45 protein-coding genes and 2 tRNA genes (2 of these 47 running past the window's edge) are annotated in these 57,671 nt (G+C 67.3%); 33 read left to right on the forward strand and 14 right to left on the reverse strand.

Annotated elements, in window-relative coordinates:
• The 3 genes from carB to U5A56_RS26095 all read left to right on the forward strand — a co-directional run.
• Positions 1-1,818: the 3' portion of a carbamoyl-phosphate synthase large subunit gene (carB, locus tag U5A56_RS26085; protein WP_321925279.1), read on the forward strand. It extends 1,437 nt beyond the left edge of the window; only the last 1,818 of its 3,255 coding nucleotides appear in the window; its start codon lies beyond the left edge, outside the window; the stop codon is at positions 1,816-1,818.
• Positions 1,819-1,936: 118 nt separating this feature from the next.
• Complete coding sequence (gene greA, locus U5A56_RS26090) at positions 1,937-2,413, forward strand: transcription elongation factor GreA (RefSeq protein WP_021163362.1); 477 nt, start codon at positions 1,937-1,939, stop codon at positions 2,411-2,413.
• A gap of 14 nt (positions 2,414-2,427) precedes the next feature.
• A complete protein-coding gene (locus U5A56_RS26095) occupies positions 2,428-2,886 on the forward strand; it encodes a DUF4149 domain-containing protein (RefSeq protein ID WP_321925341.1) in 459 nt (152 codons plus the stop codon).
• Between the two features lie 58 nt (positions 2,887-2,944).
• Here U5A56_RS26095 and U5A56_RS26100 read toward each other — a convergent pair whose 3' ends face one another.
• A complete protein-coding gene (locus U5A56_RS26100; RefSeq protein ID WP_044844896.1) occupies positions 2,945-3,472 on the reverse strand; it encodes a YhbY family RNA-binding protein in 528 nt (175 codons plus the stop codon).
• A gap of 193 nt (positions 3,473-3,665) precedes the next feature.
• On the opposite strand from U5A56_RS26100, the gene U5A56_RS26105 reads away from it, so the two are divergent.
• From U5A56_RS26105 to phoR, 11 genes are all read left to right on the forward strand, one after another.
• Positions 3,666-4,328, forward strand: a complete 663-nt coding sequence (locus U5A56_RS26105; RefSeq protein WP_044844895.1) for an RlmE family RNA methyltransferase — start codon at positions 3,666-3,668, stop codon at positions 4,326-4,328.
• Between the two features lie 166 nt (positions 4,329-4,494).
• Positions 4,495-6,390 (forward strand): ATP-dependent zinc metalloprotease FtsH, encoded by a 1,896-nt coding sequence (ftsH, locus tag U5A56_RS26110; protein WP_044844894.1) that lies wholly within the window; start codon positions 4,495-4,497, stop codon positions 6,388-6,390.
• A gap of 28 nt (positions 6,391-6,418) precedes the next feature.
• Positions 6,419-7,360, forward strand: a complete 942-nt coding sequence (gene folP / locus U5A56_RS26115; protein WP_321925281.1) for a dihydropteroate synthase — start codon at positions 6,419-6,421, stop codon at positions 7,358-7,360.
• 36 nt (positions 7,361-7,396) lie between these two features.
• Complete coding sequence (gene glmM, locus U5A56_RS26120; protein WP_044844892.1) at positions 7,397-8,752, forward strand: phosphoglucosamine mutase; 1,356 nt, start codon at positions 7,397-7,399, stop codon at positions 8,750-8,752.
• Positions 8,753-9,205: 453 nt separating this feature from the next.
• Complete coding sequence (pstS, locus tag U5A56_RS26125; protein WP_124523546.1) at positions 9,206-10,240, forward strand: phosphate ABC transporter substrate-binding protein PstS; 1,035 nt, start codon at positions 9,206-9,208, stop codon at positions 10,238-10,240.
• 94 nt (positions 10,241-10,334) lie between these two features.
• On the forward strand, positions 10,335-11,318 hold the full coding sequence (gene pstC / locus U5A56_RS26130; RefSeq protein WP_044844890.1) for a phosphate ABC transporter permease PstC: 984 nt from the start codon (positions 10,335-10,337) through the stop codon (positions 11,316-11,318).
• Positions 11,315-12,208 carry a phosphate ABC transporter permease PstA gene (gene pstA / locus U5A56_RS26135; protein WP_044844889.1) on the forward strand — a complete coding sequence of 298 codons (894 nt, stop codon included), beginning with the start codon at positions 11,315-11,317 and terminating at the stop codon, positions 12,206-12,208. Before pstC ends, pstA begins: the two co-directional genes overlap by 4 nt.
• 15 nt (positions 12,209-12,223) lie before the next feature.
• Positions 12,224-13,072: a phosphate ABC transporter ATP-binding protein PstB gene (pstB, locus tag U5A56_RS26140; protein ID WP_039319486.1), complete on the forward strand. Its 849-nt coding sequence runs from the start codon at positions 12,224-12,226 to the stop codon at positions 13,070-13,072.
• Between the two features lie 18 nt (positions 13,073-13,090).
• The gene (phoU, locus tag U5A56_RS26145) at positions 13,091-13,795 is read left to right on the forward strand and encodes a phosphate signaling complex protein PhoU (RefSeq protein WP_044844888.1); all 705 of its coding nucleotides are present in this window, start codon (positions 13,091-13,093) and stop codon (positions 13,793-13,795) included.
• 31 nt (positions 13,796-13,826) lie between these two features.
• The gene (gene phoB / locus U5A56_RS26150) at positions 13,827-14,528 is read left to right on the forward strand and encodes a phosphate regulon transcriptional regulator PhoB (RefSeq protein WP_006750313.1); all 702 of its coding nucleotides are present in this window, start codon (positions 13,827-13,829) and stop codon (positions 14,526-14,528) included.
• A 57-nt stretch (positions 14,529-14,585) separates the two neighbouring features.
• The gene (gene phoR, locus U5A56_RS26155) at positions 14,586-15,905 is read left to right on the forward strand and encodes a phosphate regulon sensor histidine kinase PhoR (RefSeq protein WP_257775172.1); all 1,320 of its coding nucleotides are present in this window, start codon (positions 14,586-14,588) and stop codon (positions 15,903-15,905) included.
• A 115-nt stretch (positions 15,906-16,020) separates the two neighbouring features.
• Here the strand turns inward: phoR and ppk1 are convergent, their stop codons facing one another.
• Positions 16,021-18,084, reverse strand: a complete 2,064-nt coding sequence (gene ppk1, locus U5A56_RS26160; RefSeq protein ID WP_321925283.1) for a polyphosphate kinase 1 — start codon at positions 18,082-18,084, stop codon at positions 16,021-16,023.
• 279 nt (positions 18,085-18,363) lie between these two features.
• Here ppk1 and ppx point away from each other — a divergent pair, with 279 nt between their 5' ends.
• Positions 18,364-19,881 carry an exopolyphosphatase gene (gene ppx / locus U5A56_RS26165; RefSeq protein WP_321925285.1) on the forward strand — a complete coding sequence of 506 codons (1,518 nt, stop codon included), beginning with the start codon at positions 18,364-18,366 and terminating at the stop codon, positions 19,879-19,881.
• Positions 19,882-19,933: 52 nt separating this feature from the next.
• Here the strand turns inward: ppx and U5A56_RS26170 are convergent, their stop codons facing one another.
• Together U5A56_RS26170 and U5A56_RS26175 are read right to left on the reverse strand one after the other, a co-directional pair.
• The gene (locus U5A56_RS26170) at positions 19,934-20,383 is read right to left on the reverse strand and encodes a hypothetical protein (protein WP_321925287.1); all 450 of its coding nucleotides are present in this window, start codon (positions 20,381-20,383) and stop codon (positions 19,934-19,936) included.
• 154 nt (positions 20,384-20,537) lie between these two features.
• Positions 20,538-20,614, reverse strand: a tRNA-Pro gene (locus tag U5A56_RS26175).
• Between the two features lie 163 nt (positions 20,615-20,777).
• Here U5A56_RS26175 and sixA point away from each other — a divergent pair.
• Positions 20,778-21,239: a phosphohistidine phosphatase SixA gene (sixA, locus tag U5A56_RS26180; protein WP_044844883.1), complete on the forward strand. Its 462-nt coding sequence runs from the start codon at positions 20,778-20,780 to the stop codon at positions 21,237-21,239.
• A gap of 159 nt (positions 21,240-21,398) precedes the next feature.
• Positions 21,399-22,205 carry a GNAT family N-acetyltransferase gene (locus tag U5A56_RS26185; protein WP_044844882.1) on the forward strand — a complete coding sequence of 269 codons (807 nt, stop codon included), beginning with the start codon at positions 21,399-21,401 and terminating at the stop codon, positions 22,203-22,205.
• Between the two features lie 208 nt (positions 22,206-22,413).
• Here the strand turns inward: U5A56_RS26185 and U5A56_RS26190 are convergent, their stop codons facing one another.
• Positions 22,414-22,584 carry a hypothetical protein gene (locus tag U5A56_RS26190; RefSeq protein WP_014897413.1) on the reverse strand — a complete coding sequence of 57 codons (171 nt, stop codon included), beginning with the start codon at positions 22,582-22,584 and terminating at the stop codon, positions 22,414-22,416.
• 135 nt (positions 22,585-22,719) lie between these two features.
• On the opposite strand from U5A56_RS26190, the gene U5A56_RS26195 reads away from it, so the two are divergent.
• Positions 22,720-22,905 carry a hypothetical protein gene (locus U5A56_RS26195; RefSeq protein ID WP_321925289.1) on the forward strand — a complete coding sequence of 62 codons (186 nt, stop codon included), beginning with the start codon at positions 22,720-22,722 and terminating at the stop codon, positions 22,903-22,905.
• A 25-nt stretch (positions 22,906-22,930) separates the two neighbouring features.
• Here the strand turns inward: U5A56_RS26195 and U5A56_RS26200 are convergent, their stop codons facing one another.
• From U5A56_RS26200 to U5A56_RS26220, 5 genes are all read right to left on the reverse strand, one after another.
• Positions 22,931-24,295 carry an MATE family efflux transporter gene (locus U5A56_RS26200; protein ID WP_321925291.1) on the reverse strand — a complete coding sequence of 455 codons (1,365 nt, stop codon included), beginning with the start codon at positions 24,293-24,295 and terminating at the stop codon, positions 22,931-22,933.
• 10 nt (positions 24,296-24,305) lie between these two features.
• Positions 24,306-24,632, reverse strand: coding sequence for a DUF2288 domain-containing protein (locus U5A56_RS26205; protein ID WP_012363583.1), 327 nt, complete (start codon positions 24,630-24,632; stop codon positions 24,306-24,308).
• 83 nt (positions 24,633-24,715) lie between these two features.
• Positions 24,716-26,335: an acyl-CoA synthetase gene (locus tag U5A56_RS26210; RefSeq protein ID WP_321925293.1), complete on the reverse strand. Its 1,620-nt coding sequence runs from the start codon at positions 26,333-26,335 to the stop codon at positions 24,716-24,718.
• Between the two features lie 384 nt (positions 26,336-26,719).
• Positions 26,720-27,412, reverse strand: a complete 693-nt coding sequence (locus U5A56_RS26215) for a peptidoglycan DD-metalloendopeptidase family protein (protein WP_321925295.1) — start codon at positions 27,410-27,412, stop codon at positions 26,720-26,722.
• Between the two features lie 133 nt (positions 27,413-27,545).
• On the reverse strand, positions 27,546-28,457 hold the full coding sequence (locus tag U5A56_RS26220) for an aldose epimerase (RefSeq protein ID WP_044844878.1): 912 nt from the start codon (positions 28,455-28,457) through the stop codon (positions 27,546-27,548).
• A 486-nt stretch (positions 28,458-28,943) separates the two neighbouring features.
• On the opposite strand from U5A56_RS26220, the gene U5A56_RS26225 reads away from it, so the two are divergent.
• Complete coding sequence (locus U5A56_RS26225) at positions 28,944-29,774, forward strand: undecaprenyl-diphosphate phosphatase (protein WP_044844877.1); 831 nt, start codon at positions 28,944-28,946, stop codon at positions 29,772-29,774.
• Between the two features lie 191 nt (positions 29,775-29,965).
• Positions 29,966-30,042 (forward strand) — tRNA-Arg (locus U5A56_RS26230).
• Between the two features lie 286 nt (positions 30,043-30,328).
• On the opposite strand, the gene U5A56_RS26235 is transcribed toward U5A56_RS26230, so the two are convergent.
• The 3 genes from U5A56_RS26235 to U5A56_RS26245 form a co-directional block, all read right to left on the reverse strand.
• Complete coding sequence (locus U5A56_RS26235; protein WP_321925297.1) at positions 30,329-31,099, reverse strand: exonuclease domain-containing protein; 771 nt, start codon at positions 31,097-31,099, stop codon at positions 30,329-30,331.
• Positions 31,100-31,296: 197 nt separating this feature from the next.
• Complete coding sequence (locus tag U5A56_RS26240; protein ID WP_321925298.1) at positions 31,297-31,872, reverse strand: hypothetical protein; 576 nt, start codon at positions 31,870-31,872, stop codon at positions 31,297-31,299.
• A 487-nt stretch (positions 31,873-32,359) separates the two neighbouring features.
• Positions 32,360-32,587, reverse strand: coding sequence for a hypothetical protein (locus U5A56_RS26245; RefSeq protein WP_321925299.1), 228 nt, complete (start codon positions 32,585-32,587; stop codon positions 32,360-32,362).
• 380 nt (positions 32,588-32,967) lie between these two features.
• Here U5A56_RS26245 and U5A56_RS26250 point away from each other — a divergent pair, with 380 nt between their 5' ends.
• The 3 genes from U5A56_RS26250 to U5A56_RS26260 all read left to right on the forward strand — a co-directional run bounded on the left by U5A56_RS26250 (position 32,968) and on the right by U5A56_RS26260 (position 37,130).
• Positions 32,968-33,978 carry a zinc-binding dehydrogenase gene (locus U5A56_RS26250; protein ID WP_321925300.1) on the forward strand — a complete coding sequence of 337 codons (1,011 nt, stop codon included), beginning with the start codon at positions 32,968-32,970 and terminating at the stop codon, positions 33,976-33,978.
• Positions 33,979-34,347: 369 nt separating this feature from the next.
• Complete coding sequence (locus U5A56_RS26255; protein WP_321925302.1) at positions 34,348-34,809, forward strand: (2Fe-2S)-binding protein; 462 nt, start codon at positions 34,348-34,350, stop codon at positions 34,807-34,809.
• The gene (locus U5A56_RS26260; protein WP_321925304.1) at positions 34,806-37,130 is read left to right on the forward strand and encodes a xanthine dehydrogenase family protein molybdopterin-binding subunit; all 2,325 of its coding nucleotides are present in this window, start codon (positions 34,806-34,808) and stop codon (positions 37,128-37,130) included. Before U5A56_RS26255 ends, U5A56_RS26260 begins: the two co-directional genes overlap by 4 nt.
• 98 nt (positions 37,131-37,228) lie before the next feature.
• On the opposite strand, the gene U5A56_RS26265 is transcribed toward U5A56_RS26260, so the two are convergent.
• Complete coding sequence (locus U5A56_RS26265; RefSeq protein ID WP_321925306.1) at positions 37,229-37,606, reverse strand: hypothetical protein; 378 nt, start codon at positions 37,604-37,606, stop codon at positions 37,229-37,231.
• A gap of 320 nt (positions 37,607-37,926) precedes the next feature.
• Here U5A56_RS26265 and U5A56_RS26270 point away from each other — a divergent pair, with 320 nt between their 5' ends.
• The 10 genes from U5A56_RS26270 to U5A56_RS26315 form a co-directional block, all read left to right on the forward strand.
• On the forward strand, positions 37,927-38,121 hold the full coding sequence (locus U5A56_RS26270; protein WP_044844870.1) for a hypothetical protein: 195 nt from the start codon (positions 37,927-37,929) through the stop codon (positions 38,119-38,121).
• Between the two features lie 152 nt (positions 38,122-38,273).
• Positions 38,274-39,551, forward strand: a complete 1,278-nt coding sequence (locus U5A56_RS26275; protein ID WP_321925308.1) for an HlyD family secretion protein — start codon at positions 38,274-38,276, stop codon at positions 39,549-39,551.
• 11 nt (positions 39,552-39,562) lie between these two features.
• Positions 39,563-41,785, forward strand: coding sequence for a peptidase domain-containing ABC transporter (locus tag U5A56_RS26280; RefSeq protein ID WP_321925310.1), 2,223 nt, complete (start codon positions 39,563-39,565; stop codon positions 41,783-41,785).
• A 3-nt stretch (positions 41,786-41,788) separates the two neighbouring features.
• Positions 41,789-43,216 (forward strand): TolC family protein, encoded by a 1,428-nt coding sequence (locus U5A56_RS26285; RefSeq protein WP_321925312.1) that lies wholly within the window; start codon positions 41,789-41,791, stop codon positions 43,214-43,216.
• A complete protein-coding gene (locus tag U5A56_RS26290) occupies positions 43,198-44,796 on the forward strand; it encodes an acyltransferase domain-containing protein (RefSeq protein WP_321925314.1) in 1,599 nt (532 codons plus the stop codon). The genes U5A56_RS26285 and U5A56_RS26290 overlap by 19 nt, the downstream gene beginning before the upstream one ends.
• Before the next feature lie 74 nt (positions 44,797-44,870).
• Positions 44,871-50,915, forward strand: a complete 6,045-nt coding sequence (locus tag U5A56_RS26295; protein WP_321925316.1) for an SDR family oxidoreductase — start codon at positions 44,871-44,873, stop codon at positions 50,913-50,915.
• Positions 50,912-55,018 (forward strand): cytochrome P450, encoded by a 4,107-nt coding sequence (locus U5A56_RS26300; protein ID WP_321925318.1) that lies wholly within the window; start codon positions 50,912-50,914, stop codon positions 55,016-55,018. Before U5A56_RS26295 ends, U5A56_RS26300 begins: the two co-directional genes overlap by 4 nt.
• 20 nt (positions 55,019-55,038) lie before the next feature.
• Positions 55,039-56,424: a flavin-containing monooxygenase gene (locus tag U5A56_RS26305; RefSeq protein WP_321821907.1), complete on the forward strand. Its 1,386-nt coding sequence runs from the start codon at positions 55,039-55,041 to the stop codon at positions 56,422-56,424.
• A complete protein-coding gene (locus U5A56_RS26310; protein WP_321925320.1) occupies positions 56,421-57,137 on the forward strand; it encodes an ABC transporter ATP-binding protein in 717 nt (238 codons plus the stop codon). Before U5A56_RS26305 ends, U5A56_RS26310 begins: the two co-directional genes overlap by 4 nt.
• Positions 57,134-57,671: the beginning of an ABC transporter permease gene (locus tag U5A56_RS26315; protein WP_321812797.1), read on the forward strand. The gene runs 872 nt beyond the window's last position; only the first 538 of its 1,410 coding nucleotides appear in the window; it begins with the start codon at positions 57,134-57,136; the stop codon falls past the right edge of the window. Before U5A56_RS26310 ends, U5A56_RS26315 begins: the two co-directional genes overlap by 4 nt.

Consider the following 57,671-nt stretch of genomic DNA (forward strand, 5'->3'; position numbering starts at 1 on the left):
GGCCGCACGCTCGCGTCGCTGACGTTCGACGAGTTGCGCTTCCTGAAGCAGAGCGGCTTCTCCGACCGCCGCCTCGCGAAGCTGCTCGGCGCGACGCCGGAAGACGTCCGCCGCCGCCGCATCGAACTGAACGTGCGCCCGGTCTACAAGCGCGTCGACACCTGCGCGGCCGAGTTCGCGACCAAGACGGCCTACATGTACTCGACCTACGAGGAAGAGTGCGAGGCGCAGCCGACCACCAACAAGAAGATCATGGTGCTGGGCGGCGGCCCGAACCGGATCGGCCAGGGCATCGAGTTCGACTACTGCTGCGTGCACGCGGCCCTCGCGATGCGCGAGGACGGTTACGAAACGATCATGGTCAACTGCAACCCGGAAACGGTGTCGACCGACTACGACACGTCCGACCGCCTGTACTTCGAGCCGCTGACGCTGGAAGACGTGCTCGAGATCGTCGACAAGGAAAAGCCGGTCGGCGTGATCGTCCAGTACGGCGGCCAGACGCCGCTGAAGCTCGCGCTCGACCTCGAGGCGCACGGTGTGCCGATCGTCGGCACGTCGCCGGACATGATCGACGCGGCCGAAGACCGCGAACGCTTCCAGAAGCTGCTGCAGGACCTCGGCCTGCGCCAGCCGCCGAACCGCACCGCGCGCGCCGAAGAAGAAGCGCTCGCGCTGGCGGCCGAAATCGGCTACCCGCTCGTCGTGCGTCCGTCGTACGTGCTGGGCGGCCGCGCGATGGAAATCGTCCACGAGCCGCGCGACCTCGAGCGCTACATGCGCGAGGCCGTGAAGGTGTCGAACGATTCGCCGGTGCTGCTCGACCGCTTCCTGAACGACGCGATCGAATGCGACGTCGACTGCATCTGCGACGGCGAAGCCGTGTTCATCGGCGGCGTGATGGAGCACATCGAGCAGGCGGGCGTCCACTCGGGCGACTCGGCATGCTCGCTGCCGCCGTACTCGCTGTCGAAGGAAACCGTGGCCGAGCTGAAGCGCCAGACGGGCGCGATGGCGAAGGCGCTGAACGTGGTCGGCCTGATGAACGTGCAGTTCGCGATCCAGCAGGTGCCGCAGGCGGACGGTTCGAAGCAGGACATCATCTACGTGCTCGAAGTGAACCCGCGCGCGTCGCGCACGGTGCCGTACGTGTCGAAGGCGACCAGCCTGCCGCTCGCGAAGATCGCGGCGCGCGCGATGGTCGGCCAGAAGCTCGCGCAGCAGGGCGTGACGAAGGAAGTCGAGCCGCCGTACTTCAGCGTGAAGGAAGCGGTGTTCCCGTTCGTCAAGTTCCCGACCGTCGATCCGGTCCTCGGGCCTGAAATGCGTTCGACCGGCGAAGTGATGGGCGTCGGCCAGACCTTCGGCGAAGCGCTGTTCAAGTCGCAGCTCGCGGCCGGTTCGCGCTTGCCGGAGTCGGGCACGGTGCTGCTCACCGTGATGGATGCCGACAAGCCGAAGGCGGTCGAAGTCGCGCGCATGCTGCACGACCTCGGCTACCCGATCGTCGCGACCAAGGGCACGGCTGCCGCGATCGAAGCGGCCGGCGTGCCGGTGAAGGTCGTGAACAAGGTGAAGGACGGCCGTCCGCACATCGTCGACATGATCAAGAACGGCGAGATCGCACTCGTGTTCACGACGGTCGACGAGACGCGCCAGGCGATCGCCGATTCGCGTTCGATCCGCATGAGCGCGCAGGCGCACAAGGTCACGTACTACACGACAATGTCCGGCGCGCGCGCGGCCGTCGAAGGCCTGCGCTACCTGAAGGATCTGGAAGTCTATGATTTACAAGGTCTTCACGCTCGCCTAAACTAAGCAGTCAGTTACCTGTCGAAGCAACACGTGCCGCGATTAAGCGGTGTTTCCGGTTCACCGGAAATACGTTTAATCGCGGTGATTTTTTTTATAGCCGTTTTTAGCGATTGAGCCGTTTATGAGCACCATTCCGTTGACAAAGCGTGGCGCAGAGCAACTGCGCGATGAATTGCAGCGCCTCAAGTCCGTCGAGCGGCCGGCCGTGATCAACGCGATCGCGGAGGCCCGCGCACAGGGCGATCTGTCCGAAAACGCGGAATACGACGCTGCGAAAGAAAAACAGGGCTTCATCGAGGGTCGCATCGCGGAAATCGAGTCGAAGCTGTCGGCCGCGCAGGTCATCGATCCCACCGTGCTCGACGCCGAAGGCCGCGTGGTCTTCGCATCGACGGTCGAACTCGAGGATCTCGAGTCCGGCGACACCGTCAAGTACCAGATCGTCGGCGACGACGAAGCCGATATCGATCACGGCCTGATCTCGGTCAGCTCGCCGATCGCGCGCGCGCTGATCGGCAAGTCCGAAGGCGACGTCGCGGCCGTGCAGGCGCCGAGCGGCGTGCGCGAGTACGAAATCATCTCGGTCAGCTATATCTGAAGCGGGGCGACGTGATGCCGCATCGCGTGTTCCGCCTGCTGTCGGCCGTGTGGGTCGGCAGCCTGCTGACGATCGGGTATGCGGTCGCGCCCGTGCTGTTCAGGACGCTGGAGCGGATGACGGCCGGCTCGGTCGCCGCCCAGCTGTTCCGCATCGAGGCGATCCTCGGTGTCGTATGCGGCGTGCTGCTGCTCGCGCTGTCGAACCAGCAGGTGCGGCGCGGCAGCGGCGATTATCGTCGCGTGCGCTGGATCGTCGCGGCGATGGTCGCGTGCGTGCTGGTCGGGTATTTTGCGTTGCAGCCGTTCATGAACGTGCTGCGGGTGGCCGCGATGGAGGCGGGCACCGATATCGCGAACTCGCCGTATGCGAGCCGCTTCGGGATGCTGCACGGCGTCTCGAGCCTGTTCTATCTCGTCGAGAGCGTGTTGGGGCTGATGCTGATCTGGCGTCTGCCGGCGCAAGACGCCTGAATGGCCTGAGCGCCGCGCGGGCAACGCGGCACGGGGTGCCCCGTGCCGCGCGGCAGGATTACTTGCCCTGGTGCGGCCGCTTCGTGCTGGCCTGACGCTTTTTCGCGCGCTTCACCGTGCCGCCTGCCGTCACGCGCTCGTTGCCGCGCACCGTGACCTTCACCGGCCGCGGACGGCGCACCGGGCTCGCGTTCGGCGACACCTTGACGACCTTGACGGTGCGCGGTGCACGGCCTTTCTTGTCGTCGACGGCTTCGGCCGCGCTCGGCAGCGCGCCGGCACGACGGCCGCGGGCCGGGGCCGCCACGGCAGCCTCGGGCTTCCAGATCACCAGCAGCTTGCCGATGTGCTGGATCGGCGCCGCGTTCAGGCGGTCGCAGATCTCGTCGTAAATGGCGACGCGCTCGTCGCGCTCGTCACCGAACACACGGATCTTGATCAACTGGTGCGCGGCGAGGTGCACCTTGATTTCCTTCAGCACGGCGTCGGTGAGCCCTTCGGCGCCGATCAGCACGACGGGCTTGAGCGCATGGGCCTGGGAGCGCAGCGCGGAGCGCTCGGCGGGGGAAAGCGAAAGGGCGGGCATGGAAATGTCGAAATCTAAATAGGGGCGCGCTGCGTCAGAAGCGAATCGCGGGAAGTTACCGCATCAGCCGCGCGCCGAAACCACGTAAAATCGCGGCTTGGGCCCGGAAGGGGCCGCAGCCGCGCGAAGAAGACGCGTATTATCCGCCAAAAGCACGGCTTCACGAAGCAAATAGCAGCAATCTCTCTCTCGAATGGCAAAAAACCGCTTTAACCAGCACTGGCTGCACGACCACATCAACGACCCGTACGTCAAAATGGCGCAGCGGGAGGGCTATCGCGCGCGCGCCGCGTACAAGCTGAAGGAAATCGACGAGCAGGACAAGCTGATCCGTCCGGGCCAGGTGATCGTCGACCTCGGCGCGACGCCGGGCAGCTGGAGCCAGTATGCCCGCAACAAGCTCGCGCAGGGCAAGAAGCGCGACGCGGAGCGCGAAGGCGGCATCGACGGCACGATCGTGGCGCTCGACATCCTGCCGATGGAGCCGATCGCGGACGTCCACTTCCTGCAGGGCGATTTCCGCGAGGACGAGGTCCTTCACCGGCTCGAAGAAGTGCTCGAAGGTCGCGCGGTCGACCTTGTTATTTCCGACATGGCCCCCAACCTCTCCGGCGTGGCCTCGGCGGACGCGGCGCGCATCGAGCATCTGTGCGATCTGGCGCTCGAATTCGCGCAGAATCATCTGAAGCCGGACGGTGCGCTGCTTGTGAAGTGCTTTCACGGCAGCGGCTACAGCCAGATCGTCGAAAAGTTCAAACAGCAGTTTAAGACTGTCGCGCCGCGCAAGCCGAAGGCGTCCCGCGACAAATCGTCCGAAACGTTCATTTTGGGTCGGCATCTGAAGCATCCGCGCTGACGCGCAGCGGCGTGCCGCAAACGGGCTCCGGCCCTTGCCAGACAAGCGAAGCGCTATCGCGGCGGTTGTCAATCCTTATGGCAGGGGTGGTCGGACTGGATTAGAATGACCGAGGAGCGCCGCAAGGAAAATGTAGGCGCTCGTCTACGAGTGAAGGAGTGGTGCTTTGAACAACAATATGTTTTCGAAGGCAGCAGTGTGGCTGGTGATCGCACTGGTGCTGTTTACGGTGTTCAAGCAGTTCGACAAGCCCCGCGTCCAGGAAGGTGTGTCCTATTCGCAGTTCATGGACGACGCCAAGAACGGCAAGGTCAAGAACGTCATCGTTCAGGGGCGCAACCTCACCGTCACTCCGGCTGATGGCCAGAAATACCAGATCGTGTCGCCCGGCGACATCTGGATGGTCGGCGATCTGATGAAGTACGGCGTGCAGGTCAGCGGCAAGGCCGACGACGAGCCGAACGCGCTGATGTCCGCGCTGTACTACCTCGGGCCGACGATCCTGATCATCGTGTTCTGGTTCTACATGATGAGGCAGATGCAGGGAGGCGGCAAAGGCGGCGCATTCTCGTTCGGGAAATCGCGTGCGCGGCTGATCGACGAGAACAACAACGCGGTGAACTTCTCCGACGTCGCGGGCTGCGACGAAGCGAAGGAGGAAGTGTCCGAGCTCGTCGACTTCCTGCGCGACCCGCAGAAATTCCAGAAGCTGGGCGGTCGCATTCCGCGCGGCGTGCTGCTCGTCGGCCCTCCGGGTACCGGCAAGACGCTGCTCGCCCGCGCGATCGCCGGTGAAGCGAAGGTGCCGTTCTTCAGCATCTCGGGTTCCGACTTCGTCGAAATGTTCGTCGGCGTCGGCGCGGCCCGTGTGCGCGACATGTTCGAGCAGGCGAAGAAGCACGCACCGTGCATCGTGTTCATCGACGAAATCGACGCGGTCGGCCGTCATCGCGGCGCCGGCATGGGCGGCGGCAACGACGAGCGCGAGCAGACGCTGAACCAGATGCTGGTCGAGATGGACGGCTTCGAAGCGAACTCGGGCGTGATCGTGATCGCCGCGACCAACCGTTCCGACGTGCTCGACAAGGCGCTGCTGCGTCCGGGCCGTTTCGACCGCCAGGTCTATGTCGGCCTGCCGGACATCCGCGGCCGCGAGCAGATCATGCGCGTGCACCTGCGCAAGGTGCCGATCGCGAATGACGTCGACGCAGCGGTCATCGCGCGCGGCACGCCGGGCTTCTCGGGCGCCGATCTCGCGAACCTCGTGAACGAAGCGGCGCTGTTCGCTGCCCGCCGCGGCAAGCGCATCGTCGAGATGCAGGATTTCGAGGACGCGAAGGACAAGATCTTCATGGGTCCGGAGCGCAAGTCGGCGGTGATTCGCGAGGAAGCGAAGCGCGCGACGGCTTACCACGAGTCGGGCCACGCGGTGATCGCGAAGCTGCTGCCGAAGGCCGATCCGGTACACAAGGTCACGATCATCCCGCGCGGTCGCGCGCTGGGCGTCACGTGGCAGCTGCCGGAGCATGACAACGAGACGTATTCGAAGGATTACCTGCTCGACCGCCTGGCGATCTTGTTCGGCGGCCGCGTGGCCGAGGAGCTGTTCCTGAACCTGATCAGCACCGGCGCGTCGGACGACTTCAACAAGGCGACGCAGACGGCGCGCGCGATGGTGGCCCGTTTCGGCATGACCGACGCGCTCGGGCCGATGGTCTACGTCGACGACGAGAGCGACAACGGCCCGTTCGGTCGCGGCTTCACGCGCACGATCTCGGAAGCGACGCAGCAGAAGGTCGACGGCGAAATCCGCCGCGTGCTCGACGAACAGTACGGCCTTGCACGCCGTCTGCTCGAAGAGAACCGCGACAAGGTGGAGGCAATGACGGCCGCGCTGATGGAGTGGGAAACGATCGACGCCGATCAGATCAACGACATCATGGAAGGGCGTCCGCCGCGTTCGCCGAAGAGTTCGCCGGCTGTCGGCGGCGATTCGTCGGGCGGCGGCACCACCGCCGAAGTGAAGCCCGGCAACGCGCCGGCGCCTGCTTCGCCGGCCTGACCTTCGCCGTAGCACCGTTCACGGGCTGGTGTGGCTTCACACCGGCCCGTTTTGCATTCATCAACGCCTCCCGCCCGTGTCCGATTCCGCTGTTTCCGCATCTATTCCCGCGCCGCTCCAGTGCGGCCGTTTCTCGCTGACGTTCGAGCGCCCGCTCGTGATGGGCATTCTGAACGCCACCCCCGATTCGTTCTCCGACGGCGGCCGCTTCCTTGCGCGCGACGATGCGCTGCGCCAGGCCGAGCGGATGATCGCCGAAGGCGTCGACCTGATCGACATCGGCGGCGAGTCGACGCGTCCCGGCGCGCCGCCCGTGCCGCTCGACGAGGAACTCGCGCGCGTGATCCCGCTGGTCGAAGCGTTGCGGCCGCTGAACGTGCCGCTGTCGATCGACACCTACAAGCCGGCCGTGATGCGCGCGGCGCTCGCTGCCGGCGCGGACTTGATCAACGACATCTGGGGTTTCCGTCAGCCGGGCGCGATCGATGCGGTGCGCGAGGGTAACAGCGGGCTGTGCGCGATGCACATGCTCGGCGAGCCGCAGACGATGCAGGTCGGCGAGCCCGATTACGGCGACGTCGTGAGCGACGTGCGCGATTTTCTCGCCGCGCGCGCGCAGGCGCTGCGCGACGCGGGCGTCGCGCCGGAACGGATTTGCGTCGATCCGGGCTTCGGGTTCGGCAAGGCGGTGGTCGACGACAACTACGCGCTGCTGGCCGCGCTGCCGGACACGGCGCCGGCGCGGCCCGACGGGCGCGCGTATCCGATTCTCGCGGGCATGTCGCGCAAGTCGATGCTCGGCGCGGTGATCGGCGGCAAGCCGCCGATGGAACGCGTCGCGGCGAGCGTGGCGGCCGCGTTGTGCGCGGTCGAGCGTGGAGCTGCGATCGTGCGCGTGCACGACGTCGCGGCGACGGTCGATGCGTTGAAGGTCTGGAACGCCGTGCGCGAAGCCGCGCGGCAACGATAAGTCAGAAATCAGAAAGACGAAGGAGGAAGGTTCGCCATGGGACGTCGATATTTCGGCACGGACGGCATTCGCGGCACGGTGGGCGAGGCGCCCATCACGCCTGATTTCGTGTTGCGTCTCGGCTATGCAGCCGGCAAGGTACTGGCCGGTGCGGCCGACGTCGCGGCCGGTGCACGGCCGACGGTACTGATCGGCAAGGACACGCGCGTGTCGGGCTACATGCTCGAGGCCGCGCTCGAGGCCGGCTTCTCGGCGGCCGGCGTCGACGTGATGCTGGCCGGCCCGATGCCGACGCCGGGCGTCGCGTACCTGACGCGCGCGCTGCGCCTGTCGGCCGGCGTCGTGATCAGCGCATCGCACAACCCGTACCAGGACAACGGGATCAAGTTCTTCTCCGCCGACGGCAACAAGCTGCCCGACGAAACGGAAGCCGAGATCGAGGCATGGCTCGACAAGCCGCTCGAATGCGCATCGTCGGACCGGCTCGGCAAGGCGCGCCGCCTCGACGATGCGGCCGGCCGCTACATCGAGTTCTGCAAGAGCACGTTCCCGGCCGCCTACGATCTGCGCGGGCTGAAGCTCGTGATCGACTGCGCGCACGGCGCCGCGTACCAGATCGCGCCGCACGTGTTCCACGAGCTCGGCGCGGACGTGATCCCGGTCGGCGTCGCGCCGAACGGCTTCAACATCAACGACGGGGTCGGCGCGACGGCGCCCGACGCGCTGATGCGCGCGGTGCGGGCGAACCATGCGGACCTCGGCATCGCGCTCGACGGCGATGCGGACCGCCTGCAGGTCGTCGATTCGACCGGCCGGCTGTACAACGGCGACGAGCTGCTCTACGTGCTCGTGAAGGACCGCATCGCGACCGTCGGCAAGGTCGACGGCGCGGTCGGCACACTGATGACGAACCTCGCGGTCGAAGTTGCGCTGCAGCGTGAGGGCGTCGAATTCGTGCGCGCGGCGGTCGGCGACCGCTACGTGCTCGAACAGTTGCGCGAGCGCGGCTGGCAGCTCGGCGCGGAAGGCTCGGGCCACATCCTGTCGCTCGACCGCCATTCGACCGGCGACGGCATCGTGTCGGCGCTGCTCGTGCTGGCCGCGCTCAAGCGCAGCGGCCGCACGCTTGCGCAGATGCTCGATGGCGTCACGCTGTTCCCGCAGAAGCTGATCAACGTGCGGATGAAGCCGGGTGCCGACTGGAAGGGCAACGCATCGATTCGCGCGGCGATCGACGCGGCCGAAGGCGCGCTGGCCGGTCACGGCCGCGTGCTGATCCGCGCGTCGGGCACCGAGCCCGTGCTGCGCGTGATGGTCGAGGCACGGCATGCGGCCGACGCGACGCGTCACGCGGAAGCAATCGCCGACGCGGTGCGCGCGGCGACGGCCTGAACCGGCTCGGCGACGGCGCGCGACGGTCCGGCCGTCTGCGCGCCGCCGCTCCGGTAATTTCACATGCGGCGCCTGCGGGCGCCGCAATTCGTCAGACGCAAAGGTTTGCGCTATTAAATAGAGGGCGCTTTCGACGCGGATTTCGTCTGATCAAACACACACTCCGACCCTGAATCGCGACAGCCGCGCAAGGGGCTTTCCGACCGGCGCGCGCTGCGATACGATCCGCTCGCAACCCGCATCGGCGGGCGCGGATCTGCCTCTTCCCGGCCGGCAATTCTTGCCGCCAACCCCGCCACGCCGCGCTTGTGCGGCTGCCCGAACCGGGCCCGCTACACCCTTTCAACCAGTCATGTTACTGTCACGCCAGTTTCATCGATTGTCACATTATCGTCATGAGGAGCCCCTAACCTTCGCGGTGCCGTAGTCATCCGCTCACACACTGGAGGTCTCATGAAATTGATGCAAACCGCGATTGCCGGCCTGGCTGGCGCGCTTTTCGCAGTCGCCGCGCAAGCTGCCGACATCACGGGCGCAGGCAGCACGTTCGCGATGCCGATCTATACGAAATGGGCTGCGGACTACCAGCAGTCCGGCGGCGCGAAGGTGAACTACCAGGGTATCGGCTCGTCGGGCGGCCTGAAGCAGATCGTCGCGAAGACGGTCGATTTTGCCGGTTCGGACGCGCCGCTGAAGGATGAAGAGCTCGCGAAGGAAGGCCTGTTCCAGTTCCCGACGGTGGTCGGCGGCGTGGTGCCGGTGATCAACGTGCCGGGCGTGAAGGCCGGCGAACTGACGCTGTCGGGCCCGGTGCTCGGCGACATCTATCTCGGCAAGATCAAGAAGTGGAACGACCCGGCGATCGCCGCGCTGAACCCGAAGGTCAAGCTGCCGGATACGGACATCGCGGTCGTTCGCCGCGCTGACGGCTCGGGCACGAGCTTCATCTGGACGAACTACCTGTCGAAGGTCAACGACGAATGGAAGTCGAAGATCGGCGAAGGCACGACGGTCAACTGGCCGACGGGTACGGGCGGCAAGGGCAACGACGGCGTCGCGGCGTTCGTGCAGCGCCTGCCGGGCGCGATCGGCTACGTCGAGTGGGCGTACGCGAAGAAGAACAACATGATCTACACGGCCCTGAAGAACTCGACGGGCACGGTGGTCGAGCCGAAGACCGAAACGTTCAAGGCCGCTGCTGCAGGCGCGAACTGGTCGAAGTCGTTCTACCAGATCCTGACGAACCAGCCGGGCAAGGAAGCATGGCCGGTCGTCGGCGCGACGTTCGTGCTGCTGCACGCGAAGCAGGACAAGCCGGAGCAGGGCGCCGAAACGCTGAAGTTCTTCAGCTGGGCGTTCAAGAACGGCGAGAAGGCTGCCGACAGCCTCGACTACATCTCGCTGCCGGCATCGGTCGAGACGGAAATCCGCAAGCAGTGGAAGACGAAGGTGACGGACGCATCGGGCAAGCCGGTCGCCGCAGAGTAAGCCATCCAGCGGTTCGCTGCCCGGTCGTGCCGGCCGGGCAGTGTGTGCGGTAAGGCCGGGCGTTACGGCGCCCGGCGATCCAGAACAGGCGCCCATGTCTGATATTTCGTACACGTCCTCCCGGTCCGATGCCGCGCAGCAACGCGCGCCGAGCCGTCTCGGAGACGTTCTGTTCGGCGGCCTCGCACGGCTCGCCGCGATCGTGACCCTGCTGCTGCTGGGCGGGATCATCGTTTCCCTCATCATTGCGTCGCTGCCGACCATCCAGAAGTTCGGCCTCGGCTTCCTGTGGCAATCCGAGTGGGATCCGAACTCGGATGTCTACGGCGCAGTCGTGCCGATCTACGGCACGATCGTGACGTCGTTGATTGCACTCGTCATCGCGGTGCCGGTCAGTTTCGGCATCGCACTGTTCCTCACCGAACTGTCGCCCGTGTGGCTGCGCCGCCCGCTCGGCATCGCGATCGAGCTGCTCGCCGCGATTCCGTCGATCGTGTACGGCATGTGGGGCCTGCTCGTGTTCGCGCCGATCTTCGCCGAATACTTCCAGAAACCGATCGGCCATCTCTTCAAGGACGTGTGGGTGCTCGGTCCGCTGACGGCCGGCGCACCGATCGGCATCGGCATTCTCGCGGCCGGCGTGATCCTCGCGATCATGATCATCCCGTACATCGCATCGGTGATGCGCGACGTGTTCGAAGTCACGCCCGTGCTGCTGAAGGAATCGGCGTACGGGATCGGCTGCACGACGTGGGAAGTGATGTGGAAGGTGGTGCTGCCCTATACGAAGACCGGCGTGATCGGCGGCGTGATGCTCGGCCTCGGCCGCGCGCTCGGCGAAACGATGGCCGTGACCTTCGTGATCGGCAACACGAACCTGCTCGACAGCGTGTCGCTGTTCGCACCGGGCAACAGCATCACGTCGGCGCTCGCGAACGAATTCGCGGAAGCGCAACCGGGCCTGCATACGTCCGCCCTGATGGAACTGGGCCTGATCCTGTTCGTGATCACGTTCATCGTGCTGTCCATCTCCAAACTGCTGCTGCTTCGTCTCGAGAAGGGAGAGGGCAAGAAATGAGCGAGCCCATCATGAATTTCCCGGGGCCGAACGGCGCCGCGCTCGACGCGATGCGCAACCGCCTGCAGCGCAAGCGCAAGGTGACCAACGCGATCGCGCTGACCGCGTCGCTCGCCGCGATGGCATTCGGCCTGCTGTGGCTCGTGTGGATTCTCTACACGACGGTGCATCTCGGTGTCGGCGGCCTGTCGCTGCAGCTGTTCACCGAATCGACGCCGGCACCGAACACCGAAGGCGGCGGCCTGGCGAACGCGATCGTCGGCAGCCTGCTGCTGTGCGGTTTCGGCACGCTGGTCGGCACGCCGATCGGCATCCTCGCGGGCGTCTATCTCGCTGAATACGGCCAGAAGAACCTGCTGGCGAGCACGATTCGCTTCATCAACGACATCCTGCTGTCGGCGCCGTCGATCGTGATCGGCCTGTTCGTGTACGCGATCGTCGTCGCGAAGTCGGGGCGCTTCTCGGGCTGGGCCGGCGTGATCGCGCTCGCGCTGCTGCAGATCCCGATCGTGATCCGCACGACCGAGAACATGCTGAAGCTCGTGCCGAACGCGCTGCGTGAGGCAGCCGTCGCGCTCGGCACGCCGAAGTGGCGCATGGTGCTGAAGATCACGCTGCGTGCGTCGGTCGGCGGGATCGTGACGGGCGTGCTGCTCGCGGTCGCGCGGATCGCCGGCGAAACGGCGCCGCTGCTGTTCACGGCCCTGTCGAACCAGTTCTTCTCGGTCGACATGAGCCAGCCGATGGCCAACCTGCCCGTCACGATCTACAAGTTCGCGATGAGCCCGTTCGCCGAATGGCAGTCGCTCGCATGGGCGGGCGTGTTCCTGATCACGCTCGGGGTGCTCGGACTCAACATCCTGGCGCGCTCGATCTTCTCGAAAAAGTAACGGCGGAGCAATCCGATGAATATGGCAGAAAGCCACCTGAATCCCGTCGAGCGCACCGCTGCGCCCGCCGGCACGCACGATGCGGCGCATGGCCGTCCGCTGGCGCCGCTGAACGCGAAGATCGAGGTCAACAACCTCAACTTCTTCTACAACAAGTTCCACGCGCTGAAGAACATCAACCTGCGCATTCCCGAAGGGAAGGTGACGGCGTTCATCGGCCCGTCGGGCTGCGGCAAGTCGACGCTCTTGCGCACGTTCAACAAGATGTTCGCGCTCTATCCGGAGCAGCGTGCCGAAGGCGAAATCCTGATGGACGGCGAGAACCTGCTGACCACCAAGCGCGACATCTCGCTGCTGCGTGCGCGGATCGGCATGGTGTTCCAGAAGCCGACCCCGTTCCCGATGTCGATCTACGACAACATCGCGTTCGGCGTGAAGATGTTCGAAAAGCTCACGCGCTCGGAGATGGACGATCGCGTCGAGTGGGCGCTGACGAAGGCCGCGCTGTGGAACGAAGTGAAGGACAAGCTGAACCAGAGCGGCTACGGGCTGTCGGGCGGCCAGCAGCAGCGTCTGTGCATCGCGCGCGGCATCGCGATCCGTCCGGAAGTGCTGCTGCTCGACGAGCCGTGCTCGGCGCTCGACCCGATCTCGACGGGCCGCATCGAGGAACTGATCGCGGAGCTGAAGAGCGACTACACGGTCGTGATCGTCACGCACAACATGCAGCAGGCCGCGCGCTGCTCGGACTTCACGGCCTACATGTACCTGGGCGAGCTGATCGAATTCGGCGAAACCGAAAAGATCTTCATCAAGCCGGTGCGCAAGGAAACGGAAGACTACATCACCGGCCGTTTCGGCTGATGACGGAGAATCACAACCATGTCGGATAAACATCTGTCGAGCCAGTTCGACGCGGACCTGAATGCCGTGTCGTCGAAAGTGCTGGAAATGGGCGGGCTCGTCGAGTCGCAGATCGTCGGCGCGATGCACGCGCTGAACGAATTCGACCGCGATGCGGCCGAGAAGGTGATCGCGGCCGAGGAAACGCTGAACGCGATGGAAGTCGACATCGACCAGGAGTGCGGCAACATCATCGCGCGGAGGCAGCCGGCCGCGCGCGACCTGCGTCTTCTGATGTCGATTTCGAAAACGATTACCAACCTCGAGCGCGCCGGCGACGAGGCCGAGAAGATCGCGAAGCGCGTGCGCCGCCTGATCGAAGAACCGGCCGCGCGTGCGGTGAACATCGCCGAGATCAAGGTGTCGGGCGAGATGGCCGTGACGATCCTGCGCCGCGCGCTCGACGCGTTCGCGCGCCTCGATACGGTGGCGGCCGCGCAGATCGTCAAGGACGACAAGGAAATCGACCTCGAATTCCGCGCGTTCGTGCGCAAGCTCGTGTCGTACATGCAGGAAGATCCGCGCACGATCTCGGTCGGCCTCGAGTATCTGTTCATCGCGAAGGCGATCGAACGGATCGGCGACCACGCGAAGAACATCGCCGAATTCATCATCTACATCGTGAAGGGCACGGACGTGCGGCACCAGCCGCGCGACACGCTCGATCGCGAAGCCAACAGTTAATCGACTCCGTATAGGAAGAACAGAGGTGCCGATGCCCAGCAACATTCTCGTCGTCGAAGATGAGCCAGCGATTTCCGAACTGATCTCGGTGAATCTCCAGCATGCCGGTCACTGCCCGATCCGCGCGTACAACGCGGAGCAGGCGCAGAACCTGATCAGCGACGTGCTGCCCGATCTCGTGCTGCTCGACTGGATGCTGCCGGGCAAGTCCGGCATCGCGTTCGCGCGCGACCTGCGCAACAACGAACGGACCAAGCACATCCCGATCATCATGCTGACCGCGCGCGGCGACGAGCAGGACAAGGTGCTCGGCCTCGAGATCGGCGCGGACGACTACGTGACGAAGCCGTTCTCGCCGAAGGAACTGATGGCGCGCATCAAGGCCGTGCTGCGCCGCCGCGCGCCGCAGCTGACCGAGGACGTCGTATCGATCAACGGGCTGCGCCTCGATCCGGCCACGCATCGGGTCGCCGCGCACGGCGACGGCAGCGAGATCAAGCTCGATCTCGGCCCGACCGAATTCCGCCTGCTGCATTTCTTCATGACGCATCCGGAGCGCGTGCACAGCCGCACGCAACTGCTCGACCAGGTCTGGGGCGATCATGTGTTCGTCGAGGAACGCACCGTCGACGTCCATATCAAACGATTGCGCGCGGCCTTGAAACCGGCCGGCTGCGATGCGATGATCGAGACCGTGCGCGGCAGCGGCTACCGGCTCGCCAAGCACGCGTAACGTATCCGGGCATGCCGTGTGCCGCGGCATGCCGTTCATTCTTTCGGACGCTGAATCATGAACATCATCTGGGCGCGCTTTCTGGTGTCGCTCGTGCTGCTCGTGCTGATCAGCGTATTGGTCGGCGTATTCGCCGGCCCGACCGCGGCCCTCGGGTTCGCGGCCGTGATGCTGGTCGCGCAGGGCTTCTTCAGCACCTTCCATACGCAACGCCTGTGGCGTCTGCTCGATGCGCCCGTCTATGGCGAGGTGCCGAGCGCACCGGGCATCTGGGGCGAAATCTACTACCGGCTGCACAAGCTCGCGAAGCAGTGGCATGCGCAGGTGCGCCAGGTCGAGCAGCAGCATTCGCGCTTCATCCAGGCGATCCAGGCGTCGCCGAATGGCGTCGCGATGCTCGACGACCATGACCAGATCGAGTGGTGCAACGCGATCGCCGAGGTGCACTTCGGCCTCGATGCGAAGCGCGACCTGCGCCAGCACATCACGAACCTGGTTCGTCATCCGGAGTTCGTCCGTTACCTGAACGCGCAGCATTACGACGAGACGCTCGTGATGCGCGGGATGGGCGACTCGCGGCAGAACGTGCTGGAAGTGCAGGTGTTCCCGTACGGCGAGAACCGCAAGCTGCTGCTCACGCAGGACATCACGGAGCTCGAGCGGACCGACGCGATGCGGCGCGACTTCGTCGCGAACGTGTCGCACGAACTGAAGACGCCGCTCACCGTGCTGTCGGGCTTCCTCGAGACGATGCGCGAACTGCCGCTGAACGAGGAAGATCGCGCGCGCTATCTCGAGATGATGGAGCAGCAGGCGTCGCGGATGCGGCACATCGTCACCGACCTGCTGGTGCTCGCGAAGCTCGAGGGCGAAAGCAAGCCGCCGATGGATCACGCGATCGACATGCGTGCCGTGTTCGACCATCTGAAGGAAGATGCGCAGACGCTGTCGAACGGGCATCACGAGATCGCGTTCGCGATCGATGAGACGCTCGGCGTGACGGGCGCGCAGACCGAAGTGTTCAGTGCGTTCGCGAATCTCGTGACCAACGCGATCCGCTATACGCCGGACGGCGGCAAGATTTTCGTGTCGTGGCGGCGCGAGGGCGCGCAGGGCGTGTTCTCCGTCACCGACAGCGGCTTCGGCATTCCGGCCGCCGACCTGCCGCGGCTGACCGAACGCTTCTACCGCGTGGACCGCAGCCGCTCGCGCGATACGGGCGGCACGGGGCTCGGCCTCGCGATCGTCAAGCACGTGCTGCAGCGGCACGACTCGCACTTGTACGTGCAGAGCGAGGAAGGGCGCGGCAGCACGTTCACTGCGCGCTTCCCGGGCTCGCGGATCATCGCGATCCGGCCGGCCGCGTTCGAGGCGTGAGCGCGTCACGCGAAGCGGCGCCTCACGTCGGCACCCCGGCGGAATGAAAAAAGCACAGCCCTCGGGCTGTGCTTTTTCGTTTGGTGCGCGGCACGCGAAACCGTGCGCCGTGTGCCTACGAACAGAACTTCGCGAGCAGCCCGAGTTGCGCGTTGCGGATCGTCTTGCCCGCGCGCCGCCGGCGGTAGTGGCCGTCGCTGAGCATCTGCCAGGCCGACTGGTTGTCGCCGAGACAGACCGACAGCCCTTCGGCGATCACGCGGCGCTTCAGCTTGCGCTCGCGGATCGGGAACGCGACTTCGACGCGGCGGAACAGGTTGCGGTCCATCCAGTCGGCGCTCGACAGATACACGTCCTCGGCGCCGCCCGCGTGGAAATAGTAGATGCGGTGGTGTTCGAGGAAGCGCCCGACGATCGAGCGCACCGTGATGTTGTCCGACAGCCCCGGCACGCCCGGCTTCAGCGCGCACACGCCGCGCACGATCAGGTCGACCTTCACGCCGGCCTGCGACGCTTCGTACAGCGCGGCGATCACCGACGGCTCCAGCAGCGCGTTCATCTTCGCGACCACGCGCGCGCGCTTGCCGGCGCGTGCATTGTCGATCTCCGCGCGGATCGATTCGATGATGCGCGGATGCAGCGTGAACGGCGACTGCCACAGCTCGTGCAGCGTGAGTTCGCCGCCGATCCCGGTCAGCTGCTGGAACACGTGATGGACGTCCTCGCAGATCTTCTGGTCGGCCGTCATCAGCCCGAAGTCGGTGTAGAGGCGGGCGGTGCGCGGGTGATAGTTGCCGGTGCCGAGGTGCACGTAGCGGCGCAGCGACGCCTTGCCGTTCTGCACGACGCGCCGCACGATCAGCATCATCTTCGCGTGGCACTTGTGGCCGACCACGCCGTACACGACGTGCGCGCCGACGGCTTCGAGCTGCGACGCCCAGTTGATGTTGGTTTCCTCGTCGAAGCGCGCGAGCAGCTCGACGACGACGGTCACTTCCTTGCCGTTGCGGGCGGCTTCCATCAGCGCGTCCATCAGCGGCGAATCGGTGCCGGTGCGATAGATCGTCTGCTTGATCGCGACGACGCTCGGGTCCTTCGCGGCCTGCTGCAGCAGTTCGAGCACCGGCTGGAAGCTTTCGTACGGGTGGTGCAGCAGGATGTCGCCGCCATCGATCGCGTCGAACATCGTCGGCGCGTTCGCGATCGCGGGCGGGATCGATGCGGTGAACGGCGCGAACTTCAGGTCGGGTCGATCGACGAGATCGGGGATCTGCATCAGCCGCACGAGGTTCACGGAGCCGGACACGCGGTAGCAGTCCTTCTCGCCGAGCAGGCCTTCCTCGAGCAGGCGTCGCACGATATGCGCGGGCGTATCGGCCGATACTTCGAGTCGCACCGCGTTGCCGAGGTGGCGCGCGGGCAGTTCGCCCTGCAGCGCAACGCGCAGGTTGGTGATTTCGTCCTCGTCGACGAACAGCTCGCTGTTGCGCGTGATGCGGAACTGGTTGCAGCTCTTCACGACCAGTTGCGGGAACAGTTCGCCGACGAAGCGCTGCATGAACGAGCTGAGCAGCACGAAGCCGTGCTCGAAGCCCGACAGCGCCTGCGGCATGCGCACGACGCGCGGCAGCGCGCGCGGCGCCTGCACGATGCCCATCACCGCCTGGCGGCCGAACGCGTCGCGGCCTTCGAGCTCGACGACGAAGTTCAGGCTCTTGTTCAGCACGCGCGGGAACGGGTGCGCGGGATCGAGGCCGATCGGCGTCAGCACCGGCAGCAGTTCGTCGAGGAAGTAGCGGCGCGCCCATTCGAGCTGCTCGTCGTTCCACGAGTCGCTCGCGTGGAAGTAGATGCCTTCCTGTTCGAGCGCGGGGAGCACGGTTTCGTGCAGCATCGTGTACTGGCGGTGCACGAGCCGTTGCGCGCGCTCGACGACGAGATCGTAAGCGTGCTGCAGCGACATGCCGTCGGGCGTCAGGGCGCCCGGGTTGTCGCGGATCTGTTCCTGGAGGCCGGCCATCCGGACTTCGAAGAACTCGTCGAGGTTGCTGCTGGTGATGCAGATGAAGCGCAGTCGCTCGAGCAACGGAATGTGCGGGTCGGCCGCCTGGGCCAGCACGCGCTCGTTGAAGCCGAGGATGCCGAGTTCACGATTGAGAAGCGGATAGCGGACGGACATCGGCAGAGTAGGGGGTGATTCAGGCGATGATTCGAAAGGACGCTCGGAAACTCTCACGGTACGATGACGTGCTGATGACAATAATGTATTTATATCGGGAAATTCTACGCTTGAACCGATTCGTCTCATAAATGTTTCGGCCATATACTTTCTACCCGAGTACATGCCCGTGAAGCGTGGCAATGGCAAGCGTTCCACGCTTAAAATATCGCCTTTGATTGATCGTCCAGCGAGGCCGGAGCGGCTGCCGCGGGCGAACGCGCACGGAGCCCCCTTCTGATGGTTACATCCCCCCACTTGCTGGCTGCCGTCGATCTCGGCTCGAACAGCTTCCGGCTGATCGTCGGGCGCGTCGAGGAAACGCCGGCGGGCAGCCAGATCTATCCCGTCGATGCGCTGCGCGAGCCGGTTCGACTGGCCGCGGGGCTGTCGAGCGACAAGATGCTCGATCGCGCGTCGCAGGAACGTGGCTGGGAGGCGCTCAAGCGGTTCGGCGAGCGCCTGCGCGATTTCCATCCCGATCATGTGCGCGCGGTGGCGACCAACACGTTGCGCGTCGCGAAGAACGCGGGCGAATTCCTCGGCGAAGCCGAAGCGGCGCTCGGTTTTCCGATCGAAGTGATCGCGGGCCGAGAAGAGGCGCGCCTGATCTATGCGGGTGCCGCGCATTCGGTGCCGGCGAGCGCGGGCAAGCGGCTCGTCGTCGACATCGGCGGCGGCTCGACCGAATTCATCATCGGCTCGCACTACACGCCGCTCGTGATGGAGAGCCTCTACATCGGCTGCGTGAGCCATAGCCGGGCGTTCTTCCCGGCCGGCAACGTCGACGAATACACGATGCGGCAGGCCGAACTCGCGGCCAAGCGCGAGATCCAGATCATTTCCAGCGAGTACAAGAAGGCCGGATGGGACCAGGCGATCGGTTCGTCGGGCACCGCGCGTGCGCTCGCGGAGCTCGTCGAGGCGAACGGCTTCAACGACGCCGGCATCACGCACGGCATTTCGCGCGGCGGGCTCGAACGCCTGAAGCGCGCGCTGATCAAATCCGAGAACGTGAACCGGCTGAAGCTGATCGCGCTGAAGCCCGATCGCGTGCCGGTGCTTGCCGGCGGCCTCGCGATCATGCTCGCGGTATTCGAGGAACTGGGTGTCGACTACGTCGACACCACCGACGGCGCGCTGCGTCTCGGCGTGCTGTACGACCTGCTCGGCCGGGCCCAGCATGAGGACATGCGTGCGGTGACCGTCGAGGGTTTCTCGCGCCGCTACGGCGTCGATCGCGCGCAGGCCGGGCGGATCGCCGCACTGGCGGTGCGGTTCTACGACGAGCTCGAGGCGTCCGACGACGAAGAAGCGCGCGAGGAAGGCCGGATGTTCCTCGGCTGGGCCGCCGCGCTGCACGAGATCGGCCTGTCGATCTCGCACAGCTCGTATCACAAGCATTCCGCGTATATCGCCAGCAACGCCGACATGCCGGGCTTCTCGCGCACCGACCAGGCGCGCCTCGCCGCGCTCGTGCTCGGGCATGCGGGCAAGCTCGGCAAGCTGTCGCAGGCGCGCGACGTCGAATGGCCGCTGCTGTTCTGTTTGCGGCTCGCCGCGTTGCTGTGCCGGCGCCGGACCGACGCCGGGCTGCCGGACATTTCCGTGTCGCAGATGAAGAAGGGCGGGTATGAAGTGCGCCTGCCGAGCGCATGGGTCGAGCAGAACCCGTTGACCGACTACAGCCTCAGCCAGGAAGCGGCCGAGTGGGAGAAGGTCGGGATTCCGTATCGCGTGGTTTATACGGGCGCGTAACGAGACGCCATCGAGGGCGCGGCGCGCTCGCGCCGCTTGCCTCGCGGTGTGCTCAGTCGGAGCACACGATCGCGGTCAGGAACGGGAACGCCTGCTTGACGGTTGCGTCGCTGCCGGCATTGCGAACGGCCTGTTCGACTGCACTCTTCGTGCCGCGTACCACGACGCCGTACGCCCATTTGCCGATCGGCGTGCCGTCGCCCGGCTGGAAGATCGGATCGTTCGCCTGGTAGCCGAGCACGACGTAGACGCCGAAGCCGTAGGCGGTCAGCGGATGGTTCGTGCGGAACGCGTTCACCGAATTCGCTTCGACGTGCATCGGCTCCGACTGGATGTCGCCGGCCGCGAGCAGCGGCGCGACGAACTTGTGGCCGTTCGAATGGCAGTCGAGCGCGTCGTCGAGCGACTTGGCCGACGCGGCGCCGGACGCGCCGAGGGTGCCGAATGCGCCGACTGCGAGCAGCGCGCCGAGCAGGGCGGTCTTGAAAACTTGGTTTTTCATGCGCGGTTGCGGGTTGGGTCGCGGACATTATCGCGTGTTCCCGCAAGATTCGTGCGCGGGCTCTGCATGGGGCGGCAGCGGTTGAGAAGGCGCACGGCGGAGCAAACGAAAAAGGGCTGCAAGCGCGATGGCTTGCAACCCTTATCGTGTATCGTGGTCGGAGCGAAAGGATTCGAACCTTCGACCCTCTGATCCCAAATCAGATGCGCTACCAGGCTGCGCTACGCTCCGACGAGCCAAAGATTCTATCGTCTAATGGGTGGCCGGGTCAATCACGTTTTGCATACGGCGCACATCATCACGAACCGCTCGCGATTGGCGACAATTCGAAGTGTGATCGTCCGGCCCGCGGGTGGTCGGCCGAACCATTCGTCGAAGCATGGAGAGAGACATCATGATGAACCTGATCCTGTGGCGCCACGCCGAAGCCGAAGACTACGCGGCAAACGACCTCGCACGCCAGTTGACGGCCCGCGGGCGCAAGGAAGCGCAGGCCATGGCCAAATGGCTGCGCAGCCGGCTCGAGTCGAACAGCGTGATCCTCGCGAGCCCGGCGGCGCGCACCGTGCAGACGGTCGAGGCGCTGACCGACCAGTACCGGACCGTCGATGCGCTCGCGCCGGGCGGTAGCGTCGACGACGTGCTGGCCGCCGCCGGCTGGCCGGACGGCATCGCGCCGACGGTCGTGATCGTCGGACACCAGCCGACGCTCGGCAGCGTCGCGGCGCAATTGATGGCCGGCAACGACGACAGCTGGAGCATCAAGAAGGGCGGCATCGTGTGGCTCGCGAGCCGCACGCGCGACGGCAACCATCAGGCCGTGCTGCGCGCGGTATTGACGCCGGAGCTGGCCTGAAGGGGTTTGCGGGCTTTGATCATACGGTTTCGCAAGCTTTCTGCTAAAGTCAATTCGGCGACACGTCATTGAAAGGACACGGTCGTGCCACAGAACGGTAACGACCGGTTACTACATTGGCTGGCATGTCGTCCTATTCCTTACGATCAGGAAAGCCTAATGCGAGAACTGCCGACGCCTACGCTCCCTTTTGCCTCGCTTCCCCTCGACACGACGCGGCGTCACCTGCCGCGCGCTGCTGAAACCGTCACATCCGAGTACCGTCTGCGTGCCGCCTGGGCGCGCACGGAAGACGAACTGCGCGAGGCCCAACGCCTGCGCTACACCGTGTTCGCCGAAGAGATGGGCGCGCAGGTCAGCGGTCCGTCCGGTCTCGACGTCGATCCGTTCGATGCCTACTGCGACCACCTGCTGGTGCGCGATCTCGACACGCTGAAGGTGGTCGGTACGTACCGCGTGCTGCCGCCGCACGAGGCCGCTCGGGTCGGCCGCCTGTATGCCGAGGGCGAATTCGACCTGTCGCGCCTCACGCACCTGCGCGGCAAGATGGTCGAGGTCGGCCGCTCGTGCGTGCACAGCGACTACCGCAGCGGCGCCGTCATCATGGCGCTGTGGGGCGGTCTCGGCGCGTATATGATGCAAAACGGCTACGAGACGATGCTCGGCTGCGCGAGCGTATCGATGGCCGACGGCGGCCATTACGCGGCGAACCTGTATCAGTCGCTGCCGGCGAACGCGCTGACGGCGCCGGAATACCGTGCGTTCCCGCATACGGCGCTGCCGGTCGACGAACTGCAGACGGGCACCGTCGTCGCGCCGCCGCCGCTGATCAAGGGCTATCTGCGTCTCGGCGCGAAGATTTGCGGCGCGCCGGCGTGGGATCCCGATTTCAACTGCGCGGACTTCCTGACGCTGTTCCGGCTGTCGGACATCAACGCCCGCTACGCCCGGCACTTCCTGGGCTGAGCCGTCCCGATCGCGGCGCGCTGCTCCAGGCGCGCGCAAGCGAACGCCGTCGCGCGGCAGGTTGTCGCGCGACGGCGTTCGACCATTCCGGGGATGTTGTCTTATCCGACCCTGTTAATTCGAGCGATATGCGCCGACCACCGTGCGGGTGGGCGCACGTTCGGAGCGGGCCCCGCGCGCGGCGGCCCGGACGACACGGCGGGCTTGCCTAGTGCTTGCGCCGCCAGTCGAGCAGATGGTGTTCGGCCATCCAGTGATGGATCATCCCTTCGCCGCCATGGTTGCGCTTATATTCGCGCGACTCGAAATAGGACAGGGCGACGAGCACCATCAGGCCGATGAACAGGCCGATCAGGCCGGCAATCTCTTCAGACGACATGGCTGCCTCCTTTCAACGGCACAGCGCCATGGATTCATATTAGGACACGCGCGGGACGATCCCTAACCCGGAATTCCGCTAGACTCGGCGCGGTCCTGGCGCGCGATGGGCGCGCCGTCTTACGGAGCCTTCCCGATGACCCGTTTCATGCTGGCCGTGCTGGCCGTGTCCATTCTTGCCGGCTGTGCCAGCGATCCCCGCCAGGCCCGTCGCGGCCACCCGCCGCAAGATCCGGCCGATTACCACGGTGTGCCGACCGACATGACGCCGCCGTCGATGCTCGGCGAGCCGGCGTCGTCGGCACCCGCAGCCGTGCAGTGACGATGGCGGCAGGCCTTCGCGGCCGTCAGGTGCCGGCCGCGTCGGCGCCGATCCGCCGCGTCAGCGCCGGCAGGTAGCGCGCGAGCGTCGCGCCGCGCGCGACCATGAACAGCAGCAGCGCGAACCACAGCCCGTGATTGCCGAACGGGCCGACGGCCGCCAGCGTCGCGGCGATGAAGATCGCGAACGACGCGACCATCGCACGCATCAGCGATTGCGTCTGCGTTGCGCCGATGAACACGCCGTCGAGCAGGAATCCCCACACGGACACGATCGGCGAGACCGCCGCCCAGGGCAGGTAGCGCAGCGCGACCGCGCGGATCTCGGCCTGGTCGGTCAGCCGCGCGACGATCCAGCCGCCCGTGACCCAGTAGACGAGCGCGAACAGCAGCGCGCCGAGCGCGGACCACAGCAGCGTGACGCGCACGGCCTGCCGGAAGGCGGCGCGGTCGCGCGCGCCGGCGGCGGCGCCGACGAGCGCCTCGGCCGCATGCGCGAAACCGTCGAGTCCGTAGGCCATGAAGGTCTGGAAATTCAGCAGCAGTGCGTTGGCCGCGAGCGTCGCGTCGCCCTGCCTGGCGCCGAGATGCGCGAACCAGCCGAACGCGCCGAGCAGGCACAGCGTGCGCAGGAAGATGTCGCGATTGAGCGCGATCAGCCGCTTGAGTGCCGCACGGTCCGCGAGCGCCCGCGCGGCCAGCGGCGCGAGGCCGCGCGGCCGCAGCCGCCACAGCATCCAGGCGCCGAGCGCGAAGCCGCATGCGTCGGCGGTCGCGGTCGCCGCACCGATTCCGGCGATGCCCCAGCCGAAGCCGTACACGTAGAGCAGCACGGCCCCGATATTCACCGCGTTGATGAAGACCTGCGCGACGAGCGCGAGCCGCACGCGTTGCACGCCGAGCAGGTAGCCGAGCACGACGTAGTTGGCGAGCGCGAACGGCGCGCTCCAGATCCGTGCGTGGCCATAGGCCAGCGCCGTCGCGCGCACGGCCTCGCTGCCGCCCAGCGCGGTCAGCGCGAACGACAGCAGCGGCACCTGCAGCGCGAGCACGGCGGTGCCGAGCGCGAACGCGACGATCAGCGCGCGCAGCACGTTCAGCCGGATGCCGGCGGCGTCGCCGGCGCCGTGCGCCTGCGCGACGAGGCCGGTCGTGCCCATGCGCAGGAAGCCGAAGCCCCAGAACACGAAATTGAAGAACAGCCCGCCGAGCGCGACGCCGCCGAGATACTGCGCGCCGTCGAGGTGGCCGGCGACGGCCGTGTCGACCGCACCGAGGATCGGCTGGGTCAGGTTTGCGAGGACGATCGGGAAGGCGAGCGCGAGGACGCGCCGGTGCGAGACGGCGGCCGACCCGGTGCCGGCCCCGTGCGGTAATGCGGATTCGGACATGGCGAACGCGTCAGGCGCGTTCCTGCACGCAGACCCACGGCGACACGACGACCGCCCACAGCTCCGGATTGCGCGCCGCGAAGTCGGCGGCGGTTTCCGCCGGCATGCGTGCGACGAGGCCGGACGACAGCCAGCGCGTGACCTGTTGCGCGTCGTCGCCGGCGATCGCTTCCGCGACGCTCACGAGATCGAGATCGCGTGCGACCGACAGCAGCTTGCCCTGTGCGAAGAAGCGCTCGAGATCGCACCAGTCGATCTTGGCGGTTTCGCCGAGGAGTTTGGCGTAAAGCGGGCTGTGCGACGCGCCCGCGGCGGATTCGTGTTGGTGGGAGGACATCGGTTGTGTGCTGGAAAGACTGCGTGGCGCCACTATAAACCATCCGGGCGCCCGGCCGGCCGCCCGGTACGGCCACGACCGTTTCAGGCGTCGCGCAACACGCGCCGCACGATCTTGCCGGTCGCCGTCATCGGCAGGCCGTCGACGAACGCGATCGCGCGCGGGTACTCGTGCGCGGCCAGGCGCGTGCGCACGTGCGCCTGCAGCGCCTGCACGAGCGCGTCGTCGCCGACGTGGCCGGGGTTCAGCACGACGAACGCCTTGACGATCTCGGTACGCGTCGGGTCGGGCACGCCGACGACGGCCGCCATCCGTACCGCCGGATGCGTGAGCAGGCAGTCCTCGATCGGCCCCGGGCCGATCCGGTAGCCGGCGCTCGTGATCACGTCGTCGTCGCGGCCGACGAAGCGCACGAAGCCGTCGGCGTCGATCGTGCCGGTGTCGCCGGTGAGCAGGTAGTCGCCCGCGAACTTGTCGCGCGTGGCGGCGGGATTGCGCCAGTATTCGATAAACATCACCGGGTCGGGGCGGCGCACCGCGATGCGCCCCTCGACGCCGGGCGGCAGCGGCGTACCGTGCTCGTCGACGATCGCGACCGCGTGGCCGGGCACGGCCTTGCCGATCGCACCGGGCTGCGCATCGAACAGCGCCGCGCACGACGACAGCACCATGTTGCATTCGGTCTGTCCGTAGAACTCGTTGATCGTCACGCCGAGCGCGTCGCGCCCCCAGGCCGTCAGCCCGGCGCCGAGGGATTCTCCACCGCTCGCGACCGATTTCAGCGCCAGCGCATGGCGCTCGCGCGGCGCCGGCACCGCGCGCATCAGCTTCAGCGCGGTGGGCGGCAGGAACGCGTGGGTCACGCCGTGCCGCGCCATCAGCGCGAACGCGGCTTCGCCGTCGAACTTCTCGAAGCGGCGCGCGAGCACGGGCACGCCGTGATGCCATGACGGCAGCAGCACGTCGAGCAGCCCGCCGATCCAGGCCCAGTCGGCGGGCGTCCAGAACAGGCGTGCGTCGCGCGGGAAGCATTGCTGCGACATCTCGACGCCCGGCAGATGGCCCAACAGCACGCGGTGCGCATGGAGCGCGCCTTTCGGCTTGCCGGTCGTCCCGGACGTGTAGATGATCACCGCCGGATCGTCGGCCGCGGTGTCCGCCGGCACGAAGTCCAGCGATTCGGCGGCGAGCGCGGCGTCGAAGCGCAGCACGCCGGGGGCGTCGGGTGCATCGTCGCCGATGCAGTAGCACGTGCGCAGCATCGGCAGTTGCGCGCGCAGCGACGCGATCTTCGCGTAACCGGCTGCGTCGGTGACGAGCGCGGCGGCTTCGCTGTTCGCGAGCCGGTATTCGAGTGCGTCGGCGCCGAACAGCGTGAACAGCGGCACCGCGATCGCGCCGAGCTTGTACGCGGCGAGATGCGCGATCGCTGTTTCCGGACCCTGTGCGAGGAAGATCGCGATCCGGTCGCCGCGTTGCAAACCTGCCCGCGCGAGGCTGTTCGCGAAACGGTTAGAAGCATTCTTCAGGTCGTCGAACGTGACGCGCGACACGTCGCCTTGCGCCGTTTCTTGGATCAGCGCGAGCCGTCCGCTGCCGTCGGCCCACTTGTCGCAGACGTCCACGCCGATGTTGTAACGGGCCGGAACGTCCCACCGGAAGCGGGCGAGCAGGTCGTCGTAGCGGTCGGCGGCGGGCAGCATGCGAGTCTCCTTGGCGTCGATCGTCGGCATCGGTCGATGGATTACATCGGCATTTCACGCGACCGAAACCACAATGGCGTCTGATAGATAGGGAATGTGCGGACTCGTGCAACCGGTGCGGCTCAGTGCACGATTCCGTCATGACGCATAAGATCACGACAAAACAGTGATATGACCATGGATTTGCTTCTGATAGCTGCGGGGTTCAGCCTCTTCGGAATCGGCGCGCTGGTGGCGTTCGCCAGCCGCGTCGATCCGCTGTCCGGCCGGTTCACTGGCCGTCTGCGCAAGCGCTGACACAACCTTCCCGTTCTCCCTCGCGACGATATGCGATGCGTGCCGGCATCGCGTGTCGTCTATCGCCTGCCGTCGACGCTGGCGCGCTCAGCGCGCCGGCAGGTAGCGTGCCGGATCGATCGAGCGGCCGCCGTAGCGCAGCTCGAAGTGCAGCGCGGTGCGATCGCTGTCGCTGTTGCCCATCTCCGCGATCGTCTGCCCCTGCGTGACCGGCTGGCCTTCCTTCACGAGCAGCGCACGGTTGTGCGCGTAGGCCGTCAGGTAATCGGCGTTGTGCTTGAGGATGATCAGGTTGCCGTAGCCGCGCAATCCGTTGCCCGCATAGACGACGGTGCCCGGCGCGGCGGCCAGCACCGGCGTGCCCGCAGCGTTCGCGATATCGATGCCCTTGGATTTCGAGCCGTCGAAGCTGCGCACCACGTTGCCGGCGGCCGGCCAGATCAGCGCGATGCTGCTGGCCGGCTTGACCGCCGATTCGACCGGCGCGGAAGGCGCGGGGCGGCTGCGGCCCGCGCTGCCGGTGCCGGTGGTCGACGCGGTCGTCGTGCCGGGCGGCGGCGCGACCCGCAGCACCTGGCCGACCTCGATCGCGTCGGGGTTCGTGATCTGGTTCCAGCGCACGATGTTGACCGTCGACGTGCGATTCTCGCGCGCGATCTTGTAGAGCGTGTCGCCGCGCTCGACGCGGTAGTAACCCGGGCCGACGGGAGCGGAGCCGCACGCGACGAGCAGCGCGGCGCAGGCGGCCGCGAAGAGCCGCTTCGTTGTTGTTCCGATCATTGAACCTCGCAAAACCCTGCCGCGCGCGACGCGGCAGGCGATACAAAACGTCCGATTTTAACGGGTTCGACCCGCGCACCGCAGTTTCGGGCCGCGGGCGCGGCCGGCGCGCACCGGTTCGGCGCGGCCGGTGTCAGCCGGCGAGCGGCAGCACGCGAATCCGCAGCGTGGCCGTTTCCGTCGCGCCCGGCGCGAGCATGCGCAGCCCGAGGCCGTTGTGGATGGCGTCCGGCAGGCCGAGCCAAGGCTCGACGCAGTAGAAGTCCGATTCCGGTTTTTCCGTCCAGGTCGTGACCGCGTACCACGGGATCGAGCCCGGTACGTCGAGCGCGATCTCGATCGTGCGGCGGCGGCCCGGCATCACGATGCGTACCGGCGTGGACGGCGCGCCGTCGAGACAGTGGAAGCGGTCGAGGATGTCCGGATCGCCGAGGCTGTACGACGCTGCGCCGGGCTCGAGCGGGCTGATCGAGCCGTCGGCGCGCTGCATGCAGCGGCGCGTCGGCGGCAGCTCGAGCGTGGTTTCTGCACGTTCGCCGTGCGGCAGCGCGAAATAGAAATGATGGCCCGCGTAGTAGGGCAGCGGCGTGTCGCCGCGGTTGGTCGTGGTGAGCGCGACGTCGAGCGTGTGCGCATCGGCGAGCCGGTAGGTCGTCTCGAACCGGAAATCGAACGGATAGCTGTCGCGCAGCGCGTCGTTCGCGTCGAGCGTCATCGACAGCGCGGCGCCGTCGGCCGACGGGCGTGCCGCGAACGGCAGGTCGCGCGCGAAGCCGTGCATCGGCAGGTCGCGGACCACGCCGGCGGCATCGCGCCAGCGGCCCAGTTCGCCGTCGACGCGATGGCGGCCGAGGAACGGAAACAGCAGCGGATTGCCGCCGCGCACGCGCGCGAGGTTGCTCCAGTCGGCCGCGTCCGGCCAGAAGATGACCGGCTCGCCGTCGACGTGCCACGACAGCAGGCGGCCGCCGAATTGCGGGGCGACCCGAACGAGCGACGGGCCGGCGTGGAGTTCATGAATGTCGTGCTGCTGGAAGATCGGCATGGCGAATCGGTATGAACGGGTGGGCGGGGTGCGCGATGGCGCGCTCCATTATCGGGTTGCGAGGCGGTCGGGGAAAACCCTTCTCGGGGAAATTGCGAGTTTTTCAACCTTCCGACGGTCTGGATAATGCCTCTAAACCGGTGATGTTGCCGGGTCATGACACTTCGTGGAGGGGGCCATGGATCTGGCAATGGCAATGGGAATCGCACTGTTCGGCATGTTCACCGGCAGCACGGTATTGTTTTTCTATCAGCTCGGCCGCTGACGGCAATTTCTGCCGGAATCGAAAGGCCCGCCATGCAAATGGCGGGCTTTTTGCTTTCTGCGCGCTTACAAATTGCAAGCGTTTGTGTGCATTGCCGCAATAACCAGTCAAATGCCTTGGCGCAGTAATCTGGGCTGGGCATAATCGGGGCGCGTTTTTTCGGACGCGCGATGCGTCGTCCGCTCTTCTACCCGACTGATCACCACCAAAAGGACCGACGCGTGAGTCTCTGGTTTCTGGTATTCCTGAGCGTCCTGCAGGGCGTTACCGAACTCTTCCCCGTCAGCAGTCTCGGCCACACGCTGCTCGTGCCCGCGCTGTTCGGCATGCACATCGACAAGCATGCGCCGCAGTTGCTGCCGTTCCTCGTCGCGCTGCACCTCGGCACCGCACTCGCGCTGCTGTGGTACTTCCGTGCGCGCTGGATCGCGCTGATCAGCGGCTTCTTCGCGCAGCTCGGCGGCCGCAAGAACGACGACGGGCACCTGATGTGGGCGCTGATCATCGGCACGATCCCGACCGGGATCGTCGGCCTGCTGCTCGAGAAGCGCATCGAGCGCGTGTTCCACGACCTGCGGATCGTCGCGATCGCGCTGATCGTCAACGGCGTGCTGCTGTGGATCGGCGACCGGATCCAGCGCAGCCGTGCGCATCAACCGCCCGAGAAGATGACGTTCAAGCAGGCGTTCTTCGTGGGCCTGGCGCAGATCGGCGCGCTGATTCCGGGTTTCTCGCGCAGCGGGCTGACGATGATCGCCGGTAACGTGGCCGGGCTGACGGCGGAGAAGGCCGCGGAGTTTTCGTTCCTGCTCGGCACGCCGATCATTTTTGCCGCGGGCGTGCTCGAACTGCCGAAGCTGTTCCATGCGCGCGACCAGCTCGCGGATGCGCTGCTCGGCGGCGTGCTGACGGCTATCGCGGCTTATCTGAGCGTACGGTTCCTGATGCGCTATTTCGAAGGGCGCGGGCGGCTGGCTTCGTTCGGCGTGTATTGCGTGATTGCCGGGGTGTTCTGTCTCGGCTGGTTCATGCTGCATCCGCAGCCGGTTTGAGGGTTGCGGTGCCGCCGGTCGCGCGTCGCGCGTGATGTGACGCGATGATCGGGTATAATTTCGGGCTCGGCTTCATGCCGGGCCCGTTTCGTTTCGGGGTTTCGAGTTTTGGGGTGTGGTGGTGGCGCTCGAAGCCTTTCGCGTGGAATGCGGTCCGGGTTTTGTCTTGTCGCCGTGTCTTTTCCCCTCGACCGCCCTTAGCTCAGTTGGATAGAGCAACGGCCTTCTAAGCCGTAGGTCACACGTTCGAATCGTGTAGGGCGGGCCAGTCTGTTCAAGACTCTGCGGTTGCCTTCCTCGATACACCACTCTGTACTGAAGTTCCATGTAATCGCTATGTAACCTGATTTCATCAATTCGGAGCGAGAAACATGCCGCACGCAACTCTTCGCATGCCGTGCCGCCCTTGGTGGATTCCAGAATCGCGTTTCGATACAGAACCGAGGGACGTCGTATCGACCTAGATACGACGAGGCCGTAAATGGACGGGCCTTTTTATAGAGTCCCGGTTCTCCATAATCTAATGGGAACTGCTTGATTAAGGGACTAAGCCTCTACCCATGGGCAGCAAGGCCGACAAACATAGCGATCAACAAGACAGCAGCCCACACCGTGATCTCCGCCGCGGAAAGGGACTGCCGCCGCCGTTGTGGCCGCTTGAATTCGACTGGGTGTTGGTTCCACGCCTGACTGACCGGCTGACGCGGTTCAAGTGTCCAATCCGCGGGCGGTTGCTGGTATGCAGGTGATCGGTGCATGGCAGCTCGCGGCGCGGCATCGAAAATGACAGATGTCTTTGCCAGAAGCAGCGCGAGATACGTTCGGCTTCGCGTGGTCTTCCCGGTGTGGATTAGAAGTACCGCAAGTAAGGCTTCGCAGTCGCCAAGTGCGTCATGACGGGGCTGTTTGATCACGCCATAGAACTCGCAGACCGAATCGAGCTTCTTCCTGCCGACGGCAGCGGGCCACGGAAACTGCTGGAACGAACAGCGCCACGACTTTGCTGATGCGGCGTCGCAGACGACCGCCAACATCCTTGCGTCGAACTGCGCATTGTGCGCGATCAGCACATCTGCCTCGTTGATCAGTGATGTGATGCAGAGGTCAAGTACCTTTCCGGAAAGATCGGCGGCAGTCATGCCGTGTACGGCCTGAGCCTTCGGATGAATCGGCACACGCGGCTCGCGCAAGCCGTGGTATCGACCAATTTCCCGAACTAGAACGCCCGAGCCTAATTCTATTTCAACAAGCAGTATTCCTATACTGATCGGCTCGTCGTGCGCCGCAACCCCGGTTGTTTCGGTATCGATGATCGCCACTTTCATCTGCGAGTCCTCAAACGCGTTTCACATTCGCGCATGATCAGCTCAGGTTTCTGCGCGCAGATACGGGCGTCGACAACAGGCGCGCTCGTCGCGACGCTGCTCGCGGCGTGATGCTGATGAACCGTCATGGCGTTCCCTATTGGTGAACGGTGGCATCGCCGCCCATTGCTGGCGCGCGCCGCGACTTCTCGCAGTTGTCAGGGGACTGTGCAGTTGACTCGCGGGCCGGATGTGATGGTCGAACATGAGGGCATGATGGTGAAGTTTCGCGCTTGGGTTGGACGGGCAACGGGGTTTGCCGCGGCAGTGGCGATGGCGGTCGGTGCCTGAGAAGATGCGGGGATCACTGAAGGTATGCCGCTCGCCACTGCAGGAGCCGCGCTCATTTTCGCCGCGCCCATGCTGACGGTAATCATCGTCGGGTAGTCGAAGCCGGCCCCCGTACCCATATCGATCGCCGTGCCGAGGATGCCCCCGAACAGAAGATTGCCGGCGACCATGCCGCGCGCTGATGAAGCCACGGTGGAGATACCAGATTCGTGCCCTTCCTTGTCACACTTGACGTTCAGGTCCCCCATCGATCGATGCAGAGAAACTGAACCGGGAGTCGTGACGAACCACGTACCCTTATCGTTCGTAAGCTTGCAGCTCGCGCTGGTCACCGCTTCCGTCGCGCTTCGCGTCTCGACGGACACCACCTGGGTCGAGCCGTCGATGATCGAGGCACACCCGCTCAGGGACAACAGTCCCGATACTACCCATATCGTTTTCATCGTTTTTCCCCGATTCGTATTGCGCGCCGCGTATCAGTCGTTGATTATCGCCAACTCGCTTGTTGTTTATTCCCCGATTTCTATTTCGCACAGAAAGGGCGCGTGAATCGAGCATGCATCAGATATGCCACCATCCCTTGAGGCACAGCTGAGTTCGATTTTGAGAATAGCGAGACAGCAACAGGCGGGGAGTCCATGCCGTGTTGATTCAGTTTTGAAACGAGGCTTATTCGATGTTTGGCGCTCGCCTAAACCCTCGATTGCGCGAGGACTTGCTCGTACTCATGGCGCACCGGAAAGATCCTTTCGCGCTTCCGCGCCATCGCGAGATTTCTTGGGATCATTATTTCGCGCCAGATGCAATTTGTAGAACGGTTATCGCAACCAGGTCGGAAGATTTGCGCACAATCGAACGTTCTGACCGTGCATTCAGTTTCAAAATTGAATCAGGACCATGCACAGCTTCTGTACCAGCCTACACGCCTGGTCACGATAGAGTGGTTTGCCGCCCCAGTTGGCCGCTGCAATGTTCGAGGTCGCAGATCTCGAACATTTTCGCAATCTGCGATAGCGCGAACACGAAGCGTGCATCGGCCTGACTGTCGATCCGGTTCAACCGCATGTCGCGGTAGACGTACATCTCCCGGCGCACGGCCTCGAGGTTGTGCAGGTTGATCGTACGGGTTAGGCTGGGGCTAGCGGGACTGGGCATCATCTCGGATTACCGCTTTGCGCTCCGCTCGTACCTTGACGACGGGGCGCTCAACGAGATCATGTGAGGCAGCTTCGCGGAGGCGAAGCCGGTGAGCATCGTGTACTACCCGAGTCGCCATATGCCAAACAACCTGCGCACCTTCATCGATGCGAATGTCCCCCCGGATTCAAAAGTGTTTTCGCGGAATAGCCCTTCCGCGACACAGCGTCGGCCACGGATACTGACGGCCATACACGTTCCGCATCCGCGAACGCCACACCGATCCCTGCATGATCGATGCCGCGGACATACCGCGTCCTGGCCGGTCGTCCTCACGGCGCATCCGGCATGACCGCCGTGCCGCAGGCATCGCCGCGCACTCGAACCACAAACCCCCACCCATGACCCAACCCCTCCACCACGAATCATTGCCGACCCGCTATCGCGCATGGACCTGGCATGGCTGCGAGCATCCCGAACAACTGCGTCTCGAACAGATCGCGATGCCGGCGCTGAAGCCCGGCCAGGTGCTGGTACGCAACCACGCGATCGGCCTGAACCCGGTCGACTGGAAAGTGCTCGGCGGCGCGCTGGTGAACTGGTCCGACGGGCATGTGCCGGGCGTCGACGGCGCCGGCACGGTCGTCGCCGTCGCGGACGAGCACGCACGCCATCTGCTCGGCCGCCGCGTTGCGTACCACCAGGGCCTCGACGGACACGGCAGTTTCGCGGAATACACGCCGATCGCCGCGTCCGTGCTGCTGACGGTGCCCGACGCGCTCGATTTCGAAACGGCCGCGAGCGTGCCGTGTCCCGCGCTGACCGCGTGGCAGGCGCTGGAGAAAGTGCCGTGCCGAACCGCCCGCGAAATTCTCGTCAGCGGAGCAGGGGGCGCGGTGGGCAACTATCTGGTGCAGATCGCCGCCGACCGCGGGTTCGAGGTCACGGTATCGTGCAACGAGCGTCATTGGGCGCGTCTGCGTGCGCGAGGGGCGACCCGTTTCGTCGCCGGCCCAATCGGCGAGACCATCGACGCCGGGCACGAACTGGCCCGGCGTTTCTACGCAGTGTTCGACAGCGTCGATGCGCAAAGCGCGGCCCGCTGGGCCCCGGCGGTGTCCGCCAACGGGCATGTCGTGTGCATCCAGGGCCGGTTCGACGCACAGCCGCTGCCGCCGTTCACGACGAGCGTATCGCTTCATGAAGTCGCGCTGAATGCACTGCATACGTACGGCGATGCGGCGGCGTGGCTCGAGACGACCACCGCGGGCAGCATGCTGCTGGCCGGTATCGCGAACGGCGCCCTTCAACCCGAAGCGCGTGTCACCGGCGATTTCGAGCATTTGCCCGAGCAACTGGAAGGGCTGCGGCATCGCCGGTTCTCCGGCAAACCGGTGGTGCTCGTCGGGTGAAGAGCGCACGACGGACGGAAGCATGCCGGTTGCACGTCCGTCGGCGAGACCGGCATCACCGCGTCACGCCGCGCCGAAGCGATTCAAGCGCGTTGATAACCCGGCCACCCGAATTCCCCCGATCCGACGACAAACCGGAATTCGTCTGATAATACGAGCGGCGATCCCCGCGAACGAGCAATCGTCCGAATCCCGCCGAACCGTTGCAGATGCAACCAGACGGCAGCATTGCCCCGATTGCGTCGTTCTCCGACGCAATCCGGAAATGAAACGGCGTCAGGCCCACCTGGTCGTTCGGAATGTGCCCAGCGCCGTTCAAATCCCCACTCGACGCCCGCGCGATACGGCGCCGACCACAGGAGGTGAACGATGATCACGCTGACCGTCAACGGTAGCGAACAGCATTTCGACGGCAATCCCGACATGCCGTTGCTCTGGTATCTGCGCGACGTCCTCGGCCACACGGGTACCAAGTTCGGCTGCGGGATGGCGCTGTGCGGCGCGTGCACCGTGCATCTCGACGGCACGGCGATTCGCGCGTGCATCACGCCGGTCGCGGTCGCCGCCGGCAAGCGCGTGACGACGATCGAAGGCTTGTCGACCGACCTGACCCACCCGCTGCAGCAGGCCTGGCAGGAACTGAACGTCGCGCAATGCGGCTACTGCCAGTCCGGCCAGATCATGCAGGCCGCGTCGCTGCTGAAGACGAACCCCCATCCGAGCGATGCCGACATCGACGACGCGATGTCCGGCAACATCTGCCGCTGCGGCACCTATACGCGCATTCGCGCGGCGATCCGGCTGGCGGTGCGCCGCGGAGGTGCCGCATGAACGCGCCGGAACTCTCCGTCCACAACGAAAGCCGCCGCGCTTTGCTGCTCGGCTTCGCCTCCGGCGGGCTGCTGCTCGCATTCGGCATGCCGTCGCTCGCGCGTGCGGCCGTGGCGGTGCAGCCGCCGGTCAGCCCGAATCCGCAGTACGGCGGCGCGGGCATGCCGCACGGATTGCGCGACGATCCGAACCTGTTCGTCGCGATCGCGCCGGACGGCACGGTCACGGTGACCTGCATCCGCTCCGAGATGGGGCAGGGTGTGCGCACGAGCGTCGCGCTCGTGGTCGCCGATGAACTGGGCGCGGACTGGGCGCGCGTGAAGGTCGCGCAGGCGGTCGGCGACGAGCCGCGCTACGGCAACCAGAACACCGACGGCTCGCGTAGCCTGCGGCAGAGCTTCGCGGCGCTGCGCCGCGCGGGCGCGGCCGCGCGCACGATGCTCGAGCAGGCCGCGGCGGCGACGTGGGGCGTCGACGTGCGTCAGGTGAAGGCGACGGTGCACGAGGTCGTCGATACGAAAACCGGGCGCAAGCTCGGCTTCGGCGAACTGGCCGCGAAGGCGGCCGCGCTGCCGGTGCCCGATACGAAAAGCGTGCCGTTGAAGGCGCCGGCCGAGTTCCGCTATATCGGCAAGGGCGAGACGTCGTTGATCGACGGACGCGACATCGTCGGCGGCCGCGCGCGCTACGGGATCGATACGCGGCTCGACGGGATGCTCTATGCGGTCGTCGCACGTCCGCCGGCTTATGGCGATACGGTCGCGTCGTTCGACGCGTCGGCAGCGGAGAAGCTGCCGGGTGTCGTCAAGGTCGTGCAGCTCGCGTCGACACCGCTGCCGTCCGGGTTCCAGCCGCTCGGCGGCGTAGCGGTGATCGCGCGCGACACGTGGACGGCCATCCAGGCGCGCGCACAGCTGAAGATCGACTGGAAACACGGACCGCACGCAGGCTACGACTCGGCCGCCTACCGCAAGACGCTCGAAGCGGCGGCCGCGCAGCCGGGCGACGTGATCCGCAACGACGGCGATACGGCCGCGGCGCTCGCGAGCGCCGCGAAGCGGGTGCGCGCGACGTACTACGTCCCGCATCTCGCGCACGCGACGATGGAGCCGCCGGCGGCGGTCGCGCGCGTGGCCGACGGCCGCTGCGAAGTGTGGACCTGCACGCAGGCGCCGCAGACCACGCGCGACGAGATCGCGAAGGCGCTGGCGCTGCCGGCCGAGCGGGTGACGGTCAACGTGACGCTGCTCGGCGGCGGCTTCGGCCGGAAGTCGAAGCCCGACTACGTGGTGGAGGCCGCGCTGCTGTCGAAGGTGGTCGGCGCGCCCGTCAAGCTGATCTTCACGCGCGAGGACGACATCGCGCACGACTATTTCCACGCGGTGTCGCTGGAAGCGTTCGAAGGCGGCCTCGACGCGGCGGGGAAGGTGGTCGCGTGGCAGCATCGCACGGTTGCGCCGTCGATCCAGTCGACCTTCAGGGCCGGCGTCGTGCACGAGCAGCCGGGCGAGCTCGCGCAAGGCATCGCGGATCTTCCATTTGCAGTCCAAAACATACGGATCGAGAACCCGGCAGCGGACGCGCACACGCGGATCGGCTGGTTTCGTTCGGTGTACAACATTCCGCACGCGTTCGGGATCCAGAGCTTCGTGGCGGAGCTCGCACACGCGGCGGGCCGCGACCCGAAGGACTTCCTGCTCGACCTGATCGGGCCGGCGCGACGCTTCGAGCCGCACATTGCGGTGAAGAACGTGAACTACGGCGAGGATCCGGCGTTGTATCCGGTCGATACGGGACGGCTGCGGCGCGTGATCGAGACGGTCGCGCGCGAAGCCGGCTGGGGGCGCAAGCTGCCGAAAGGGCGGGGGCTCGGCATCGCCGCGCATCGCAGCTTCGTGTCGTACACGGCGGCCGTGTGCGAAGTGCAGGTCGGCGCGGATGGCGCGATTACGGTGCCGCGTGTCGACATCGCGATCGACTGCGGGCCGCAAGTGAACCCGGAGCGCGTGCGCTCGCAGCTCGAAGGCGCGGTGGTGATGGGGCTCGGCATCGCGCTGCACGGCGAGATCACGTTCAAGGACGGGCGCCCGGAGCAGAGCAATTTCAACGGCTTCCAGGTACTTCGGATGAACGAGGCGCCGCGTGAAATCCGCGTGCACCTGGTCGCGCCGGACGACTATGCGACGCCGCTCGGCGGCGTCGGCGAGCCGGGGCTGCCGCCGGTCGCACCAGCGCTGACCAACGCGATCTTCGCGGCAACGGGCACGCGCATCCGCAACCTGCCCATCGCGGACCAGCTCGCGAAGCCGAAAGCGGGGTGACGCGGCGCTGCGCGCCGGGCCGTCTGCAAGGCCCGGTGCGTATATTCGCCCGCGCGCCCGCCGTTGCGTGCGGCCTGTTCATGCATTCTGTTTGCATATCAATTCGACGGATTCCATCGGGCCGATCGGCCGCCACGACAATCGCTTTCCGGCATCAACTGCGGGAATTCAATCTCCATATTTGCGCCCCGAATTCCACCTGAAAATAGAATCAATAGCCCTCTGACATCGGGTTTGCCCGATGGTGCGGTATCGTACAAAGAGGGGCCGGAAAGTGTCGGATCATTGGCCCGTGAATTCATTTTTGTAAGAAATTCATTGAGCAAAACCTGACGCGGATCAATCATTTCTTGAGGGTTGATTGGGCGGCTGGTAATCGGTGCGTATCTGATTTTTTGCTGATTATCGGGCCAGTATTCATTCGCGTTTTCATTCTTTTGTTCCGCGACGTGCATGGTGCCGTGAGGTCCACGCACGGGGTGTCTGCTCGTCTGCAGATTGAAGTCGTCGAACCGGATGCCGGGCGGCGCGAGGATTAATTACATATCGACAAACAGCCGGTTTGTCGAATGCTGATCGATCGTGAGGGCGTTGCGAAAGAATTCATCGCGATATTCGATCCGATGGGACGTCGCACGCCATCTGGCTGGAATGATCGGTGAAATATAAATGGGCGATGGAGTCGTTTCGTTCATAAATTTAACATATTTAACGTATTGACCTGCGTCGCGATTCGCGGCGTGGTTCGATGCCCCGCTAGATGGGTTATCTAGCATTCTCAATCTGGAGAAACGCAATGCAAGAACTGAATCAGCAGGAAATCGCACAAGTTTCCGGCGGCTACTACGGCGGCGGCTCGATTTTCGACACGCTGGGCAACGTGGTCGAGCTGTACGGCCAGACGCTCTACAACGTCGGCGAAGCGCTGACGACGGCTGTCGTGGGCACGGGCAACGCACTGCTCGGCCTGCTGGGCGGTCAGCACGCGTAAGCCGAGCGCGATTTCCGTGCGATGGCGCGCGCTGCGCCGCCATCGCGTGAATCGCGGACCGCCGCGGCACCGAAGCGGGGTGCCGCGGCGATCTTCCCGGGCAACCGGAACGCATCCCGTCGAACCCAACTGACTGTCTGTCATCCCGTATCTTGACGAACCCGACTTCTCTCTTCCGGCACGAAGCACAACAGGCGCAGCGCGCCGGCGCGCTGGGCGAGATCGTGCTGGTGCGCCCCGTGTCGCTGACGCTGCTGGCGGCCGCCGCGGTCGCGATGGCCGCGTGCGTGCTGCTGTTCTTCACGTTCGGCACCTACACGCGTCGCACGACGGTCAGCGGCGTCGTGATGCCGGATGCGGGACTGGTGAAGGTCTATGCGCTGCAGCCGGGGATCGTCGTCGCGCGCGACGTGAAGGAAGGGCAGCACGTCGCACGCGGGCAGACGCTCTATACGGTGTCCACCGACCTGCAGAGCGCGGCGCAAGGCGCGACGCAGGCCGCGCTGATCGCGCAGGCGCGGCAACGCAAGGCGTCGCTGCTCACGGAACTGGACAAGACGCGCAGCCTGCAGCAGGACGAACGCGCAACGGTGCGCGCGAAGATCGCGAGCCTGGGCGGCGAGCTTGCGCAGATCGACGATCAGCTCGCGGCGCAGCGCTTGCGCACGTCGATCGCGGCCGACGGCGCGAAACGCTATCGCGGCCTGCTGGCCCAGGACTACATCTCGAAGGATCAGGCGCAGCAGCGCGAAGCCGACCTGCTCGACCAGCAGTCGAAGCTGAACGGGCTGCTGCGCGAGCGTGCGTCGACGGCGCAGTCGCTGACGGAAGCGAACAACCAGCTGGCCGGCCTCGACCTCAAGCAGCAGAACCAGCTCGCGCAGATCGACCGCAACGTGATCGACGTCGACCAGAACCTGATCGAAAGCGAGGCGAAGCGCCGGATCGTCGTCACCGCGCCGGAAGCGGGCGTCGTGACGGCGGCGATCGCCGACGTCGGCCAGTCGGTCGATACGTCCAGGCCGCTCGCGAGCGTGGTGCCGGGCGGCGCGCGCTGGCAGGTGCACCTGTTCGTGCCGAGCACGGCGATCGGCTTCGTGCGGGTCGGCGAGCCGGTGCTGGTCCGCTACCAGGCATTTCCGTACCAGAAATTCGGCCAGTATCGCGCCGAGGTCGTGTCGATCGCGCGCACGGCGCTGTCGGCGGCCGAACTCGCGAACGACGGCGGCCCGGCGGCGACGCCGGGCGAGGGGCGCGATGCGACCTTCTATCGCGTGGTCGTCGCGCTCGATGCGCAGCACGTCACCGCGTATGGCGCGCAGCAACCGTTGCAGGCGGGCATGACGCTGCAGGCAGACATCCTGCAGGAGCGCAGGCGCCTGTACGAATGGGTGCTGGAGCCGCTTTACAGCCTGACCGGCAAACTCTGACGAGGTCGCGCATGGCACTACTCGATCGACTCTCGTTCGGCCTCGGCCGCCAGCTGCCGATGATCCTGCAGACGGAGGCCGCGGAATGCGGGCTCGCGTGTCTCGCGATGGTGGCCGGCTATCACGGCCATCACGTGGATCTCGCGACGCTGCGCGGGCAATTCCCCGTCTCGCTGAAGGGCGCGGGGCTCGGGCGCGTGATCGAGGTCGCGCAGCGCCTCGCGCTCGGCACGCGCGCGGTGAAGCTCGACCTGGCGCAGCTCGGCCAGCTTCGCCTGCCGTGCCTGCTGCACTGGAATTTCAACCACTTCGTGGTGCTGAAGGAAGTGAGCGGCAAGACCGCGACGATTCATGACCCGTCGCACGGCATCCGCAAGGTGCCGCTCGCGGAAGTGTCGCGCGCCTTCACCGGCGTCGCGCTCGAACTGTGGCCGGCCGCCGGGTTCGCGCCGCGCGCGGCGCGGCCGGCGGTGAAGCTGCGCGAGCTGCTCGGCCCGGTGTCGGGGCTTTCGCGCTCGCTCGCGCAGATCCTCGCGCTCGCGATCGCGCTCGAAGTCTTCATGCTGGTGCAGCCGTTCTTCCTGCAGTGGGTGATCGACGAGGTGATCGTCAGCGCCGATCGCGACCTGCTGACGGTGCTGGCGCTCGGTTTCGGCCTGTTGCTGCTGATGCAGCAGGCGACCGGCACGATTCGCGCGTGGGCGCTGATGTACGTCGGCGTCACGCTGAACATCCAGTGGCGCGCGAACGTGTTCACGCACCTGCTGAGCCTGCCGGTGCGCTACTACGAGCGGCGCCATCTCGGCGACGTCGTGTCGCGCTTCGGTTCGATCGACACGATCCAGCAGACGCTGACCACGTCGTTTCTCGGCGCGGTGATCGACGGGCTGATGACGATCGTGACGCTCGCGATGATGTTCGTGTACAGCCGCGTGCTCGGCCTGGTCGCGCTGGCGACGATGGCGCTGTACGCGCTTGTCCGGTGGCTGTGGTACGGCCCGCTGCGGCGTGCGACCGAGGACCAGATCGTGCACGCGGCCAAGCAGCAGAGCCATTTCCTCGAAACGGTGCGCGGCGTGAAGACGATCAAGCTGTTCAACCGCCAGACGGAGCGCCGCGCGAGCTGGATCACGCTGCTGGTCGAGCAGGTCAATGCGAGCCTGCACGTGCAGAAGCTGCAGATCTTCTACCAGCAGCTCAACGGCCTGCTGTTCGGCATCGAGAACGTGCTGATCATCTGGCTCGGCGCGCGCATGGTGATGGACGGCCAGTTCACCGTCGGCGTGCTGATGGCGTTCAACGCGTACAAGAACCAGTTCGACAGCCGTGTCGGCAGCCTGATCGACAAGTACTTCGAAGTCAGGATGCTGCAGCTCCAGGGCGAGCGGCTGGCCGACATCGTGTTCGCGCAAAGCGAGCCGGACGCGAGCCTGCGCAACGTGCCGGGAGAGGCCGACGCGCTTGAAGCGAGCATCGAGATCGACGGGCTGTCGTTCCGCTACGCGGACGGCGAGCCGCTCGTGCTGGACGGCGTGAGCGCGACGATCGCGGCGGGCGAGTCGGTCGCGATCGTCGGGCCGTCGGGTTGCGGCAAGACGACGCTGATCGGCGTGCTGCTCGGCATCCACGAACCGACGGGCGGCACGGTGCGGATCGGCGGGTTCGACGTCGGCCGGCTCGGCATCGAGCGGCTGCGCGCGCTGGTCGGCACGGTGCTGCAGGACGACGTGCTGTTCGCGGGCTCGATCGCGGACAACATCAGTTTCTTCGACCCGGACGCGGACCCGCGCTGGGTCGCCGAATGCGCGCGCATCGCGGCCGTGCATGACGACATCGCCGCGATGCCGATGGGCTACAACACGCTGGTCGGCGACATGGGCACGGTGCTGTCCGGCGGGCAGAAGCAGCGCGTGCTGCTCGCGCGTGCGCTGTACAAGCGGCCGGGCATTCTGGTGCTCGACGAAGCGACGAGCCATCTCGACATCCAGCGCGAGATGCAGGTCAACGCGGCCGTCACGCAGCTCGCGATGACGCGGCTGATCGTCGCGCACCGGCCGGAGACGATCGCGTCCGCGCAGCGCGTCATCATGCTGCAGGGCGGCAAGGTCGTGCTCGACCAGTCGACCGCCGCGATGCGCGCGGCGATGGCGGCAAGGACGTCCGCCGCTGCACCCGTCGCGCCGCAGCCGGCGACGCATGACGCCGGTGCGGCGGAACCGGTCGCGGGGCGCTGAGCGATGAAGCGTCTCCTCGCTACCGTGCTGGCTGTCGTCGCGCTCGCGGGGTCCGCGCCGCCGGCACGCGCGCAGCTGCTCGACGTGTACGGCACGCGCAATGACGTCGCGGCCACGCCGGCCGGGGCGATGGCGTCGGCCACCGCGTGCGGCGCACAGCCTGTCGACGCGCGGCCGCTCGCGCTCGAGGACGCGATCCTGCTGGCGATCTGCTCGCATCCGCAACTGAGCCGGACATGGTCGGATGCGCGCGCGGCCGCGGCCGAGGTCGGCGTGTCGAAGGCCGCGTACTGGCCGACGCTCAATGCGACGGCGGGTATCGAGCGCGACAACCTGACGACGAACTACAGCGGCGGCTACTCGCAGGACCAGCGCAGCACCAGCCGCTACGGCATGCTCAACCTGAGCTGGGTGCTGTTCGATTTCGGCAAGCGCGGCGCGACGCTCGACCGTGCGCGCGCGCTGCTGCGCGCGGCCAACGCGGCGCACGACGATGCGCTGCAGAGCGTTTTCTACGACGCGGCGCAGGCGTTCTACGCGCTGCGCGACGCGCAGGCGGCACTCGCCGCCGCGCAGGCGGTCGAGCACGCGGCGCAGGAGAGCCTCGCCGAGGCGAGCGCGCGGCACGACGGCGGCGCCGGCACGCTCGGCGACGCATTGCAGGCGCAGACCACCTACCGCAAGGCGCTGCTCGATCGCGTGAGCGCGGAGGGCGACCTGCAGAGCGCGATCGGCACGCTCGCGACGACGCTGGGCGCCGACGCCGATACGCCGCTGCGCATCGCCGACGCGGAACCGTCGCCCGATCGCGACGACTTCACGCGCGGTGTCGCCGACCTGATCGCCGAAGCCAAGCGCCATCATCCGAAGCTGATCGCCGCGCGCGAAAAGCTCGAAGCGGCGCGCGACGAGGTGCGGGCAGTGCGCGCGCAGTCGTTGCCGACGATTTCGCTGACGGGCAGCGTCGCGCGCAACAACCCGTCTTACCAGCAGCAGGCGTCGTTTCTCCAGCTGCAGAGCAGTCACAGCAACTCGATCGGCATCCAGGTTTCGATTCCGCTGTTCGAAGGGTTCGCGTCGGGCTACCGGGTCGCGCAAGCGAAGGCGCAAGCGGATGCACAGGAAGCCGACGTGCGCAATACCGAACTGAAGGTGTCGCTCGACGTATGGAAGAGCTACCAGAGCCTGCAGACCGATACGACGAACCTGGACAACTCGCGGCATCTGCTCGATACCGCGCTGCATTCGCTCGACATCGCACGTGGGCGCTACAAGGCCGGCGTCGGCACGTTCACGGAATTGCTGAACGCGCAGTCGGCGCTCGCGGATGCGCGTCGGCAGCGCGTGCTCGCGGTGTCGAAGTGGCGGATCGCGAGACTGAAACTGGCGGAGAGCCTTGGGAGGTTGGGATTATGGAACGACGCGGGCTGAACGGCGCCGGGCCGGACGCGAGCGGCGCGCAAGCGCGCGGCTGCGCGTTCCTGTTCCCGGGACAGGGCGCGTTTTATGCGGGCGCGCTGCGGCAGCTGGGCCGCGAACACTCGAGCGTGCGGCTGACGCTCGACCTGCTCGACGCGGTCGCGAGCGAGCGCCTCGGCCGCCCGCTGACGGGCGCGCTGTGGCGTGACGATGCCGGGCTCGACGTCTGGCTGCACGAAGCGCCCGATCTGCTGCAGCTCGGGATTTACGGCGCGTCGGTCGGGATGTTCGGCGTGCTGCGCGAGCACGGCGTGACGCCCGACGTGCTGATCGGACACAGCTTCGGCGAGATCGCGGCGCTGGTGTGCGGCGGCATGTATTCGATCCAGCAGGGCGCGCGGATCGTCTGCGACCGGATAGCGTCGTTGCAGGCGGCGGCGCCGGCCGACGGGATGATGGCCGCGATCTCGACGGGTGCCGACGCGACGCGCGAGCTGATCGACGCGAGCGCCGTCACGCACGCGGTGCGCAACGTGTGCATCGCGGTCGAGAACCATCCGTCGCAGACCGTCGTGTCCGGCCCGCGCGACGCGCTGGAGCGCTTCGTCGCGGCATGCGCGGCACGCGGCGTGACAGCACAGACGCTCAGGTCTCCGTATGGATTTCATCACCCGGATCTGGCCGGCGCGCGCGAACAGTTCGCCGCGCGGCTCGCCGCGTATCGGCACGGCCCGCTCGCGATTCCGGTGTATTCGCCGATCCTCGGCCGCCGCTACAGCGGCGCCGACGATCCGGGCGCGCGGCTCGCGTCGCATTTCGTGCTGCCGGTGCGGTTCACCGATGCGATTCGCGCCGCGTGCGCGGACGGCATCGGGCGCTACGTCGAATGCGGCGCGCTCAACGCGCTGGCGCGCATCGTCGTGCGCATCGCGGGGCCCGGCACGGTCAGGACGTTCGGCGGCCCGTCGAACGCGACCGAGGAATCGAGCGTCGTCACGACCATCACCCGCTATTTCCAGGAGGACAGCATCATGAAGGACGATATTCGCATCGGCAACGCCGGCTCCGGGTTCGACGCGTTCTGGCATGCGCGCGGACCGCACATCGTCGACTGGCTCAAGGGCGAGCTGCGTCACGCGTTCGATGCGGCGAGCACGGCGCCGGCCGGCGCCGCGCCGGTCGCGGCACCGACGGTCGCCGCATTGGCACCGCAGGCCGAGCCGCTCGTCGCGACCGCGCCGCGCCTGGCAGCGGTGGCCGCGCCGACCCTGACGGCGGTGCCGGCGCCGTCGGCGCCTCACGAGCCGCTCGCGGCGGCGAAGCCCGCCCACGTGCCGCGCGAGCGGCTGTTCACGGAGCTCGTCGATATCTACGCGCAAGCGATGGAGTATCCGGCCGAGGTGTTCTCCGAAACGATCGAGCTCGAAGCCGAGCTCGGCATCGATTCGGTCAAGCAGACCGAGATCATCCAGCGCATCACCGCGCGCTACGCGCTGCCGCCGCTGCCGGCCAATTTCCGCAGCGGCGATTTCAAGGCGATGGGGCAGATCGTCGATTTCGTCTACGAGAACCAGGGGAAGGCGGCCGCCTGACGGCCGTGGGCTGAAACGTTGGTCGGCAGGGGGGCCCTGCCCGTAATGACAAGTTCTCGATAGGCAGGCGATCCATGGCGAATACCAGCATGCGCGGCAAGCTCGTCCTCGTGACGGGCGGCGCGAAAAACGTGGGCAAGGCGATCTGCAGGCGTTTCGCCGAGCAGGGCGCGCACGTGATCCTGAATTTCTTCCACTCGCTCGACGCGTCGAAGCAGACGGCCGACGAACTGCGCGCGCTCGGCGCGACGGTCGACGTGATCCGTGCGTCGGTCGCGCAGCAGGCGCAGGTCGACCGGATGTTCGACGAGATCGAACGGCGCTACGGCCGGCTCGACGTGCTCGTCAACAATGCGGCGTCCGGTGCGCTGCTCGGCGTCGACGAGATCGGCGCCGAGCATTTCGATCGCGCGCTCGATACCAACCTGAAGGGCGCGTTCTGGTGCGCGCGTCGTGCCGCGGCGCTGATGGCGCGCTCGGGCGGCGGCGCGATCGTCAACGTGTCGTCGGTGGGCGCGACGCTCGTGCCGGCGAACTATCTGGTCGTCGGCACCGCGAAGGCAGCGCTCGAATCGCTGACGCGCTATCTCGCGGTCGAGTACGCGGGGCGCGACATTCGCGTGAACGGCGCGTCGTCGACGCTGATCGACGGCGACGTCGCCGCGCAGTTTCCGGACCCGGAGAACACGAAGCGCTCGAGCATCGCGGCGACGCCGCTGAAGCGGCTCGCACGCGCGGAGGACCTCGCCGATCTCGTCGTGTTTCTCGCGTCGGATGCGGCGCGCTGGATCACCGGGCAGGTGGTCGTCGCGGACGGCGGGCTGTCGCTGTGCAGCGAAGGGTTGTCGCCGCGCGCGGAATGGGCGGGCGCGGCGCGTGCCGAGGGCGCGGGCGAGGCGGCGCCGGCCGCGGCGCCGCCCGTCTCCGTGAACACGCAGCGGGCCGATGGTCCCGCCGCGCCGCCGGACGACGCGCCGGACAGCGACGACATCGCCGTGGTCGGCATGGGTCTCGCGTTGCCCGGCGCGAGCGACCCCGATGCGTTCTGGCGCGCACTGCTCGACGGCCCCGAACTGTTCGGCAACGTGCCGCCGGATCGCTGGGATTACCGCTCGTTCTATTCGCCCGACACGTCGGCCGAGGACAAGAGCTATCAGTCGCGCTCGGTCTTCATCGAGCAGTTCGAGCCGTGCCCGACGGTGCACGCCGAACTCGACGCGGGCACCGCGCCGCACGAGCTGACGACGCTGTGGCTGCGTCACGCGCTGTGCCAGTCGCTCGACGGCGTGACGCTGCGTGACGCCGATCGCGTGGCGTTCCTCGTCGGCTACACGGCGGACGGCAGCCAGCATCTCGAGGAGGGGATGGTGCTGGCCGCCGCGCGCGAACGCCTGAACGCGGTGCTGATCGAGGCGGGCGTGGACGCGGCCGAGCGCGAGCGGCGCGTGGCCGCGATCGATGCGGTGCTGAGCGCGCGTTATGCGCGCGGCGCCGGCGATCTCGCGTCGTTCTTCCCGCACCGGGTCGGCCTGAACGCGATGCAGGGCGTGCTGCCGGACGACGCGCAATGCATGATGGTCGACACCGCGTGTTCGTCGTCGCTGTATTCGATCGATCTCGGGATCAAGGCGCTGCTGCTCGGCAAGCAGGACGTGGTTGCGTGCGGCGGCGCCTTCGCGCTCGCGCCGCGCGGCTCGGTCCTGTTCTCGAAGCTGCACGGGCTGTCGCGCAGCGGCGAGGTGCGGCCGCTCGACCGCGACTGCGACGGCGTGCTGTTCGCGGACGGTGCGGGCGTCGTGATCCTGAAGCGCGTCGCGCGGGCGCGCGCGGACGGCGACCGCATCCTCGGCGTGCTGAAATCGTTCGGCTCGTCGTCCGACGGCAAGGGCAAGGCGATCTACGCGCCGAATTCGGCCGGCCAGCGCATCGCGATCGACCGCGCGTATGCGCGCACCGCGACGGTGCCGGCCGACGTCGACTGGGTCGTTGCGCACGCAACGGGCACGCCGGCCGGCGATCTCGCGGAATTCCAGAGCCTGCGCGACGCGATCCGGCGCGACCGTCCGGTGCAGGTGACGTCGAACAAGTCGCTGGTCGGGCATACGGGGTGGGCGGCCGGCGTCGTGTCGGTGATCCAGGTGCTGCTCGGGTTGCGGCATCAGGTGATCCCGCCGCAGCACCGCTTCAGCGAGCCGCCGCCTGAGTTCGACATCGCCGGCACGAACCTGCGGATTCCGGTGGCGCCGGTATCGTGGCCGGTCCGGCGTGAATCGGCACGCGTCGCGGCGGTGTCCGGGTTCGGCTTCGGCGGCACGAACGGTCACCTGATCGTGTCGGAATACCGCGCGGATCTGCCTGCCGGCGAGGCGAGCGGACGGTTCGCGCGCGAACCGCTCGCGATCGTCGGCTGGTCCGCGAAGTTTCCGGGCCTCGACGGCGACGCCCAGGTCGCCGCGTGGCTGCGCGGCGAAGGCCGTGCGCCCGACGCGAGCTTCGGAACCGGCTACCCGCTGCCGAGCTTCGCGCGCGTGAAGATGCCTCCGGCGGTGCTGCGCGCGCTCGATCGCTGCCAGCTGATGGCGCTCGACGCCGCGCACGACCTGCGCGAACGCCTCGGCACGTTCTGGCACGCGCATGCGGACACGATCGGACTCGTGATGGGGCACATGGGGCCCACGCGCAATGCGGCGCTCTATGCGAGCCGCTGCTATCTCGACGACATCGCGGCCGCGGTGCTCGACGCGACGCGGCCGGACCAACGCGCGGCGACCGAACGCGTGCTGGACGGCTTGCGCGAGGCGACGAAGCAACTCGTCGCGCCGACGACCGAGAATTCGTTTCCGGGAATGATGCCGAACGTGATCCCAGCGCGCGTCGCGAACTATCACGACCTGCACGGAATGAACATGACGGTCGATGCGGGCCACGCGTCGACGCTCGCGGCATTCGAGGCGGCCGAGCGTTTCCTGTGCAGCGGCGAACTCGACATGGCGATCGTCGGCGGCATCAACGGCAACTCGGCGGAAGAGGTGCGGCCCGCGTTCGGGCTGCCGCTCGCGGAGGGCATCGTGCTGTTCGCCGTCACGACGGTGCGGCGTGCGCAGGCCGAAGGGCTGCCGGTGCTCGCGGTCGTGGGCGGCGGCGACGCGCGGGCTGCTGTCGAGCCGGCTGCGCCGTGCGATGCGACGGGCCGCGCGGTCACGTATGCGGGGGCCGACTCGGCGATCGACGTGCTGCGCGCAATCGTCGCGCGCGATGCCGGCACGACGCTCACGCGCGACGGCGGCGGCGACCGCGCGCGCTACGCGCTGCACGTTGCATGCGAGCCGGCCGGCCCGCACGGGACCACGCCGCACGAGCCGCATCGCGACGCGCTGCGTGTGCCGCCCGCCCATGCGACGGCGCCGGCCGCCGCGACCGCGCAACCGGCCGCATCGACAACCGCGGCGACCGCACCCGTTGAACGCGGCACCCTGATACCCGGCCCGCTGCGCCGGACCGGCGTCTCGGCCGACGGCGAGCCGCTCGGCGTCGCGCGTTACCGGATCGAATGGCGCGACGCGCCGTGGCGGCCCGCGGGCCGGTCGACGCCGTTCATCGCGCCGCGCTGCGTGATCGTGACCGACATGCCGGACGCGCTGGCCGCACAGGCCGCACACGCCGATGCGGGCCCCGGCTGCGTGGTGCTGTCGACGCGGCCGTTCGCCACGCACCGGCCGGGCTGGCACTGGATCGAGCGGATCGACGCGGCGGCGCTCGACTTCCTGCCCGACGGCATCGGCCACGTGCGCGTGCTCACGTCGCTCGACGCCGGCACGCTCGCACCGGGCGCCGCAGCGCCGGCTGCGTCCGCGCGGCTCGCGCTGCACGACCTGGCGTTTCTCGCGATCAAGCGCTGCCATGCGGCACTCGAGCGCGACGGCAGCTTGATCGTATTGCTGCTCGACGCGCTCGCGGGCGACGTACCGCATCCGGATGCCGGCCTGTTCACGGGCCTCGTGAAGGCGCTGGCGATCGAGATGCCGGAAGCGCGCCCGGTTGCCGTGCTGACCGATACGCGCGCGCTGCCGGACGCGCTGCGCGACGCGGAGCGGGAAAGCGGCGCCCGTCACTGGCTGCCGGTCGTCGCGCTGGGCGCCGGACGGCGCCGCACGCCGCGCGTGGTCGCGGACACGGGCGAACTGCGCGCGGACGAGCGGCTGTCGCTCGGCCAGGATTCGGTCGTGGTCGCGGTTGGCGGTGCGCGCGGGATCACCGGCGAGCTGATGAAGACGCTCGCCGCGCAGGTGCGCCCGACGCTGTACCTGATCGGCAGCAGCGCGCTGGACGCGATCGACGCGGAACTGCTCGCTATGGATGACGAAACGTTTGCGAAGAGCCGCCCGGACTACATCCGCCAGCAGAAGATGCTGCATCCGGAACGGCCGTTGCCCGAGATCATCCGCGCCTTCGAGCGGCGTGCCGACGCGCGCACGGCCTGCATGAACATCGAGGCGATGCGCGCGTTCTGCGGCGCGCACCGCGTGACCTACCTGCGCGCCGACGTGCTCGACCCCGACAGCGTGAAGGCGGCCATCGACACGATTCTCGCGCGCGAGCCGCGCGTCGACCTGCTGGTCAACGCGGCCGGACTGAACCGTTCGGCCTCGGTGCGCGTGAAGTCGCTGGACGATTTCGTCGCGGTGCGCGACATCAAGGTACGCGGCTACGGGAACCTGCGCCGCGCGTTCGGCGCGCGGCAGCCGCGCCTGTGGTGCAACTTCGGCTCGTTCATCGGGCTGACCGGGCAGGCGGGCGAAACCGACTACGCGTCGGGCAACGACTTCCTGAACACGCAGGCGTCGTATCACCGCGCGGCGCTCGGTCACGACGAATTCACGATCGGCTGGACGCTGTGGCGCTCGGTCGGGCTCGGCGCGAACCCGGTCACGCGCTCGTTTCTCGAGAAGAGCGGACTGTTCACGAGCATGCGCACCGCGGAGGGGCAGCATCACTTCATGCGCGAACTCGGGCTCGGCGAGCGCGCGGCGATGTCCGTGCATCTCGGCGACGCCGAGCGGCGTGCGATCGAAACGCACCTGCCGGGTTACTTCGACCTCGACGAAGGCGCGCCAGCCGCCGTCGCCGCGTCGCGCGATCCCGATTTCTATCTCGGCGCGGAACGCGCGCGGACCGACGACAGCGTGACGTTCGAGCGCGTGTTCGACCTCGAGCGCGACGCGTACCTGCAGCATCACGTCGTCAACGGCTTTCCGACGCTGCCGGGAACCTTCGTGCCCGAAGTGGCCGCCGAGGCCGCGCTGCGGCTCGTGCCGGGGCTCAAGGTCGTCGGCTTCGCGGACGCGGCATTCCTGCACTTCCTGCGTGTGTACGACGCGAAGCGGCCGAGCGTGAAGCGCATCCACGCGCGGATCGCGTCGCGCGACGGCGACGCGGTGCACGTGCGCGTGCGGATTTCCGGCGACGTGCTGGCGCCTGGCGGGCAGGTGCTCGTGCGCGACAAGCCGCACTTCGAGATCACCGTGCGCCTGGCCGACGCCTACGCGCCGGCGCCGGTTTGGCACGAACCGGCCATGGCGACGTTCACGCCCGTCGCCGATCCGTATCACTTCGATGCGGCGCCGGTGCGGCTGACCGGCATGTTCGTGTCGACGACCGACACCGGCATGAGCGACGCGGGCAAGCAGGCGCGCTTCCGGCTGAACGTGCCGGACGGCGACCCGGTGTTCTCGCGCTTCGTGGTGCCGAGCATCCTGCTCGACGGGCTCGCGCGCGTGGCCGCGCTCGATCACGTCGCCGGCGACTACATTCCGCTCGCGGCGCCGATGTCGATCGGCCGCATCGATATCTACGAAGCCGGCAACGACTGCGAGCTGGCGAGCCGCCACGCGTCGATCGCGCTGCGCGTGAGCCCGCGCGCGTTCGCGCTGGAAGGGCCGGCGAGCAGCGGCAACCGGTTCGTCGCGGTGCGCCCGGACGGCAGGATCCTGATGCAGATGCGCGACGTGACGGGCATCGTGATCGGCTACGTGCATCGCGTGACCGGCGCGTTCGCCGCGCGCGGCGAGATCGACGCGCAACTGGCCGGGCGCGCGTCTTCCGAACAGGTGTCCGCATGAGCATGAAGCGACTCGCGCCCGGCCCGCGCGGCAGCGTCGTGATGGGCAACCTCGCGGCGTACAAGCGCAATCCCGTCACGATGCTGCTGAAGCTGCAGCAGCAGTACGGCGACATCGCGCGCAACCGTCTCGGCCCGTTCCTCACGCACGCGCTCGCGCATCCCGACGGCGTGCAGCACGTGCTGCAGGACAACCATCGCAACTACGTTCGTGGCCGCTTCTACGACAACTTCAAGATGTTCTTCGGCGACGGCCTGCTGACGACCGACGGCGAGTTCTGGCGGCGTCACCGCCGCGTGGTGCAGCCGCTGTTTCACCGCAGGCAGGTCGAGTCGCACACGGCCGCGGTCGGCGCTGCGGCGCTTGCGCTCGTCGAGGCGTGGCTGAAGCGGCCGGCGCATGCGCCGTTCGACGCCGTCGAGGAAATGATGCGCGTGAGCCTGCGCATGCTCGGGCTGATGCTGTTCAACGCGGACATCTCGCGGCATGCGGACGACGTCGGGCCGGCCGTGCGCTTCGGCATCGCGGCGATGATGCCGCAGGGCAACCTGAACGATTTCGTGCCGCGCTGGATGCCGACGCCGTTCAATCGCCGGATCGCGCACGCGCGCCGCGGGATCGACACGATCGTGGACGCGATCGTCACCGAGCATCGCGCGGGGCGCTCCGACACGAGCGACGTGATCTCGCTGCTGCTCGCCGCGCGCGACCCGGACACAGGCGCGCCGCTGACCGAGCGCGAGGTGCACGACGAGGTGATGACGGTGTTTCTCGCCGGCCACGAAACCACCGGCAGCGGGATGGCGTGGGGGCTCTATGCGCTCGCGCAGCATCCGCAGGTGTTGCGCCGCTTGCGCGAGGAGCTCGATGCGGTGCTCGGCGGCCGCGCGCCCGATGCGGCCGATCTCGAACGCCTGCCGTACCTCGCGCAGACCGTTGACGAGATCCTGCGCCTGTACCCGCCGATCTGGGGCTTCACGCGCGATCTGGTCGACGACGACGAGATCGGCGGCTATCACGTGCCGGCTGGCTCGTCGGTGTTCATGTCGCCGTACGTCACGCATCGTCATCCGGCGCTGTGGGCGAACCCCGACGCGTTCGATCCGGAGAACTTCGGATCGCATGCGCCGGAGCGCCACAGGTACGCGTACTTTCCGTTCGGCGGCGGGATGCGCAAATGCATCGGCTACCAGACTGCGTTGCTGCAGATGCGCGTGCTGATCGCGGTGGTGGCGCAGCACGTCGACCTGAGCGCGGTGCCCGGTCATTCGCTCGACACCGGCGCGACGATCTCGCTGCGTCCGCGCGACGGGATCCGGTTGATCGCGAAGCCGCGCTTGCGCGAGCGGGTGTCCGCGGGGCAGGCCGGGGGGGATGCAAGCGCGCCGGCTGTCAGGACATCGGTGTGTCCGCTTACGGGCACGCAAGCGCTGGGGGCTACGTCGTTGCCGTCGCCGTCGCCATCACCATCGCAGTCGCCAACGCCAACGCCAACGCCGACACCGACACCGACACCGACACCGACACCGGCACCCGGCGCCGAGCAACCGGCGAGCGTGGCATCACCCACGCCCGTTCATTCCGCCGGCCCTACGCTGGCGCCGGACGTGCTGGCCTTTCTGCAGCGCGACGCGATCGCGGACGACGCGCCGCAGCGCACCGACGCCACGCCGACGCACCGCTTCACCTGGCGGCCGGTCGAGATCGAGCCGTTGCCCGACCTGCCGGCGGCCGAGCTGAGCGGCAAGCGGATCGCGATCGTCAACGGCCGCGGTCGCACGGTCGAGCGCGTGGTGGCGACGCTCACGCGCGCCTGTGCGAAACCGGGCGTGTTCGCGCCGGCCGACGGCGTGGATCCGGCGGCGGCCGCGAGCGCGTTCGTCGCGCAGTCGGGGCCGTTCGACGGGATCGTCGATCTCGGCATCGAAGCGCGGTTCTCGCTCGACGCGCGCGATCAATGGGAAGCGCCGCTGCGCCGCACGGTCGCGCTGCTGCAGGCGTGCTACGGCGACTGGTCGCAGGAAGAATCGACGTCGCGGCTGTTCTATCTGGCGCTCACCTGGCAGGACGGCCTGATGGGCCATGGCGACGGCCCGCTCGTCCAGCCGCTCGGCGGACTGTGGGCCGGCCTCGCGAAGACGCTGCCGCAGGAACTGCCGAACTGCAACGTGCGCGTGCTCGACATCGCGCCCGACGAAACGGGGCGCGTCGACCAGCTGATCGCGCGCGAACTGTACCGCTGGGGACGCTTCGAGGTCGGCCACCGCGGCGGACGCCGCCATACGCTCGTCGCGACCCGCGACGACCTGCCGGCCGACGCGGCGCCCGACTGGGCGCCCGACGACGTCGTGCTTTTCTCGGGCGGCGCGCGCGGCATCGGTTTCCTGGCCGCGTGCGCGCTCGCAAAACGCCATCGCTGCACGGTGATCGTCACCGGGCGCGATGCGTTGCCCGCCGGCGACGAGCCGTGGCTCGCGCTCGACGACGCGGGCTTCAAGCGCTACGGGCTCGAGCAACTGCGCCAGGCGACGCCCGGGCGATCTCCGAAGGCGATCCGGGATGCGCTGCGGCAGCTCGAACGCCGCCGCGACCTGAAGGCGTCGCTCGACGCCGTGGCTGCGCTCGGCCTGCCGGTGCACTACCGCGTATGCGACGTGACCGACGCGGAGGCCGTGCGCACGCTGTGCGACGCATTCGGCGACCGGCTGCGCGCCGTGATCCACAACGCGGGCATCGATCAGCCGGTGCGCTTGCCGCGCAAGAGCGCCGACGAGTTCATCGGCACCGCGCGCGTGAAGGTGCTCGGCTTTCTCAATCTCTACGCGGCGGTGCGCAACCGGCCGCGCGTCGACTGTTTCGTCAACGTCGGCTCGCTGACCGGCCGCTGGGGCGGAATGACAGGCGAGACCGACTATGCGGCCGCGAACGAGGCGCTGGCGCGACTCGGCTGGTGGGCGCGGCGCGACGCCGGCGAGCGCGTCGTGAAGACGATCGCGTGGCCGACGTGGGACGGTGTCGGGATGATCACGAACCTCGCCGTCACGCGGCGCTACGTAACGCCGATGCGAATCGACGACGGCGTGCGCCACTGGCTCGCGGAACTCGCGGCGCCGGCGAATCCAGCGAATCCAGCGACATCCGGCAGCGGCGAGCCGATGTACATGGGCGCGGTCGGCCGCGCACTGACGCCGATCCAGCTGCGCGGGTTCGACGCGGTGGAAGGCTTGCCGAACCTCGGCGAACTCGCGACGCGCCGGCATCACGCGGGCGCGCCGCGACGCTTCCGGCCGTTCGCTTGCTTCTCGACGCGCTATCGCACGGCCGGCGCACCGTACACGCATGCCTTCCGCGTCGACGGCCGCGCGGCCGTGCCGGCGTCGCTGCTGCTCGAGCACGCGCGCGTCGTGGCCGACTGGGTCGCGCCGCCCGGCGGCGAGCGGGCCTGCCTGCAGGAAGCCGTCGACATCACGATCGCGCTCGACGCGCTCGCCGACGCGCTCGACGGCCACGGCGATCTCGCGCTCGACACCGACGTGAGCGGCCGCACGGTGGACGACGGCTGGCACGTGACGGTGCGCTGCGCGTCGCTTGCCGGCCGCGTGCTGCTCGATGCGACGTTCGTGTACCGCAGTCATCCACCCGGCGGCACGACCGTCGCGCTGCCGCGCGAGACGGAGGACGGCCCGGCCCGGCGGTCCGCACGCGCGAGCTGGCGCGACGACCTGTTGCCCGAGGCCCGATGGAGCGGCGGCATCGCGCAGGCGAAGGCCGCCGGCCCCGCCGCGCTGTGGGGTGTACAGGGTGTGCAGGGTGATGCAGGGCGCGTGCCGTGTCCGCAGCTGTGGCTGCCGGTCAATCACCTGGAAAACGTGCTGCGCGTGCTGCTCGGCGCGTGGCCCGCCGATGGCGAGCCGGCGCACGCATGGCGCATCGGCCGCATCGTGTTCGGCGCCGCGCAGGCGGGCGACGCCGACATGCTGCTGCGCTATCCGGACGATCGCTTCGCGATCGCGGATCGCGCGGGCGCATCGATCGCCGACCTGTACGACGCGCGGCTCGCCGGCGCGACCGACACGCAAGCCGTGACGGCGTCGGCTACTTGAACGGGAAGAGGAGGTTCACCATGACGGAGCGCAACGACGGCGCGCGGTACTGCATCATCGGCGCGGGCGCGGCGGGCATCACCGCCGCGAAGAACCTGCTCGCGGCCGGCATCGGCTTCGACGTGATCGAACGCGAGGACGACGTCGGCGGCAACTGGTACTACGGCCGCCCGAGCGGCGCGGTGTATCGCTCGATCCACATGATCAGCTCGAAGCGGTTTTCCGAGTACACCGATTTTCCGATTCCCGACGACTATCCGACCTATGCACGCGGCGACCAGGCACTCGCGTATCTGCGCGCGTACGCGCGGCGCTTCGGCGTGTACGACCGGATCGAGTTCGGCCGCTCAGTGCTCGAGATCGCACCGGTGCAGGGCGGCACGCAGTGGCGCGTGGAACTCGATCGCGGCGAGGTGCGGACCTATCGCGGCGTGATCGTCTGCAACGGCCACCTGTCGCATCCGCAACTGCCCGACTATCCGGGGCGGTTCGACGGGCTGCAGCTGCATTCGTCGCAGTACCGCACGCCGGAGATCTTCGATGGCAAGCGCGTGCTCGTGGTCGGCGCCGGCAATTCCGGCTGCGACATCGCGGTCGAGGCGTCGCATCGTGCGCGCGCGGTCTTCCACAGCACGCGCCGCGGTTACTACTACTGGCCGAAATTCCTGTTCGGAATGCCGGCGGACGAGTGGGCGGAATGGCCGCTGCGGCTGCGCATGCCGTTGTGGGCGCGGCGCTTTTTCGGCGAACGGCTGCTGCGCCTGACGACGGCCGGGCAACCCGAACACTACGGGCTGCGCAAGCCGGACCACAAGCTGTTCGAATCGCATTTCATCATCAATTCGACGCTGTTCTATCACCTCGGACACGGCGACCTCGACGCGCGGCCGGACGTGCGCGAACTGAAGGGCGATCGCGTCGTGTTCGTCGACGGCAGCGAGGAGGCGATCGACGTGATCGTGTACGCGACCGGCTACCAGCCGAGCTTCCCGTTCATCGACCAGGCGCACCTGCAATGGCGCAAGCCGCAGCCGTCGCTGTACCTGAACCTGTTCGACGCGCAGCATCGCGACCTGTTCTTCATCGGGCTGTTCCAGACCTCGACCGGCAACTGGCCGTTGATGGACTACCAGGCGCAGCTGCTCGCCCGCTACCTGCATGCGCGCGACGCGGCGCCGCGCAAGGCCGCGCGCATCGACCGGCTGATCCGGCGCGGCCGCTCTGACTGGAGCGGCGGCATCGCGTTCCATCGCACGCCGCGGCACGTGATCGAGGTCGAGCATTTCGCGTATCGGCTGCAGCTGCGACGGCTGATACGCGGGTTGCCGGCCTTGCCCGGCGGTGCGAGCGCGGCGGCATCGAAGGCGGCGCCGGCGCACGCGGTGCGCGCGGGAGGTGCGTCGTGAGCCTCGTGCATGTCGAACACCTGTCGAAGACCTACCTGCTCGACAGCGTGCGCGTGACCGGGCTCGCCGACGTGTCGGCGACGCTCGACGCGGGCCGCTTCACCGTGCTGAGCGGCCCGTCGGGCAGCGGCAAGACGACGCTGCTGAACCTGATCGGCTGCATCGACCGCCCCGACAGCGGGCGTGTGACGATCGCCGGTCACGACACGGCGTCGCTGTCGGACGATGCGCTGTCGGATTTTCGCGCGCGTCATGTCGGCCACGTGTTCCAGACCTTCAACCTGCTGCCGGTGCTGTCCGCGTACGAGAACGTCGAGTATCCGCTGCTGATGGCGGGCTGGGCACCGGCGCGGCGCGCGGCGCGGGTGCGCGACCTGCTCGACGCGGTCGGCCTGGCCGACAAGGCGCGGCACCGGCCGAGCCAGCTGTCGGGCGGCCAGCGCCAGCGCGTCGCGATCGCGCGTGCGCTCGCGGCCGAGCCCGCGATGGTCCTCGCGGACGAACCCACCGCGAACCTCGACAGCGCGACCGGGCACGCGATCATCGCGTTGATGCGCGCGATCCAGCGCGAGCGCGACGTGTCGTTCATCGTGTCGTCGCACGATCCGGAGGTGGTGAAGGTGGCCGACGCCGTGATCCGGATTCTCGACGGCCGCATCGTCGGCCACGAACAGGCCGGCGACGACACGGCGACGCAGGAGGTGTGCCGATGACCCATACGCTGATGCTCGCGCTGCGCAACCTGCAGCGCAACCGCCGGCGCTCGCTTACCACGCTGCTCGCGATGATCGTCGGCGTCAGCGCGATCCTGTTGTTCGGCGGCTTCAGCCGCGACATCACGCTCGGCCTGCAGACCGACTTCGTGCAGCGCAGCGGCCACCTGCAGATCCAGCGCCAGGGCTATTTCCTGTACGGCACGGGCGACCCGGCCGCGTACGGGATTCGCGGCTACCCGGCGCTGATCGAACGATTGCGGCACGACCCGCAGCTCGCGCCGCTGCTGCAGGTCGTCACGCCGACGCTGCAGTTCGGCGGGATCGCCGGCAATTTCGCGGCCGGCGTGTCACGCACCGTGATGGGCTTCGGCGCGATTGCGGACGATCAGTACCGGATGCAGCAATGGAACGCCTACGGGTTCCCGCTGCAGCCGCGCACATTCGCGTTGCGCGGCAGCGCCGGCGACGCGGCGATCGTCGGCCTCGGCGTCGCGCGCGTGCTGCACCTGTGCGGCCCGCTGCGCGTGCCGG

Source organism: Burkholderia sp. BCC1998 (genome assembly GCF_905339875.1).
Taxonomy (GTDB): Bacteria; Pseudomonadota; Gammaproteobacteria; order Burkholderiales; family Burkholderiaceae; genus Burkholderia.

Coding starts and splice junctions, on each gene's coding strand:
- pstB (WP_039319486.1), top strand. CDS start 12,224: ATGAATATGGCAGAAAGCCACCTGAATCCCGTCGAGCGCACCGCTGCG.
- U5A56_RS26285 (WP_321925312.1), top strand. CDS start 41,789: ATGAAGCGTCTCCTCGCTACCGTGCTGGCTGTCGTCGCGCTCGCGGGG.
- U5A56_RS26290 (WP_321925314.1), top strand. CDS start 43,198: ATGGAACGACGCGGGCTGAACGGCGCCGGGCCGGACGCGAGCGGCGCG.
- pstA (WP_044844889.1), top strand. CDS start 11,315: ATGAGCGAGCCCATCATGAATTTCCCGGGGCCGAACGGCGCCGCGCTC.
- U5A56_RS26260 (WP_321925304.1), top strand. CDS start 34,806: ATGAACGCGCCGGAACTCTCCGTCCACAACGAAAGCCGCCGCGCTTTG.
- U5A56_RS26305 (WP_321821907.1), top strand. CDS start 55,039: ATGACGGAGCGCAACGACGGCGCGCGGTACTGCATCATCGGCGCGGGC.
- U5A56_RS26190 (WP_014897413.1), bottom strand. CDS start 22,584: ATGTCGTCTGAAGAGATTGCCGGCCTGATCGGCCTGTTCATCGGCCTG.
- U5A56_RS26195 (WP_321925289.1), top strand. CDS start 22,720: ATGACCCGTTTCATGCTGGCCGTGCTGGCCGTGTCCATTCTTGCCGGC.
- sixA (WP_044844883.1), top strand. CDS start 20,778: ATGATGAACCTGATCCTGTGGCGCCACGCCGAAGCCGAAGACTACGCG.
- U5A56_RS26295 (WP_321925316.1), top strand. CDS start 44,871: ATGGCGAATACCAGCATGCGCGGCAAGCTCGTCCTCGTGACGGGCGGC.
- U5A56_RS26205 (WP_012363583.1), bottom strand. CDS start 24,632: ATGTCCTCCCACCAACACGAATCCGCCGCGGGCGCGTCGCACAGCCCG.
- U5A56_RS26105 (WP_044844895.1), top strand. CDS start 3,666: ATGGCAAAAAACCGCTTTAACCAGCACTGGCTGCACGACCACATCAAC.
- U5A56_RS26255 (WP_321925302.1), top strand. CDS start 34,348: ATGATCACGCTGACCGTCAACGGTAGCGAACAGCATTTCGACGGCAAT.
- ppk1 (WP_321925283.1), bottom strand. CDS start 18,084: ATGTCCGTCCGCTATCCGCTTCTCAATCGTGAACTCGGCATCCTCGGC.
- U5A56_RS26280 (WP_321925310.1), top strand. CDS start 39,563: ATGGCACTACTCGATCGACTCTCGTTCGGCCTCGGCCGCCAGCTGCCG.
- U5A56_RS26240 (WP_321925298.1), bottom strand. CDS start 31,872: ATGAAAACGATATGGGTAGTATCGGGACTGTTGTCCCTGAGCGGGTGT.
- pstS (WP_124523546.1), top strand. CDS start 9,206: ATGAAATTGATGCAAACCGCGATTGCCGGCCTGGCTGGCGCGCTTTTC.
- U5A56_RS26170 (WP_321925287.1), bottom strand. CDS start 20,383: ATGAAAAACCAAGTTTTCAAGACCGCCCTGCTCGGCGCGCTGCTCGCA.
- U5A56_RS26300 (WP_321925318.1), top strand. CDS start 50,912: ATGAGCATGAAGCGACTCGCGCCCGGCCCGCGCGGCAGCGTCGTGATG.
- U5A56_RS26200 (WP_321925291.1), bottom strand. CDS start 24,295: ATGTCCGAATCCGCATTACCGCACGGGGCCGGCACCGGGTCGGCCGCC.
- greA (WP_021163362.1), top strand. CDS start 1,937: ATGAGCACCATTCCGTTGACAAAGCGTGGCGCAGAGCAACTGCGCGAT.
- U5A56_RS26215 (WP_321925295.1), bottom strand. CDS start 27,412: ATGATCGGAACAACAACGAAGCGGCTCTTCGCGGCCGCCTGCGCCGCG.
- phoB (WP_006750313.1), top strand. CDS start 13,827: ATGCCCAGCAACATTCTCGTCGTCGAAGATGAGCCAGCGATTTCCGAA.
- U5A56_RS26210 (WP_321925293.1), bottom strand. CDS start 26,335: ATGCTGCCCGCCGCCGACCGCTACGACGACCTGCTCGCCCGCTTCCGG.
- phoR (WP_257775172.1), top strand. CDS start 14,586: ATGAACATCATCTGGGCGCGCTTTCTGGTGTCGCTCGTGCTGCTCGTG.
- U5A56_RS26235 (WP_321925297.1), bottom strand. CDS start 31,099: ATGAAAGTGGCGATCATCGATACCGAAACAACCGGGGTTGCGGCGCAC.
- U5A56_RS26250 (WP_321925300.1), top strand. CDS start 32,968: ATGACCCAACCCCTCCACCACGAATCATTGCCGACCCGCTATCGCGCA.
- U5A56_RS26100 (WP_044844896.1), bottom strand. CDS start 3,472: ATGCCCGCCCTTTCGCTTTCCCCCGCCGAGCGCTCCGCGCTGCGCTCC.
- U5A56_RS26220 (WP_044844878.1), bottom strand. CDS start 28,457: ATGCCGATCTTCCAGCAGCACGACATTCATGAACTCCACGCCGGCCCG.
- U5A56_RS26095 (WP_321925341.1), top strand. CDS start 2,428: ATGCCGCATCGCGTGTTCCGCCTGCTGTCGGCCGTGTGGGTCGGCAGC.
- U5A56_RS26245 (WP_321925299.1), bottom strand. CDS start 32,587: ATGATGCCCAGTCCCGCTAGCCCCAGCCTAACCCGTACGATCAACCTG.
- ppx (WP_321925285.1), top strand. CDS start 18,364: ATGGTTACATCCCCCCACTTGCTGGCTGCCGTCGATCTCGGCTCGAAC.
- pstC (WP_044844890.1), top strand. CDS start 10,335: ATGTCTGATATTTCGTACACGTCCTCCCGGTCCGATGCCGCGCAGCAA.
- U5A56_RS26185 (WP_044844882.1), top strand. CDS start 21,399: ATGCGAGAACTGCCGACGCCTACGCTCCCTTTTGCCTCGCTTCCCCTC.
- U5A56_RS26270 (WP_044844870.1), top strand. CDS start 37,927: ATGCAAGAACTGAATCAGCAGGAAATCGCACAAGTTTCCGGCGGCTAC.
- glmM (WP_044844892.1), top strand. CDS start 7,397: ATGGGACGTCGATATTTCGGCACGGACGGCATTCGCGGCACGGTGGGC.
- phoU (WP_044844888.1), top strand. CDS start 13,091: ATGTCGGATAAACATCTGTCGAGCCAGTTCGACGCGGACCTGAATGCC.